The organism is Rhodococcus baikonurensis, assembly GCF_040489275.1.
Classification (GTDB): domain Bacteria; phylum Actinomycetota; class Actinomycetes; order Mycobacteriales; family Mycobacteriaceae; genus Rhodococcus_F; species Rhodococcus_F baikonurensis.
In genome coordinates this window covers 454,684-510,255 of sequence record NZ_JBEUOQ010000003.1, presented here as the reverse complement: position 1 = coordinate 510,255, position 55,572 = coordinate 454,684, and the positions used below count along the sequence as shown (strand labels likewise).

The 55,572-nt window shown below is 63.5% G+C and carries 61 protein-coding genes (2 of these 61 cut by a window edge); 17 read left to right on the top strand and 44 right to left on the bottom strand.

Features of this window, described 5'->3' with window-relative positions; translation table 11 throughout:
• The 3 genes in view from ABWI03_RS10100 to ABWI03_RS10090 are tightly spaced (at most 48 nt apart) and all read right to left on the bottom strand, a layout consistent with a single transcriptional unit that may run on beyond the window.
• Window positions 1-215, bottom strand: partial view of a DUF6918 family protein gene (locus ABWI03_RS10100; protein WP_003941973.1) — the 5' end (the start) only. The gene continues 232 nt to the left of window position 1, outside the view; the window shows 215 of its 447 coding nt (coding positions 1-215); the start codon lies at window positions 213-215; its stop codon lies off the left edge, out of view.
• 48 nt (window positions 216-263) lie between these two features.
• Window positions 264-1,259: an o-succinylbenzoate synthase gene (locus tag ABWI03_RS10095; RefSeq protein WP_298774222.1), complete on the bottom strand. Its 996-nt coding sequence runs from the start codon at window positions 1,257-1,259 to the stop codon at window positions 264-266.
• A gap of 1 nt (window position 1,260) precedes the next feature.
• Window positions 1,261-1,905 (bottom strand): PaaI family thioesterase, encoded by a 645-nt coding sequence (locus tag ABWI03_RS10090; RefSeq protein ID WP_095970475.1) that lies wholly within the window; start codon window positions 1,903-1,905, stop codon window positions 1,261-1,263.
• Between the two features lie 83 nt (window positions 1,906-1,988).
• Between ABWI03_RS10090 and ABWI03_RS10085 the strand changes: the two genes are divergently transcribed.
• A complete protein-coding gene (locus tag ABWI03_RS10085; protein ID WP_024487301.1) occupies window positions 1,989-2,882 on the top strand; it encodes a 1,4-dihydroxy-2-naphthoyl-CoA synthase in 894 nt (297 codons plus the stop codon).
• A gap of 29 nt (window positions 2,883-2,911) precedes the next feature.
• Window positions 2,912-3,301 carry a VOC family protein gene (locus tag ABWI03_RS10080; RefSeq protein ID WP_235171661.1) on the top strand — a complete coding sequence of 130 codons (390 nt, stop codon included), beginning with the start codon at window positions 2,912-2,914 and terminating at the stop codon, window positions 3,299-3,301.
• Between the two features lie 64 nt (window positions 3,302-3,365).
• On the opposite strand, the gene ABWI03_RS10075 is transcribed toward ABWI03_RS10080, so the two are convergent.
• The 5 genes from ABWI03_RS10075 to ABWI03_RS10055 are packed head-to-tail and all read right to left on the bottom strand — an operon-like array spanning window position 3,366 to window position 8,962.
• Complete coding sequence (locus ABWI03_RS10075; protein WP_003942018.1) at window positions 3,366-3,725, bottom strand: hypothetical protein; 360 nt, start codon at window positions 3,723-3,725, stop codon at window positions 3,366-3,368.
• Window positions 3,726-3,727: 2 nt separating this feature from the next.
• Window positions 3,728-4,486: an ABC transporter ATP-binding protein gene (locus ABWI03_RS10070; RefSeq protein WP_283376732.1), complete on the bottom strand. Its 759-nt coding sequence runs from the start codon at window positions 4,484-4,486 to the stop codon at window positions 3,728-3,730.
• Complete coding sequence (locus ABWI03_RS10065; RefSeq protein ID WP_020968954.1) at window positions 4,483-5,226, bottom strand: ABC transporter ATP-binding protein; 744 nt, start codon at window positions 5,224-5,226, stop codon at window positions 4,483-4,485. The genes ABWI03_RS10070 and ABWI03_RS10065 overlap by 4 nt, the downstream gene beginning before the upstream one ends.
• Complete coding sequence (locus ABWI03_RS10060) at window positions 5,219-7,477, bottom strand: ABC transporter permease (RefSeq protein ID WP_298774209.1); 2,259 nt, start codon at window positions 7,475-7,477, stop codon at window positions 5,219-5,221. Before ABWI03_RS10060 ends, ABWI03_RS10065 begins: the two co-directional genes overlap by 8 nt.
• 60 nt (window positions 7,478-7,537) lie before the next feature.
• The gene (locus ABWI03_RS10055) at window positions 7,538-8,962 is read right to left on the bottom strand and encodes an ABC transporter substrate-binding protein (RefSeq protein WP_298774207.1); all 1,425 of its coding nucleotides are present in this window, start codon (window positions 8,960-8,962) and stop codon (window positions 7,538-7,540) included.
• Window positions 8,963-9,246: 284 nt separating this feature from the next.
• Between ABWI03_RS10055 and ABWI03_RS10050 the strand changes: the two genes are divergently transcribed.
• The 5 genes from ABWI03_RS10050 to menE are packed head-to-tail and all read left to right on the top strand — an operon-like array spanning window position 9,247 to window position 12,558.
• Window positions 9,247-10,446, top strand: coding sequence for an inorganic phosphate transporter (locus ABWI03_RS10050; protein ID WP_095970349.1), 1,200 nt, complete (start codon window positions 9,247-9,249; stop codon window positions 10,444-10,446).
• Window positions 10,447-10,461: 15 nt separating this feature from the next.
• Complete coding sequence (locus ABWI03_RS10045; RefSeq protein ID WP_003942079.1) at window positions 10,462-10,725, top strand: hypothetical protein; 264 nt, start codon at window positions 10,462-10,464, stop codon at window positions 10,723-10,725.
• 54 nt (window positions 10,726-10,779) lie between these two features.
• Window positions 10,780-11,115: a DUF3349 domain-containing protein gene (locus tag ABWI03_RS10040; RefSeq protein ID WP_296553660.1), complete on the top strand. Its 336-nt coding sequence runs from the start codon at window positions 10,780-10,782 to the stop codon at window positions 11,113-11,115.
• Window positions 11,116-11,119: 4 nt separating this feature from the next.
• Window positions 11,120-11,422 (top strand): DUF3349 domain-containing protein, encoded by a 303-nt coding sequence (locus tag ABWI03_RS10035; RefSeq protein ID WP_095970351.1) that lies wholly within the window; start codon window positions 11,120-11,122, stop codon window positions 11,420-11,422.
• Window positions 11,419-12,558: an o-succinylbenzoate--CoA ligase gene (gene menE, locus ABWI03_RS10030; protein ID WP_298774204.1), complete on the top strand. Its 1,140-nt coding sequence runs from the start codon at window positions 11,419-11,421 to the stop codon at window positions 12,556-12,558. Before ABWI03_RS10035 ends, menE begins: the two co-directional genes overlap by 4 nt.
• A gap of 54 nt (window positions 12,559-12,612) precedes the next feature.
• Here the strand turns inward: menE and ABWI03_RS10025 are convergent, their stop codons facing one another.
• Window positions 12,613-13,506 (bottom strand): hypothetical protein, encoded by an 894-nt coding sequence (locus ABWI03_RS10025; protein ID WP_296553662.1) that lies wholly within the window; start codon window positions 13,504-13,506, stop codon window positions 12,613-12,615.
• Window positions 13,507-13,660: 154 nt separating this feature from the next.
• Here ABWI03_RS10025 and ABWI03_RS10020 point away from each other — a divergent pair, with 154 nt between their 5' ends.
• Together ABWI03_RS10020 and ABWI03_RS10015 are read left to right on the top strand one after the other, a co-directional pair.
• Window positions 13,661-14,668 carry an ATP-binding cassette domain-containing protein gene (locus tag ABWI03_RS10020; RefSeq protein ID WP_095970353.1) on the top strand — a complete coding sequence of 336 codons (1,008 nt, stop codon included), beginning with the start codon at window positions 13,661-13,663 and terminating at the stop codon, window positions 14,666-14,668.
• Window positions 14,665-15,492 (top strand): ABC transporter permease, encoded by an 828-nt coding sequence (locus ABWI03_RS10015; RefSeq protein WP_095970354.1) that lies wholly within the window; start codon window positions 14,665-14,667, stop codon window positions 15,490-15,492. The genes ABWI03_RS10020 and ABWI03_RS10015 overlap by 4 nt, the downstream gene beginning before the upstream one ends.
• Window positions 15,493-15,513: 21 nt before the next feature.
• Here the strand turns inward: ABWI03_RS10015 and ABWI03_RS10010 are convergent, their stop codons facing one another.
• Complete coding sequence (locus ABWI03_RS10010) at window positions 15,514-18,762, bottom strand: AfsR/SARP family transcriptional regulator (RefSeq protein WP_235171654.1); 3,249 nt, start codon at window positions 18,760-18,762, stop codon at window positions 15,514-15,516.
• Between the two features lie 49 nt (window positions 18,763-18,811).
• Between ABWI03_RS10010 and ABWI03_RS10005 the strand changes: the two genes are divergently transcribed.
• Window positions 18,812-19,681, top strand: coding sequence for a 1,4-dihydroxy-2-naphthoate polyprenyltransferase (locus tag ABWI03_RS10005; protein WP_166811182.1), 870 nt, complete (start codon window positions 18,812-18,814; stop codon window positions 19,679-19,681).
• 12 nt (window positions 19,682-19,693) lie between these two features.
• Here the strand turns inward: ABWI03_RS10005 and ABWI03_RS10000 are convergent, their stop codons facing one another.
• The 4 genes from ABWI03_RS10000 to ABWI03_RS09985 are packed head-to-tail and all read right to left on the bottom strand — an operon-like array spanning window position 19,694 to window position 21,770.
• Window positions 19,694-20,074: a phage holin family protein gene (locus ABWI03_RS10000; RefSeq protein ID WP_003941998.1), complete on the bottom strand. Its 381-nt coding sequence runs from the start codon at window positions 20,072-20,074 to the stop codon at window positions 19,694-19,696.
• A 49-nt stretch (window positions 20,075-20,123) separates the two neighbouring features.
• Window positions 20,124-20,720 carry a Clp protease N-terminal domain-containing protein gene (locus ABWI03_RS09995; RefSeq protein ID WP_298774198.1) on the bottom strand — a complete coding sequence of 199 codons (597 nt, stop codon included), beginning with the start codon at window positions 20,718-20,720 and terminating at the stop codon, window positions 20,124-20,126.
• 5 nt (window positions 20,721-20,725) lie between these two features.
• On the bottom strand, window positions 20,726-20,977 hold the full coding sequence (locus ABWI03_RS09990) for a helix-turn-helix domain-containing protein (RefSeq protein ID WP_095970357.1): 252 nt from the start codon (window positions 20,975-20,977) through the stop codon (window positions 20,726-20,728).
• 55 nt (window positions 20,978-21,032) lie between these two features.
• Entirely contained in the window at window positions 21,033-21,770 is a 738-nt protein-coding gene (locus ABWI03_RS09985) for a lysophospholipid acyltransferase family protein (protein WP_095970358.1), read from the bottom strand.
• Window positions 21,771-21,892: 122 nt separating this feature from the next.
• On the opposite strand from ABWI03_RS09985, the gene ABWI03_RS09980 reads away from it, so the two are divergent.
• A complete protein-coding gene (locus tag ABWI03_RS09980; protein ID WP_298774193.1) occupies window positions 21,893-22,531 on the top strand; it encodes a GNAT family N-acetyltransferase in 639 nt (212 codons plus the stop codon).
• Here the strand turns inward: ABWI03_RS09980 and cds1 are convergent.
• Window positions 22,429-23,532 carry an L-cysteine desulfhydrase Cds1 gene (cds1, locus tag ABWI03_RS09975; RefSeq protein WP_298774192.1) on the bottom strand — a complete coding sequence of 368 codons (1,104 nt, stop codon included), beginning with the start codon at window positions 23,530-23,532 and terminating at the stop codon, window positions 22,429-22,431. The two genes, ABWI03_RS09980 and cds1, sit on opposite strands and share 103 nt — an antisense overlap.
• The gene (locus ABWI03_RS09970) at window positions 23,529-23,915 is read right to left on the bottom strand and encodes a DUF4229 domain-containing protein (protein WP_095970361.1); all 387 of its coding nucleotides are present in this window, start codon (window positions 23,913-23,915) and stop codon (window positions 23,529-23,531) included. Before ABWI03_RS09970 ends, cds1 begins: the two co-directional genes overlap by 4 nt.
• A gap of 272 nt (window positions 23,916-24,187) precedes the next feature.
• Here ABWI03_RS09970 and ABWI03_RS09965 point away from each other — a divergent pair, with 272 nt between their 5' ends.
• Together ABWI03_RS09965 and ABWI03_RS09960 are read left to right on the top strand one after the other, a co-directional pair.
• Window positions 24,188-24,400 carry a BldC family transcriptional regulator gene (locus ABWI03_RS09965; protein WP_003942029.1) on the top strand — a complete coding sequence of 71 codons (213 nt, stop codon included), beginning with the start codon at window positions 24,188-24,190 and terminating at the stop codon, window positions 24,398-24,400.
• Between the two features lie 182 nt (window positions 24,401-24,582).
• The gene (locus ABWI03_RS09960; protein WP_019744349.1) at window positions 24,583-24,789 is read left to right on the top strand and encodes a hypothetical protein; all 207 of its coding nucleotides are present in this window, start codon (window positions 24,583-24,585) and stop codon (window positions 24,787-24,789) included.
• A 40-nt stretch (window positions 24,790-24,829) separates the two neighbouring features.
• On the opposite strand, the gene ABWI03_RS09955 is transcribed toward ABWI03_RS09960, so the two are convergent.
• From ABWI03_RS09955 to hemL, 7 genes are all read right to left on the bottom strand, one after another.
• A complete protein-coding gene (locus tag ABWI03_RS09955; protein WP_435054143.1) occupies window positions 24,830-26,209 on the bottom strand; it encodes a MinD/ParA family ATP-binding protein in 1,380 nt (459 codons plus the stop codon).
• Window positions 26,210-26,675: 466 nt separating this feature from the next.
• Window positions 26,676-27,638, bottom strand: coding sequence for a c-type cytochrome biogenesis protein CcsB (gene ccsB, locus ABWI03_RS09950; protein ID WP_050656206.1), 963 nt, complete (start codon window positions 27,636-27,638; stop codon window positions 26,676-26,678).
• Window positions 27,635-29,299 carry a cytochrome c biogenesis protein ResB gene (gene resB, locus ABWI03_RS09945; protein WP_298774188.1) on the bottom strand — a complete coding sequence of 555 codons (1,665 nt, stop codon included), beginning with the start codon at window positions 29,297-29,299 and terminating at the stop codon, window positions 27,635-27,637. Before resB ends, ccsB begins: the two co-directional genes overlap by 4 nt.
• Complete coding sequence (locus ABWI03_RS09940) at window positions 29,296-30,144, bottom strand: cytochrome c biogenesis CcdA family protein (protein ID WP_095970363.1); 849 nt, start codon at window positions 30,142-30,144, stop codon at window positions 29,296-29,298. The genes resB and ABWI03_RS09940 overlap by 4 nt, the downstream gene beginning before the upstream one ends.
• A gap of 2 nt (window positions 30,145-30,146) precedes the next feature.
• Window positions 30,147-30,752 carry a TlpA disulfide reductase family protein gene (locus ABWI03_RS09935; RefSeq protein ID WP_298774185.1) on the bottom strand — a complete coding sequence of 202 codons (606 nt, stop codon included), beginning with the start codon at window positions 30,750-30,752 and terminating at the stop codon, window positions 30,147-30,149.
• Complete coding sequence (locus ABWI03_RS09930; RefSeq protein WP_003941868.1) at window positions 30,749-31,408, bottom strand: histidine phosphatase family protein; 660 nt, start codon at window positions 31,406-31,408, stop codon at window positions 30,749-30,751. The genes ABWI03_RS09935 and ABWI03_RS09930 overlap by 4 nt, the downstream gene beginning before the upstream one ends.
• A 67-nt stretch (window positions 31,409-31,475) precedes the next feature.
• Window positions 31,476-32,801 (bottom strand): glutamate-1-semialdehyde 2,1-aminomutase, encoded by a 1,326-nt coding sequence (gene hemL, locus ABWI03_RS09925; protein WP_298774182.1) that lies wholly within the window; start codon window positions 32,799-32,801, stop codon window positions 31,476-31,478.
• A 110-nt stretch (window positions 32,802-32,911) separates the two neighbouring features.
• Between hemL and ABWI03_RS09920 the strand changes: the two genes are divergently transcribed.
• Both ABWI03_RS09920 and ABWI03_RS09915 read left to right on the top strand, forming a co-directional pair.
• The gene (locus ABWI03_RS09920) at window positions 32,912-33,259 is read left to right on the top strand and encodes a hypothetical protein (RefSeq protein WP_166811172.1); all 348 of its coding nucleotides are present in this window, start codon (window positions 32,912-32,914) and stop codon (window positions 33,257-33,259) included.
• Between the two features lie 60 nt (window positions 33,260-33,319).
• Window positions 33,320-35,251: an acyl-CoA dehydrogenase family protein gene (locus ABWI03_RS09915; protein WP_124568202.1), complete on the top strand. Its 1,932-nt coding sequence runs from the start codon at window positions 33,320-33,322 to the stop codon at window positions 35,249-35,251.
• A gap of 40 nt (window positions 35,252-35,291) precedes the next feature.
• On the opposite strand, the gene ABWI03_RS09910 is transcribed toward ABWI03_RS09915, so the two are convergent.
• Window positions 35,292-36,308, bottom strand: coding sequence for an ABC transporter permease (locus ABWI03_RS09910; protein ID WP_124568201.1), 1,017 nt, complete (start codon window positions 36,306-36,308; stop codon window positions 35,292-35,294).
• A 131-nt stretch (window positions 36,309-36,439) separates the two neighbouring features.
• Here ABWI03_RS09910 and ABWI03_RS09905 point away from each other — a divergent pair, with 131 nt between their 5' ends.
• Window positions 36,440-37,000, top strand: a complete 561-nt coding sequence (locus ABWI03_RS09905) for a TetR/AcrR family transcriptional regulator (protein WP_298774177.1) — start codon at window positions 36,440-36,442, stop codon at window positions 36,998-37,000.
• Here ABWI03_RS09905 and ABWI03_RS09900 read toward each other — a convergent pair.
• The 9 genes from ABWI03_RS09900 to ABWI03_RS09860 all read right to left on the bottom strand — a co-directional run bounded on the left by ABWI03_RS09900 (window position 36,991) and on the right by ABWI03_RS09860 (window position 46,587).
• Entirely contained in the window at window positions 36,991-37,866 is an 876-nt protein-coding gene (locus tag ABWI03_RS09900; protein ID WP_296553667.1) for a TIGR03619 family F420-dependent LLM class oxidoreductase, read from the bottom strand. The two genes, ABWI03_RS09905 and ABWI03_RS09900, sit on opposite strands and share 10 nt — an antisense overlap.
• Before the next feature lie 68 nt (window positions 37,867-37,934).
• Window positions 37,935-39,575, bottom strand: coding sequence for an ABC transporter substrate-binding protein (locus ABWI03_RS09895; protein WP_296553706.1), 1,641 nt, complete (start codon window positions 39,573-39,575; stop codon window positions 37,935-37,937).
• 23 nt (window positions 39,576-39,598) lie between these two features.
• The gene (locus ABWI03_RS09890; RefSeq protein ID WP_166811163.1) at window positions 39,599-40,660 is read right to left on the bottom strand and encodes a DUF1214 domain-containing protein; all 1,062 of its coding nucleotides are present in this window, start codon (window positions 40,658-40,660) and stop codon (window positions 39,599-39,601) included.
• A gap of 39 nt (window positions 40,661-40,699) precedes the next feature.
• Complete coding sequence (locus ABWI03_RS09885) at window positions 40,700-41,845, bottom strand: sulfotransferase family protein (RefSeq protein WP_298774173.1); 1,146 nt, start codon at window positions 41,843-41,845, stop codon at window positions 40,700-40,702.
• Between the two features lie 23 nt (window positions 41,846-41,868).
• A complete protein-coding gene (locus ABWI03_RS09880) occupies window positions 41,869-42,660 on the bottom strand; it encodes an SDR family oxidoreductase (protein WP_200315946.1) in 792 nt (263 codons plus the stop codon).
• Entirely contained in the window at window positions 42,654-43,013 is a 360-nt protein-coding gene (locus ABWI03_RS09875; RefSeq protein ID WP_166811157.1) for a nuclear transport factor 2 family protein, read from the bottom strand. Before ABWI03_RS09875 ends, ABWI03_RS09880 begins: the two co-directional genes overlap by 7 nt.
• Before the next feature lie 15 nt (window positions 43,014-43,028).
• Window positions 43,029-44,939 (bottom strand): sulfate adenylyltransferase subunit CysN, encoded by a 1,911-nt coding sequence (gene cysN / locus ABWI03_RS09870; RefSeq protein ID WP_235171643.1) that lies wholly within the window; start codon window positions 44,937-44,939, stop codon window positions 43,029-43,031.
• Window positions 44,939-45,844, bottom strand: coding sequence for a sulfate adenylyltransferase subunit CysD (cysD, locus tag ABWI03_RS09865; RefSeq protein ID WP_124568194.1), 906 nt, complete (start codon window positions 45,842-45,844; stop codon window positions 44,939-44,941). The genes cysN and cysD overlap by 1 nt, the downstream gene beginning before the upstream one ends.
• A complete protein-coding gene (locus ABWI03_RS09860) occupies window positions 45,841-46,587 on the bottom strand; it encodes a 3'(2'),5'-bisphosphate nucleotidase CysQ (RefSeq protein ID WP_124568193.1) in 747 nt (248 codons plus the stop codon). Before ABWI03_RS09860 ends, cysD begins: the two co-directional genes overlap by 4 nt.
• 254 nt (window positions 46,588-46,841) lie before the next feature.
• Between ABWI03_RS09860 and ABWI03_RS09855 the strand changes: the two genes are divergently transcribed.
• Entirely contained in the window at window positions 46,842-47,453 is a 612-nt protein-coding gene (locus ABWI03_RS09855; protein WP_200315951.1) for a TetR/AcrR family transcriptional regulator, read from the top strand.
• Between the two features lie 12 nt (window positions 47,454-47,465).
• Here ABWI03_RS09855 and ABWI03_RS09850 read toward each other — a convergent pair whose 3' ends face one another.
• From ABWI03_RS09850 to ABWI03_RS09800, 11 genes are all read right to left on the bottom strand, one after another.
• Entirely contained in the window at window positions 47,466-47,747 is a 282-nt protein-coding gene (locus tag ABWI03_RS09850) for a metal-sensitive transcriptional regulator (protein WP_003942012.1), read from the bottom strand.
• Between the two features lie 31 nt (window positions 47,748-47,778).
• Entirely contained in the window at window positions 47,779-48,051 is a 273-nt protein-coding gene (locus tag ABWI03_RS09845) for a hypothetical protein (protein ID WP_050656222.1), read from the bottom strand.
• Entirely contained in the window at window positions 48,044-48,559 is a 516-nt protein-coding gene (gene mce1N, locus ABWI03_RS09840; protein WP_124568190.1) for a transport-regulating membrane protein Mce1N, read from the bottom strand. The genes ABWI03_RS09845 and mce1N overlap by 8 nt, the downstream gene beginning before the upstream one ends.
• On the bottom strand, window positions 48,552-48,989 hold the full coding sequence (locus ABWI03_RS09835) for a hypothetical protein (protein WP_019744370.1): 438 nt from the start codon (window positions 48,987-48,989) through the stop codon (window positions 48,552-48,554). Before ABWI03_RS09835 ends, mce1N begins: the two co-directional genes overlap by 8 nt.
• 15 nt (window positions 48,990-49,004) lie before the next feature.
• Window positions 49,005-49,160 (bottom strand): hypothetical protein, encoded by a 156-nt coding sequence (locus ABWI03_RS09830; RefSeq protein WP_003941930.1) that lies wholly within the window; start codon window positions 49,158-49,160, stop codon window positions 49,005-49,007.
• A gap of 57 nt (window positions 49,161-49,217) precedes the next feature.
• Complete coding sequence (locus ABWI03_RS09825) at window positions 49,218-49,880, bottom strand: hypothetical protein (protein WP_095970375.1); 663 nt, start codon at window positions 49,878-49,880, stop codon at window positions 49,218-49,220.
• A 73-nt stretch (window positions 49,881-49,953) separates the two neighbouring features.
• Window positions 49,954-50,928, bottom strand: coding sequence for a porphobilinogen synthase (hemB, locus tag ABWI03_RS09820; protein ID WP_050656225.1), 975 nt, complete (start codon window positions 50,926-50,928; stop codon window positions 49,954-49,956).
• Window positions 50,929-51,003: 75 nt separating this feature from the next.
• The gene (locus tag ABWI03_RS09815; RefSeq protein WP_003941969.1) at window positions 51,004-52,566 is read right to left on the bottom strand and encodes a bifunctional uroporphyrinogen-III C-methyltransferase/uroporphyrinogen-III synthase; all 1,563 of its coding nucleotides are present in this window, start codon (window positions 52,564-52,566) and stop codon (window positions 51,004-51,006) included.
• Between the two features lie 60 nt (window positions 52,567-52,626).
• Complete coding sequence (gene hemC / locus ABWI03_RS09810) at window positions 52,627-53,601, bottom strand: hydroxymethylbilane synthase (RefSeq protein ID WP_050656226.1); 975 nt, start codon at window positions 53,599-53,601, stop codon at window positions 52,627-52,629.
• Window positions 53,598-54,959 (bottom strand): glutamyl-tRNA reductase, encoded by a 1,362-nt coding sequence (locus ABWI03_RS09805; RefSeq protein ID WP_003941867.1) that lies wholly within the window; start codon window positions 54,957-54,959, stop codon window positions 53,598-53,600. The genes hemC and ABWI03_RS09805 overlap by 4 nt, the downstream gene beginning before the upstream one ends.
• Window positions 54,956-55,572, bottom strand: the 3' portion of a protein-coding gene (locus ABWI03_RS09800; RefSeq protein ID WP_095970377.1) for a redox-sensing transcriptional repressor Rex. Its footprint extends 271 nt past the window's final position; only the last 617 of its 888 coding nucleotides appear in the window; its start codon lies off the right edge, out of view; the stop codon is at window positions 54,956-54,958. The genes ABWI03_RS09805 and ABWI03_RS09800 overlap by 4 nt, the downstream gene beginning before the upstream one ends.

Here is a 55,572-nt window from a genome sequence, read left to right as displayed (position 1 = left end):
TCGAGCTTTGCCACGAAAGCCGGCAGAAGCGCGGTGACGGCGTCCGGCACGATGGACGGACTCACCTTCTTGACCGCACCGTAGCCACCCTTGAGAGCCAGCCCTGAGGCCCCCGACTTATCCGAAACCTCTGCGTCGATCAAGGTCTGCACGTCCGCGACGACCGCGGGAACCCGTGATTCCTCGAGCAGGGTTTCGTTCAGAGCTGCAACCACTTTCGATCCCTTCATTCTTCACTGATGTTCATCAGGTCGCGCCCGAGACTATACGAAATTCGGCTGGTCTCTACTGCCGAGTATCCGATGGCAGCGCCTGGCGCGCTCCAACCACCAGTCGCGCCGGTCGGCGGGCGCCGCCAACGTCTCGAGCAGAACCGGATCAGGCTCGACGGCACCAACGGACAAAGCGCCGTCGGCGGCTGCTTCGGTGACCGCGACATCCCGGACGAACAAGCCACCCGTGCCGAGACCACAGGCAAACGGAAGCGAGGGCAAGGCTGCCGCGGCCGCCAGTCCCGCGGACATCCCCACAGCCGTGTCCAGCGCACTCGAGACCACCACCGGTACCCCGTAGTCCGCCAGCTGCGCCGACAGCGCCACCACAGCACGCATCCCGCCCAGCGGCGGCACCTTCACGACGGCGACGTCCGCTCCTCCGGCTCGTACGACACGCAGCGGGTCCTCGGCACGGCGAATGCTCTCGTCGGCAGCGATCCGCACACCGGTCCCCGCCGCGCGGACTCTGACCAGTTCCTCGACGCTTGCACACGGCTGCTCGGCGTATTCGAGTTCACCGTCTTCGGTGATGGCACGCAAAGCCGTGATCGCCTCGTCCACGTTCCAACCGCCGTTGGCGTCGACGCGCACGTTCGGGATGTGCCGACGCACCTCGTTCACCCGGGCGACGTCCTGCGCCAACGACTGTCCCTTCTCGGCGACCTTGACCTTGGCGGTCCGGGCCCCGGGGAAACGCTCCAACAATTGCGGAACGGCAGACGCGTCGATCGCCGGAACAGTGGCGTTCACGGGCACTGCCGGACGAAGCGCAGGCGGTGGCCCCAGCCACGCCGCCTCGATCCCGGCGAGTAACCACTGCGACGCCTCGCCGTCGTCGTACTCTACGAAGGGGGCGAATTCTCCCCACCCGGCCGGGCCACGAACGAGCAGAGCCTCACGAGTCGTGATGCCGCGAAAGCGAACTCGCATCGGCAGCGCGAGTACCACGGCGTCCGCGATCAGATCGTCGAACGAGGGGAACATGTCAGGGCTGTCCTGGAAGCAGTTCGATCATGAGCGCATCACCGTCGGCGAGGAGCTTGCCGTCGAGGTCGGTCAGGCGCGCGCTGACGAAGGTCTTGCGCCCCTCGACCCGATCCACCTTCCCTTCGATCACCAGTTGCGTGTTGAGCGGAGTGATCGCGCGGTAGTTGATGTGGAGGTAACCGGTCCGGGAGATCGGACGGCCACCCGCGTGGACCGTCATCCCGAAGATGTCGTCGAACAACAGGGGCAGTACACCGCCGTGAGCGGCGCCGTTGCCACCCAGGTGGTAGCGGCGGAAGACGCCGGTACTGCGGACACCTTCGGTGTCGAACTTCTCGACCATCCACGGGAGCATGAGGAGGCTGCCGCGTCCGGGCAGTTGGATGTTGGAGCCCGCAGGTGACTTGCCCTCCGGCACCTCGTACGGCGTCAGCCGATCGGCAAGCTCTTCGGCTTGCGTGGCGATGTCAGCGAGTACGTCGTCGGGAACGTTGGTCGAGACCGCAAGGTCCTGCAACCTGCGCATAGCCTCGACGAAACGCCCGAAGTCCGGACCTGCGGGAGTGTGCCGGAACCGCGGAAATCCGCCCCGGTTCTCACCGTCTGTGACGATCTCCGTGCCATCTGCGGTTTGTTCGCTCATGACCTGCACGTTAGCGCGCCCGGGAACGTGTTCTACCTCAGGTATCCGTTAGACGCGCGACGCTTGCCTCTATCGTGGCTCAGGTGACCTTCAACCCGCAGCTCTGGCGCCCTGTCCCCGGATTCGAGAACCTCACCGACATCACGTACCACCGGCACGTCAGCCAAGGCACCGTTCGCGTTGCCTTCGACCGACCGGAAGTACGTAATGCGTTCCGCCCGCACACCGTCGACGAGTTGTACCGGGCCCTCGATCACGCACGTATGACCTCCGACGTAGGCGCAGTGCTCCTCACCGGCAACGGACCGAGCGAGAAGGACGGCGGCTGGGCGTTCTGCTCCGGCGGAGACCAGCGCATCCGTGGTCGCAGCGGTTACCAGTACGCCGAAGGTGAAACGGCGGACACCGTCGACAAAGCACGCGCGGGACGCCTGCACATCCTCGAGGTCCAGCGACTGATCCGCTTCATGCCGAAGGTAGTCATCTGTCTGGTCAACGGCTGGGCCGCGGGCGGCGGCCACAGCCTGCACGTGGTGTGCGACCTGACGCTCGCCAGCCGCGAGCATGCGCGCTTCAAGCAGACCGACGCCGACGTCGGAAGCTTCGACGGCGGATACGGCAGCGCCTACCTGGCAAAGATGGTGGGCCAGAAGTTCGCCCGCGAGATCTTCTTCCTGGGTGAGACGTACACCGCCGAGGAAATGCACCAGATGGGCGCCGTCAACAAGGTTGTCGACCACGCGGAACTCGAGAACGTCGCGATCGACTGGGCCGGCAAGATCAACGGCAAGTCGCCGCAGGCGCAGAGGATGCTCAAGTACGCATTCAACCTGCAGGACGACGGATTGGTCGGTCAGCAGCTGTTCGCCGGTGAGGCAACACGTTTGGCGTACATGACCGACGAGGCCGTCGAGGGTCGCGACTCGTTCCTCGAAAAGCGTGACCCCGACTGGTCACCATATCCCTGGTACTTCTGAGACAGTAGGTGTGAGACGGGAGGCCGGACGTGGAGATTCTGAGTAGCCGTACCATATTGCGCCCGAGCGAGTACGAACGAACGCTGAGCTTCTACCGAGACACCCTCGGTCTGGCGATCGCTCGTGAATACCCCGGCGGCACAGTCTTCTTCGCCGGCCAAGGGCTGATCGAAGTCGCCGCTCACGGTGGCACCGGCGAGGGTGGGTTTCGCGGCGCGATCTGGCTGCAGGTCCGTGATCTCACTGCGGTGCAGACCGAACTGGTTCTCGCCGGAGTCAAGATCGCCCGCGAGGCGAGGCAGGAACCGTGGGGTCTGCACGAGATGTGGATCGCCGACCCCGACGGGACGCCGATCGTGATGGTGCAGATTCCCGAGGATCATCCGATCCGAAAAGATTCCCGGCCGCCGGCGGACTAGTCGAGCAGCGACAGATGCCCGCCACGAACTTCCGTGGCGGGCATCTGTCGGTTCTTCGCAGAGATCAGTTGCGCGTGCTCAGCGCCTGCGAGATCTGATCTGTCTGGGCCTGGCCCTCGAGCAGTTGGCGAACCAACCACAGCCGCAGCACCTTTGCCACCGATGCGGCCAGGAAGAGCGCAGCACCGACCACTGTCAGGGCGAGGAAAACCACGGTGAGAATCTGGTACGACACCAGATCCCGTAGGTCCGAGAGCGTCAGCGAAGAGATGTAGACGACGAAGGCGCCGACCACTCCGACGACCATGAGCACCAGGCCTGCGATGCGCGTCGCCGCGTCGCCGCCTGCCTGCTTCTTGTCCAGCTTCAACTCTGCGATGTTCTTCTTGAATTCCTCACGGCGATCTTCGGCGAGAGTAGTCATCGTCATCCTCCTAGATAACTGGTAGAAAGTTCGTTTTCGATGTCGTGTGGATCGCCGGTCTTCACGACGCGTCCCTGCAACATCAGTGCGGCCGAGGTCGCGATGGGGAGCACCGCTCGTGCGAACTGCTCGGCAACCAGAATGGAAATGCCTTCGGCTGCAAGCGAGCCGACGACGTCGTACATCTGCGAGACGATTCGAGGTGCGAGACCCATCGACAGCTCGTCGAGCAGGAGCACCGTCGGGTGAGTGCCGAGTGCCCGAGACAGCGCCAGCATCTGCTGCTCGCCACCGGACATCGATCCCGCCAACTGACCACGCCGCTCCCCCAGGATCGGGAACCTGCCGTACGCAACCTCTTCGAGTTCGGCCAAGCCGACGCCGGTTCCGGTCGCGATCCACAGATTTTCCCGCACAGTGAGGTTGGCAAAGATCCCGCGTCCCTCGGGGATGGAGCAGACCCCCAGCCGAGCCAACTCCGAAGGCTCGACGCCGTTCACGACCTGGCCCGCGAGCCGGAACTCGCCGCGGGTGACCGGAAGGACACCCGAGCAGATCTTGAGCGTCGACGTCTTGCCACCACCGTTGGGTCCGAGTAGCGCCACCACGGCGCCGGGTTCGAGAACCAGATCGACCCCGTGCAGAACCTCGATGGATCCGTAACCGGCACGGACACCGGAGAGTTCGAGCAGCGGTTCGGGGCGGTCGGCGCCGCGTAATCCCTCGTCGATTTTCACCGCGCCAATTTTCGCTGAAGTCATACTGCCTCCTCCTCGGTCCCGATGTAGGCCGCGATCACTTCCGGATCCGTCCGGATCTTCTCCGGATCACCCGAGGCGAGGACTGCGCCGTAGTCCAGTACGTGGATGGTCGAGCACACCTTCATCACCAGTGGAATGTCGTGCTCGACCAGACAGATTCCGAGTCCCCCCGCTGCCAGTTCGGTGAGCATCTCGGCAAAGACCTCGGTTTCCTGCTCGGTCTGACCCGAGGCCGGTTCGTCGAGCAGAAGCACTCGCGGGTCGGTCATGAGGGCTCGCGCAACTTCGACGACGCGAGCGCGTCCGGTGGGGATGTCTGCGACATCCTTGTCCGCGACATCCGTCAGCCCGGTCAGCTCCAGCAGACGATCGGTCTCGCTGTCCACGTCGATCTTGTTGCGGCCGTTCGCCTTGTGGATGTCGCCGGCGACGCGCAGATTGTCACGCACCGACAGCGAGACGAACAACTCGAGCCGCTGGAAGGTACGTGCCAGCCCGCGACCTGCCCGCTTGTGCGGGGGCAGCTTCGTCACGTCGACGCCGCCGAGAAACACCTGACCGGAGGTGGGTTTCTGCAGCCCGGTGATGGTGTTGAAGAGCGTCGTCTTGCCGGCGCCGTTCGGTCCGATCAGTCCGGTCACGGTTCCGGGTTGAACGGTGAGCGAAACGTCTTTGACCGCGACGTGCCCGCCGAAACGAACACTCACACCGCGTGTTTCGAGTAGTGGTGCATCAGACATGGGCGGTCAACTCCTTCCGCGAGCTGCCCTGGTACTGAGGAAGCCCCAGTTCGCGGTCGATCTCGTCACGGATCTCGGGACTGTACGGGACGTCGATCCCGACGTCCTCGGAGACGACTGTTGCCTTGGCGGCCAGTTCTTCCGTGGTGAGAACCGCACGGGGCATCACCATCTCACCGATCACCGGCAGCATGAACACCACTGCGATCGTGATGGACGCGAACCACCAGTTGCCCAAAACGCCGGTCAGAGCAAGGACGTAGGTCAGCAGAACGACCGCGGCGCCGCCGATCAGAACCGGCTTGGCATCGGCGAGCCGTCGGTAGCCCTCGATCACGCTGTGCACGGTGCCACTGGGGTTCGCGCCGACACCGATACCGATCAGCGCCGGGCTCACCGCGGCGATGTTGCCGAAGAGCAGCCACATTCCCTCCAGCTCCGGTTGCGCCGAAGCCAGATTGGTGAACGAGACCATGATGACGGCAAAACCGATTCCGGCCATGAGCCCACCGAACAGTGCGCCGGTGACGTATCCGATTCCTGCGACGACGGTCAGCATGAGCAGCGAGAGGCTGACCATGATGGCAAAGCTCTCGCCCGAGACGGACCCCATGGCGCTCGACATCAGAATGCCGCCGAGTCCGGCGATCCCCGAAGAGATCATGAAGACGCTCAGCTTGAGCCGAACCAGGCTCTGACCGAGCATGGCCGAACCGGCCGGGCTGTCCTTCATCGCAGCGAGTCGGCGCCCGTAACCGCTGTTACGCAACGCGATGACGCCGACGCCGAGTACCGAGAACAGGGCGGTCACGGTCATCAGGAACACCGTCTCGTTGCTCAGATCGAGCGGGCCGATTTTCAGCGGCGGGAGGGCGATGTTGCCGTCCTTGAACAGCGAGTACTTCATGCCGAACATCTCGTGTTCGGTGGTGTCACGAAGAACCATGTTGGAGAGGAACACTCCGAAGGCCATGGTTGCAAGCGCAAGATACAGCCCTCTCAGCCGCAGCGCCGGCAGGGCGACGAGGCCGCCGATGACTGCGGTGACCAGGACTCCGACGACGATGCCCCACAGGTTGAGGTGCGCAGCCAACCCGGAACCGGAGATCCCGAAGTGAAAGGCCACGATGGTGGCGATAGCACCGAAAGATACCGGCGCCAAGTTCAATTCACCCGCGTAGCCGGTGAGGAGTGTGAGCGAGAGCGCGATGATCGCGAACGTCATTCCGATGGTCAGTGTCGTGACGGCGGACGTCACCATCAGCAGACGGATCAGGTACACGATGACGATCAGCGCCACGCCCCAGACGACGGCCTTGCGGACGCTCGGCACGTGGTAGCGCTCACGAGTGCGAGTGACCGCACCGCGCAACCGGTCCTGAGGTAGGACGATGAGCACGACGAACAGCGCGATCATCGGCAGGGAGACACGGAAGTTCGACGTCCAACTCCAACTGGTCGGGAAGTACGCCAACACGTACGTACCGGCAAGGCCGAGAACCACGGCGCCGACAAACGTGCGCGGAATGCTGCGCAACCGGCCGAACATGGCCGCGGCAAACGCGTCGATCACCAAGAGCGTCAACATGTTCGCCTCGAGTGTGCCGCCGCTGATCGGGGTGATCAGGATGCCGGCCAGCACTGCGAGCGTCGAACCCATCGCCCAGGACAGTGCCGCGAGACGCTCCGGGTTGTGGCCGTTGAGGCGCAGTAGTTCCGGATCGTCGACGACGCCGCGCATCGCAACACCGGCGCGGGTGCGTGTGAAAAGAACACGCAGGCCGACTGCGATTGCGATCGCAACGAGGATGCAGATCAACTCGTGGTAGCGGATGCTCGCTCCGAACACCGTGATCTTGGACTGATCCCCGAAGAACATCTGCATCGTTCGGGCGGTCTCGGGATGCCAGAACCAGTGCGAAATCGAGAGCATTCCGAGCAGGATCGACACCGTCACAACGATTTTTGTGACCTCGGCAGTATCGCGCAGGCCCTTCATGATCAGGACGTAGAGCCCGAGACCCATCAGTGGACCGACGAGGACCAGTGAAATCAGCAAGGCGACGACGGTGGGAAGTTCCCAGCCGTAGCGCAACTGCCAGTAGATGAACGCACCGAGCATTGCCTGTGCACCGTGCGCGAAGTTGAAGATGCCTGACGTGTTGTACGTGAGCACCAACCCGGAGGCGGCGATCGCGTACACCGACCCCAGGACCAGGCCCAGGATCGTGAAAGTGACAAAAGTGTTCATGGCTGAACCCTCGTTAGGGACTCGGGCGGCGGTTGGCGCGCGCCGCCCGAGTCGGAAGAATCAGGACTGCGGCTTGATGACGTTGGCGTTCTGGTACTTCGTCGACACGCGGTCAGCGCCGAGTTCGGTTCCCCAGGTGCTCTTGTCGGTCGCGACGAGGTACTTGGGGTCGCACTTGAATTCGCCCACGGTGGACGGGAACGCCTGCGCGTAGGTATTGCCCTTCAGCGAGGTCATGAGGCCGCAGGTGGCCGGCATGTTCTTGCCGGGATCGGTGACGGCATGCAATCCGCCGCCGTCCCACTCGTGAATGTTCGAGAGTTCGTCGACCATGCACTGGCGCGTCAGATCGCTGCCGCACTCGTCCGCGGCGGCGGCCCACAACAGGAACGACGACGCCGCCTGCATCCCGAGGAGCGCCGTCTTGCCGCCCTGCTCGGAGACCAGATCCACGTACTTCTTCACTGCGGGCACCTTGTCCGCGTTCTCGAGCATCTGGAAGGTCATGCCCGCGTTGAGGTTGTCGAGCAGTCCGGTGTCCTTGTTCCAATCCGAGACGGTCGCGCCGTACCAGGTGGCTTCGCCGAAGAAGACGGGGTCGATCCCGACCTGGTCGAGGGCCTTCACGAAGTTCAGCTCCGACGGGCTCGCCGATCGTGACGTCCAGATACCCTTCGCGCCGCACTCCTTGTACTTCTCGGCAAACGGCACGTAGCTCGATTCGCCCTCGTAGTTGAGTGTGACGCCGCAATCCTTGAGCTTGAAGCCCGCGGCCTCGGCAATCGAACGAATCTTCGTGGTGGAGCTGATGATCGTGGGCATCGTGCTGTTGACGACGTCGAAGTCGTTCACCAGATCGGGGTGCATCTCGGCCATCTGGAACCACTGCGAACCGTTCGCGTAGTCGACGGGGAACGGAACTCCCTGGAAGGTCATGGGTCCGTTCGCGGCGTCCGGCGAGACGGTGAAGCCCGGTACGGACACCAGGTTGCAGGCGACACGCGTCTGCTCGGCGGTCTGATCCATGGCGAAGCCGTACCCGACCATCATGAACTGACTCGCGCACGCTTCCTGCATGACCGAGTTGGCCTGCGTCATCGCGGCGTCGTAGTCGGTACCGACGACCTTGCGGCCGTTGATGCCGCCCTGATCGTTGCACCAAGAGATGAGCGCGTTGACGGCATCGCTCATTTCCTTGTTCAGCCCCGGTGACTTCACGTACCCGCGGTCGTCACCGAACCCGATCTTGATCTCGGTGTCGCTGACGCCTTGATCGGTTGCGCCGGTGGCGTCGCCTTCGCCACACGGCGAATCGAGGGTGCCGAACTTCGCATCGGAGGTGCTCGACGCGAGGTCGGCGCCGACGCCGGATCCGCCGACAGCGACGGCGTAGGGATCGTCACCACGATTCGATGCGCAGGCTGACGCCAGAACGGCGGTCGCGGCGAGTGCCACGATCAGCTTCGTGGACTTGTTGGGCTTCACGGTCGGAGCTCTCCTTCTCACTGACAGACACCGAGAAACAGGGGTGAAACCCCTGTTCCGGTGCGCTCGGTGCCCGTAGGTAATCAGCGTTTAAAACGGTCCGAATGTGCCTTCCCGGTGAGTGAGACCAAAAAGTGAGGTCCCACACAGGGTTCCGATTTCGTGGCGCTGAACACATCGCGAACGGCAGCGCCGCAGCCCACGCACGGGGACGTACTCCACGGAGCCCCTGTTCGCATCCCGTTCGCTGTACTTTTACGCGTTCGATACGCACAATTCACGTTGTGACCGCAGAGCTCGTAATCCTCCTGGTGGTAGTTGTCACCGCCCTCGCGTTCGATTTCACGAATGGTTTTCACGACACCGGTAACGCAATGGCCACCTCCATCGCGACCGGTGCACTCAAGCCCAAAGTTGCGGTCACACTTTCCGCGATCCTGAACCTGGTCGGTGCGTTCCTGTCCGTCGAGGTGGCAGCGACGGTGGCCAAAGGTGTCGTCAACCTCGGCGCGGTCAGCGGGCAGGATCTGCTGCTGATCGTGTTCGCCGGTCTTGTCGGCGGAATCATCTGGAACCTGGCGACGTGGCTTCTCGGATTGCCGTCGAGCTCCTCGCACGCACTGTTCGGCGGATTGATCGGCGCCGCAATCGCCTCCATCGGTATGGGCGGAGTCGAGTGGGGTGGAGTTCTGACCAAGGTCGTCGTCCCCGCAATCCTCGCGCCGGTCGTCGCGGCACTGGTCGCCGGCGTCGGCACCAAGCTCGTGTACCGCATCACCGCATCCGTGAAGGAAGACGAGCGCGAGCGCGGTTTCCGTTTCGGACAGATCGGCACCGCCTCACTGATCTCACTTGCACACGGCACCAATGACGCCCAGAAGACGATGGGCGTCATCTTTTTGGCCCTCGTCGCTCACGGCACCATCACCGCCGAGACCGAGATGCCGTTCTGGGTGAAGTTCACCTGTGCCGTCGCGATCGCCCTCGGGACCTACCTCGGCGGTTGGCGCATCATCCGCACCCTGGGCAAGGGCCTCGTCGAGATCGCCGCTCCGCAGGGACTTGCTGCCGAAGCGTCGTCCGCCGCCATCATCCTCACGTCGAGCCACCTCGGACTCCCCCTGTCGACCACTCACGTCGCCACCGGATCCATCCTCGGTACCGGCATCGGCCGCAAGGGCGCCGAGGTCCGCTGGGGCGTCGCGGGCCGGATGGCCGCTGCCTGGCTGATCACGTTGCCGTCGGCCGCGGTCGTCGGCGCCATTTGTTGGGCACTCGCGCATCTGATCGGCGGACTGGCCGGCGTGCTCGTCGTCTTCGCTGCACTCATCGCCTTCGCGATCTTCATGTACATACGCTCGCGTAAGGAACCCGTAGACGCGGCGAACGTGACTGCCGAATGGGACGAGAATTCAGATGCGGCAGTTGCCGAGATCCCGGCAGCCGAACCCACTCCGTCCACCGAAGCCACCCGCAACTCCTGAAAGGGGCGCAAGAGAATGCATCTACTGACCGATACCCTCGATTCGCTCTGGCAGGTAGTGGCAGTCGGACTGCTCTTCGGAGCGGGACTTCCGGCGATCTTCGCCTTCGGCCTCAAGTCGCTGAGCCTGCCGAACGCCGACGGCACCGAAGGACCGTCCACCCTGGGTAAAATGGGTGCGTACCTCTGTTTTGCGGTCGTGCTCGTCACGATCTTCGCCGGAATACTGTTGTTGATGAAGAACTTCTTGGCCAGCACGTTCGGAATACACGTCTTCTGAGTGGTCGTCGCGCTACACCACTGAAACCACCGAAACGAAAATGAGGCCGAGGATTTGAGCAAGTATTCATTGCGCAGCGTGCTCGACTGGCTGCGTGCCGGGTACCCCGAGGGCATCCCGGACAAGGATCATTTCGCGCTGCTCGCGGTTCTCCGTCGTCGCCTGACCGACGAGGAGATCGAGCAGGTCGTTTCGATGTCCGTCGAGTCCGCACACGAGGTACCGGACCGGCACGTCGACTACGACACCATCCGCGCCATCATCGAGGGAATCCTCAACGAGGAGCCCTCCGAGGACGACGTCGATCGTGTCACCGAAAGACTGCGCGCAGGTGGATGGCCGGTTATCGAAGACGCGGACGCCGACAACGAAGTTCGAGACGTGAGCTGACGTCATGGCCCTTCCGCCCTTCCTCACGTCGATAGTCGGCTGGTTGCGGGCCGGCTATCCCAACGGCGTCCCCGAGCAGGACTACATCCCGCTCTTCGCCCTCCTCACCCGCAGACTCTCCGAATCCGAGGTCGACGCCGTCGCCGACGCGTTGATCGAGGACGGCGATCTGCCCATCGAGAAGACCGACATCCAGGTCCTCATCACGAAGATCACCAACGAGATGCCTCTCGAAACCGACGTCGACCGCGTGCGAAGCCATCTGGCTGACGGTGGTTGGCCGCTTGCCGGGCCGGACATCCGGTGAACGTTCTTCGCACGCTCGCGGTTCCGCAGGGCGAGGCGGTCTTCGAGGTATTGCCGCGCATCGCGCAGATCCTGGGCGGCGAGCAGGACGCCGTGCTCCCCGTCCCGGCGGCCGACGCACGCGAGACAGCTCGCCTGAGCGACGCTCTGCACCCCGATCAGCCCATCGACGACGGTATTTCGCTGGTGGTCGCCACGTCGGGAACCACCGGCACTCCCAAAGGGGCAATGCTCACCGCAGCTGCACTGCGAGCCAGCGGCGACGCGACCCACGAACGCCTCGGCGGCACCGGATCCTGGTTGCTGGTCCTGCCCCCGCACCACATCGCCGGTATGCAGGTTCTGTTGCGCAGTGTGCTCGCCGGAACACAGCCGGTGATCGTCGACGTCAGTGCGGGTTTCGACCCGGCAGCGCTTCCGGGCGCCGTCGCCGCGATGAGCGGACCGCGTCGCTACACCTCGTTGGTGCCGACGCAGTTGGTCAAGGCGCTCGGTGATCGCGCTGCGGTCGAGGCGTTGGCTTCGCTCGACGCCGTTCTGCTCGGCGGCGCTGCGACGCCTGCGCCGGTGCTCGCGCAGGCCACCGAAGCGGGCATCACCGTCGTCCGCACCTATGGGATGAGCGAGACCTCCGGCGGCTGCGTGTACGACGGAATCCCGTTGTCCGGGGCAAGGATTCGCATCGACGACGGCCGGGTTCTACTGGGTGGACCGATGCTCGCGTCCGGGTATCGTGGGCTTCCCGACCACCCCGCGTTCGCCGAACCCGGATGGTTCCGGACCGACGACGCCGGATCAGTGGTCGACGGAGTTCTGCGCATCAGCGGCCGGTTGGACGAGGCAATCTCCACCGGCGGACTGACCGTCGTACCGCAGGTCGTCGAGGCCGCGCTGGCCGATCACCCCGCCGTTCGCGAGTGCGCGGTGATCGGCATCGAAGACCCGCGACTCGGGCAGCGGGTGGTGGCCGTCGTCGTAGCCGAGGGCGAAGCTCCGACGCTCGAGGAGTTGCGCACACATGCTCAGCGGACACTCGACGTGACCGCAGCGCCGCGCGAGTTGTTCGTCGTGGACGCGCTCCCCCTCCGTGGCCCGGGCAAGCTCGATCGCGCCGCCCTGGTTGCTCGGTTCAGCTAGCAGCCGCAGCACGTTTCTTCAGCCGCAGGCCTGATCAGCGCCGCGGCTGCACAATCAGCGCGCGGCTCCGCGGAGGCAAGCCCGCTCGAACCTTTCCCGCACGCGTTCGAAGTCGCGCAGATCCGCCCATACCCACCGGAACACCTCGAACCCCGCGTCCCGAATCGCGTCCTCGCGCAGTTTCTCGCGCTCGACCGCCCTACCCGGATCGTCGCCGCGGTACTTGACCATCCCGTCGAACTCGCCCACCACACCGTGCTCTTTCCAGAAGAAGTCGACCCTTCCGACAAACCGTCCACCGTGACGGATCTCGTGCTGCAAAGTCGGCTTCGGCCAACCGTCGTCGCGCATCCGTACGCGGCTGATGGACTCCCCGGGACTCTCGGCACCCGGTTCGACGAACTCGGCCACGACCCGCGCCCGGCTCATCCCCAGCCGTCCGCGCGCATGATCGAGAGAGGCGTCGACGTCCTCACGTCTCATCCCACGTCGCAGGGCGCAATCACCGATCACCACGGCGTTCTCGAACGACGTCGTCCGCGCGAGGTCTACGAACGTTCGCGCCAACGACGTCGTTGCGACACCGTCGATCAGCACGACTTCCTCGGGCGGGACCACCGCCGGGTGAAGATGCAAGGTCTGACCCTTCCGCCCACCCGAGGGTCGGCTACGCGTCATGTGTACGGTGTCCAATCGCAATCCGCCGCAATCCAATCCGTGCATGACAGCTGCCGAAGCATGGCTCACGATTGCGCCGGGTCCACAGGTTTCGGCGGCTGCCATGACAGCGCAGCGATGGCGTGCTCTCGCATCGAGTTCGCGGAAGTGATCGGCCCGCATGTAGATCCCCGCCGCAATTCGGTGCAGCTCACCTCGCTTGACCGCTCGTTGCAACTGTTCGTCGCTGGTGCCGTCGCGGTGTGCCTGTGCCCGCGTGAGAATTTCCATGCAGCGAGCCTGATGCCACCGCGCCCGCGGACCGACGAGCAAGATCCGTCTGGGGAGTGTTTGCCGGTTGTGGAGCACCGACCTCGCGCGCTGTGCAAGTAACCGCAAGTTCCACGCAAGGTCCATGCAAGATCGATCTGCCAAGCTTCACTCCATGAACCACACAGCTTCGCCTCTTGCCATCGAGGCCGACGGACTCGTCAAGAAGTTCGGCGAGCACCGCGCGGTCGACGGCGTCAGCCTGACCGTCCCCACCGGCTCGGTGTTCGGCGTCCTCGGGCCGAACGGTGCCGGCAAGACCACCACCGTCCGCATGCTCGCGACCCTCCTACGCCCCGACGGCGGTGAGGCACGCATCTTCGGCCACGACGTCAGCCGTGAACCCACCGCGGTCCGCTCCCTGATCGGGGTCACCGGGCAGTACGCCTCCGTCGACGAGGACCTCACTGCAACCGAAAACCTCGTGATCTTCTCGCGGCTGCTCGGTCTGAGCCGCCGCGACGCACGCAGCAAGTCCCTCGAACTCCTCGAGGAGTTCGACCTGGTCGAGGCCGCGACCAAACCGCTGAAGAACTTCTCCGGCGGTATGCGTCGACGCCTGGATCTGGCGGCCAGCCTGATCGCTCGCCCGCCGCTGCTGTTCCTCGACGAGCCCACCACCGGCCTCGATCCGCGCACCCGCGCCCAGATGTGGGTGACCATCCGGCGACTCGTCGCCGAGGGTTCGACGGTGTTGCTCACCACGCAGTACCTCGACGAGGCCGATCAGTTGGCCGATCGCATCGCGGTGATCGACCGCGGCCGCGTGATCGCCAACGGCACCGCCGACGAACTCAAGGCGTCGGTCGGGATCTCTTCGCTACAGCTCAAGTTGGTCGATCGTGATCGAACCGAGGAAGCTCGCTCGCTCATCGCCGCTGCGCTGAGCGTCGAGGTGGGTGTCACGCCCGAGGTCGGTCGGATCACCGCCCCGCTGAGCGACCCGTCGATCACTGCGGACCTGTTGATCCGCCTGCGCGAGCAAGGTATCGCCGTCGACGAGATCAACGTACAGAAACCCAGCCTGGACGAAGTGTTCCTGACCATCACCGGGCACCAGCCCGAAGACGGTGGACGCAACGACGCCCAGTCCGACAACGACTCCGATCGGAGCGTCGCATGACAACCACCCTCACCAAACCCCGGTCGCCGATTGCGCAACCGGACTCTGCGCCCCGCCGGATCAGTCTGCAGCAGAGCTTCGCGAACACGTTCACGATGGCGTACCGCGGAATTCTCAAGATCAAGCACAACCCCGAGCAACTGTTCGACGTCGTCATCCAGCCGATCATCTTCACGTTGATGTTCACCTACATCTTCGGCGGCGCGATCGCCGGTGACGTGACTGCCTACCTGCCGACGATCATCCCCGGCATTCTCGTTCAGACCGTCATCACCGGTTCCATCGTCACGGGCACCCAGCTTCGTGAAGACATGGACAAGGGTGTGTTCGACCGCTTCAAGTCCCTTCCTATCGCGCGCATCGCCCCGCTGTCCGGTGCATTGCTCGCCGACGTCGTGCGTTACGGCATCGCCACGACGATCACGTTCATCGTCGGTTTCGCGATGGGATACCGCCCGGCAGGCGGCGTGGTCGGCATCCTGTCCGCTGCGATCCTGGTCATGGTGTGTGCGTTCTCCATCAGCTGGATCTTCGCCCTCATGGGCGTGCTGATGAACAAAGCGTCCACGGTGCAGGGCGTTTCGATGCTCGTGCTGTTCCCGCTGACATTCCTGTCGAATGCGTTCGTCGATCCTGCCACCATGCCGAGTTGGCTTCAGAAGTTCGTCAACGTCAATCCGGTCTCGCACTTGGTGACCGCGGTTCGCGAGCTGGCCAACGACGGCCATTTCGGCATCCACGTGGTCTGGTCCTTGGTCGGCGCCGCGGTGATCGTTGCCGTCATGGCACCTCTGACCGTCCGGATGTACATGCGCAAGACGTAAGTCCCGCAACATCGTCCAGCTCTAGTCCAGCACCGGTCCGCGAAGCGCAGCCAACACTGCTTCGCGGACCGCTCTGCGCGAGTAGCCCGACACCTTCTCGGTTTCCACAGACCACCTGTCGGACCCGACCACACCGACAGCGAAGTCGGACAGGCGCGCATGGTGGAGCGAGACGAAGTCCTGTCTCCCCGGCATTTTCAACGACAGTGCCATCAGTTCGACCCCGCGATCGATGTTGCCCGTCACAAGATCGAACGACCCGATCGCCGACGCCAACGAGCCCGCGAGCGGCAGGTCCGCGTAACCGTTGGGATCGAGCTTGAGAGCACTCGACTCCTTCATCTGCAGAACGCGACCCGCCACGAGTTCGTGCCGGCCGTGAACCGCGTGAGCGCACACGGCCGCGGCACCGAGCAGAACGACGAAGGGATCACCGAAGATGTTCTCGATCGCAGAACCCAACAGCTCCAGCGCTTCTCGATACCGAGCCAGGCCGTCCTCGATACGGCCGTCCGCGAGATCCGCCTCGGCGATACTCGCCATGAGCGCCGCGCGCCGTTGATCGGTTTCGATGGCTCCGGTCCCACCCGAGTGGGCCAAGGCCGGGCGTGCCCGATCGAGAAGTACCCGACCACCAGCGGTGTCACCGGCCGCGATCATCGCTCCGGCTTGAAAGCAGATGAGCTGCATCGCCTCGTCACGCGCACCGAGACGTTCCATCGACGCCGCCGCGATCGCGTAGAACTCGATGGCCTCGCCGTAACGGGCGGATTGGCTGTGAACCGACCCGACATGTTGGGCCGCCATCGCCAGACCCCACTCGTCACCGATGCTGGTGGCGTAGTCGAACAACGCCTCGCCGTCCAGCAATGCACCGCGCAGATCCCCGATGTTCTCCCGCATGTTCGAACGCGCCGACAGCGCCGCCATTCGGGTCTCGGGATCGGAACTGCGAACGCCTTCGGCCACCAACCGCGCAAGTTTGTGGTTGGCGATCCCACTCGTGGTCAGCTTGATCAGAAATGCGAACAACGGACCGAGATCATCGCGCTCGCGCAACAGCTTTCGAAGGCGGACCCGCGCACGGGCATGGTTTCGATCGGCCTCCCCGAAGAAGAGATGCATCGCCACCAGGATGAACGTCGCGCCCACCAACTCCGCATTCACGTCGCGCAGATCGTTGTCCGCGGTCGCCCCCACGATCTTCGACGCCCAGTTCGAGATTTCCGAGTTCGATCCTCGTACGGCCCACAGAATCGCGAGGACGGGAAAGACGTTGGCCACCGTAACCGCGTCGCCGCGCTCCACGGCCCAGCGAAGAACAGCGAGAAGGTTGTCGTGCTCGGCGTCCAAGTCGGCAATCAGGCGAAGCTGGTCCGTTCGTGATCGCACGACGGCGTCCTCGGCGATCGCGATCGCCCAGTCGTCTAGGCGCCGAATCACTTCCGGCCCCTCCCCGGACGCGGCGAGTTGCTCCTCGCCGTATTCACGGACCGTCTCGAGCATGTAGTACCGAAGATCGCCCTGTCCGTCGCTGACGGAAAGAAGCGACTGATTGACCAGAGCTTCGACGGCGCCCGCCACATCGGTCAGCTCGCCCCACCCTGCAACTGCCTGCGCCGAAGAAAGCGTGAAGCCTGCCGGGAATCGGCACAGCCGACGCAGCGCGATCTGATCCCCGCTGCCCAGCAGATTCCAACTCCAGTCGATCACCGCGTGCAGCGTCCGATGCCGGTCCGGAGACGTCGGATCGTCGGAGCGCAACAACGCGAACCGATCTCGCAGTCTCGAACCGATTTCGTCGACGCTCATCGTGCGGACCCGAGCGGCAGCGAGCTCGATCGCCAGCGGGAGTCCGTCGAGCGTCGTACACAGCTTGACGACCGCGTCGACGTCCAGATGAACGGACGGCCGCACCGCGCGGGCTCTCGCCGAGAAGAGTTCGACTGCCGACCCGGTTCCGTCGTCGATCGCCAACGGCGGCAACGGGTACACCGCCTCGGCACTGATCATGAGCGGCGAACGACTGGTGGTCAGTACCGTCAGCTGACGACCGGCCGCGATCATCTCGGCCACGATCTCCGAACACGCGCCGATCACGTGCTCGCAGTTGTCGAGGATGAGCAACATCGGACCGGCCGACAGCGCCTCTTTGAGTCGCTCTCGCGCCGAATGCGTCCGGCCGACGGTCAATTTGCCTGGCGCCAGATCGGATTCGCTGATTCCGAGGGTGCCGCCGATGGCTGCGATCACGTCTTCGCTGCTGCGCAACGACGCCAGCTCCACGAGTACCACCGAGACGCCAGGCCGGTTCACGGATGCGCGCAGGCCCAATTCGTGTGCGAGACGGGTTTTTCCGGCACCGCCGGGTCCGAGAATCGTGACGACGCGAGAGCGGGCGAGTAAGGATTCGATCTGGTCGATGTCGCCATCGCGACCGAGCAAGGTGTTGGGGGCAGCGCGTAGACCGATCGCACGCGCAGCCCGTGGTGTAGCTGCCGGCGCGCCCAGAAGTTCTGCGTTCAGAGTCACCAGCGCAGGTGACGGATCAGCGCCCAGACGGTTGGCGAGGTGGTTTCGAAACTCCGCGAACACCTCGAGTGCCTCGTTGACGCGGCCGGCTCCGGCGAGCGCGCGCATCAGTGCTTCGGCTGCCGTGTCGTCGAATGGACTCGCCAGGTGCCGTCCTCGCACCAGTGGAATGGCTGCCGCGTACTCCCCCGACGTGAGCAACGCGTCGATCTGCGCCGACTCCAGTTCGTCGTACACGCGGCCCGCGTCGAGCGCGAGGCGATCTGCGACGTCGCCGACGACGTCGCTTCCGGGGGTACCGCGCCACAGGCGCAGCGCGTCGGTCGTGACGGCAAGCGCCTCGGACGCGTCGGCGCCGCCCGAGCGCAACCGACGGGCCGCGTCCGCTGCCCTGGCCAGGTCGACACGCTCCCGAGCGAGAGTGAGCCGGTATCCGGCCGCCGTCACCTCGAGGGCCCCGTCCGGGAGTGCAGATCGCAGGCGCGAGACCTGAGTGTGGAGCGCGTTCATCGGTGAGCGCGGCGGCTCCAGCCCCCAGACGTCGTCGATCAGGCTCTGCGCGGTACGTGGCTCACCGGGATTGCGAGCCAGCGCCACCAGGAGAGTTCGAGCTCGCGGCCCCGGGAGGGGCACCAGACGATCGCCCACTTTGGTCGAAACGGGTCCGAGCAAGGCAATGTCTGCCAGGTCTGCGCCCGACTGCGCGTACCTGGCGCGCTCACTCACGTCTCGAGTCATGTGCTGATCCACCGCGTTCGATCGTATTGCACAGTGCAAAGATCGTCGTATGGCAACAGCTGCTCAATGGATCGAAGGCGCGAGGCCGCGCACACTCCCGAACGCGATTGCGCCCGTGTTGGTCGGCACCGGAGCCGCGGCGTCACTGGACCTCGCAGTGTGGTGGAAGGCGCTCCTGGCACTGATCGTCTCCTTGGCCTTGATCGTCGGGGTGAATTTCGCGAACGACTACTCCGACGGAATCCGCGGAACGGACGACGACCGCGTCGGGCCACTGCGCTTGGTCGGATCGAAGTTGGTCAGTCCCGGAGCGGTGAAGGCCGCCGCGATCAGCTGCTTCGCCGTTGCCGCGGTAGCCGGTTTCGTTCTGGCTGCGACCACGGCCTGGTGGCTGGTCGCGGTCGGAGTGTTCTGCATCATCGGTGCGTGGTTCTACACCGGCGGCACGAAGCCGTACGGATACAGCGGGTTCGGCGAGATCGCCGTGTTCATCTTCTTCGGGTTGATTGCGGTGCTGGGAACTCAGTTCGTGCAGGCCGAGCGGGTGGACCTGGCCGGACTGGCCGGAGCGATCGCCATCGGTTCGTTCTCGAGCGCAGTGCTTGTCGCCAACAATCTTCGGGACATCCCGACCGACACCGAGTCCGGAAAGATCACTCTCGCAGTCCGACTCGGCGACGCGAAGACCCGCACGCTGCACGTGATCCTGCTGGCCGTCCCGTTCGTCGCGACCCTGCTGCTGATCCTGCGTACTCCGTGGGCATTGCTCGGATTGCTCGCGTTGCCACTCGCAATCCGAGCCAACGCCCCGCTGCGTTCAGGGGGCCAGGGAATGGCTCTGATCCCCGCGTTGCGCGACACCGGACTCGCCATGCTCGTCTGGGGCGCCGCGACCGCAGTTGCGCTCAGTCTCGCCTGAACTTCGCCGTACTCAACGGTTGTCGGGGACGAACGCGCTGAGCAGAAAGTTCACGATCGAGATGATCAGCGCGCCCCAGACTGCCGTCCAGAAGCCGTCGACCGTCAAGCCGTAGGACGTTCCGGACGAGATCCACGCCGTCAGCATCAGCATCAGGGCATTGATCACGAGTGTGAACAGTCCGAGAGTCAGGATGAGCAGCGGTAGCGAGAGAAGCTGCACTACCGGCTTGATGAAGGCGTTGACCACCGTGAAGATCAAGGCGATCACCGCGATCACGAGCACCGTGCCCCAGGTGCCGTTGTCGTGGTTGGCGATCGTGATGCCGGTGACCCACGCCGACGCCAGCCAGATGGCTATGCCGTTGATGATGAGACGTGCCAGAAATGTCATGTCTGAATGCTGGCACATCCCGCCCCGTGCATGCGGAGCCGTGCCGAATCTAGGCGGCGCGATTCATCTTCGCTTCCAATCGCTCACGGATCACCGACATGGTGACCTGCGTTTCGAGGGCCTGACGGGTGGGCCCGTCGGCGACACGCAGGATGCCGAGCAGGATGTGTTCGGCACCGATTCGGTTGTCCTTGTGCGCGAGCGCTTCACGGAGCGAGAGTTCCAACACCTTCTTGGAGTCCTTCTCGAATCGCGATCGAGGAAACCCGAATCGGCCTTTCCGCGAAGTATCGACACCGTCCGGCACGGGAGTCTCGTCCAGCACACCTTCACCGAACGACTGCTCCAGACTTTCCCGCACCGCATCGAGATCGATGCCGATCGATTTGAGTATCTCGGCGTCGTCGTCGAGGTTGTGCGAGTCACCGCCTTTCGAGTCACCGCCCTTCGAGTCACCGCCCTTCGAGCCGGCGCCGGCGCGGCGGATCGCGTCGAGGGTGACACCCGACTCGGTGAGCACCTCGGTGGCGATGCCCCGATCAGCGGTGAGCAGGGCGGTCAGAAGTTCCGTCGGCGTGACAGGACCGGATCCGGCGACAGCATCGACGACTACTCCCCTCGCCTGCGCGGAGAACCTTTCGAACATGGCACTTACCTGCCCTTCTCGCGCAGTGAACGCAGCATCGATTCCGACTGCGCGGACGCATATTTCTTGTGGACGGCTTGACGGCTGACCTCGAGAGCTTCCGCGATCGCCTGCCAGGACCATCCGTGCCGGCGCGCATTGGCGACCTGAATGGCCTCGAGTTTGTCGAGCAGACGTCGCAGCGCTCGAACGGCACGCAATCCCTCGGTGGGATCCGGGCTGCCGGCGGCAGCGGCTAGAGAGGTTGCTTCGGTCATGTTTGTCAATTTAGGTTGACACACGGAATCTGTCAACCAAAATTGACAACATGCCTCAGTACCCTGCGACTGCCCCGTTCACTGCCACCTGCAAATCAGCCTGCACAGTTCGGGCGATATCCATCGGCTTGTCCGGAAGTTCGGTCACCGGCATTCCGACAAAGACACTCGCCGCCTTGACGTCTCCGGAAACCGGGCCGTAGTTGATGCCGATCGACACCAGAGCCGGCGAGCACCCCAACTTCTCGGCCCGGGCCACGATGTGGCCGATTCCGCTGTTGACGTGCTGCAACTGCGTCGGATCTTCGGTATTGCACGTCCCCTCGGGGAAAATCGCCAGACAATCCCCATTGCCCAGACGCTCCGCCGCGACGTCCATCATCACTCGGCCGGCATCCGAAACAGCGCGAAGGCCGTAGTTCTTGCTGCGAAAAACCGGGATACTGCCCATCATGTCGATCTTCTTGCGCTGCGAGGGATCAACGAAGAGTTCGTCTTTGGCGAGGACCCGGGTCCGTCCGATCACTCGGCGCAACGGAGTGCGCCACGCGGTCGCGGCGAGCGTGAACTGGTCGCTCTCCGTCAGATGATTGACCGCCACGACCAACTGCGTCTTGCGCTCGAGCAGGGTCTTCAGCGCAGCCTCCGCCCCCGGCGCGTATCGCACTCGCGGGCGGTACTTCAGCGCCAAGGCGGCGTAGGCGAGCTTCGCCACAAACCGGTTCTGCTGATGACTGCGGTAGTACTCGTACACCGCTTCGTAATTGTCGAGTGAAACTTCAGGATTGCCCATGATCCGCCCTCGCTGGAGAAGTGCCCCTTGGACAAACGATACACAACCTACGGTTGCGTAGGTTTGTGTTTCACACGGCGTAGCGCTGGGCGAAACTCCACTCTCGAGGTAAAACGGTTTCTGTGATCCGCTCGGCCATATCCACCGACCTACCCGCACTGCAACAGATCGAGATCGCCGCGGGCGAACCGTTCCGAGACATCGGGATGGGCGCCATCGCAGACGATCCACCGCCCACGCTCGACGAGTTGAACGATTTCCTCGCGGCCGAGCACATCTGGGTTCAGACCGACGCGAACGACGTACCCGTGGCGTACGCGCTCGTCGAAATCGTGGACGGCGGCGCACACATCGAGCAGGTTTCCGTTCACCCCGATCATGCCCGCCAAGGCCTCGGAGCCCAGCTGATCGACGCCGTCACCGAATGGGCGGCGGACCATCACCACGATCTCGTGACTCTGACGACGTTCGTCGACGTCCCGTGGAACGCGCCGTACTACGAGCGACTCGGGTTCGTGCGCCTGGCCGAGAACAGGCTCTCCCCCGGACTGATCCGCATCAGAACCGACGAGCAATCGTCCGGGCTGGATGCCTGGCCACGCGTGACGATGAGCCGCCCCGCCCGTGGTCACGTGTCACCAGCGCAGAAGTACGCGGCTCAGGAATTAGCCGTCCACACACCCGACCGTACAAACTCGTCCAGCACGGCCGTCGGACCGAGCAGGTCGATCCCTTCCGACGTCACCCATTCGTCGTTGTAGTACGTGCCCGAATAGCGCTCTCCGCCGTCGCACAGCAGCGTGACGACGCTGCCGCTGCGTCCGGCCGCCATCATCTCCGCGATCAACGCAAAGGCGCCCCACAGGTTCGTACCCGTCGAGCCGCCGACTTTGCGCACCAGGGCGGCGCTGGCGTGCCGTGCAGCCGCGATCGAGCCTGCATCAGGGACCTTGATCATTCGGTCGACCACCTGACCGACAAACGACGGTTCGACGCGCGGACGGCCGATGCCCTCGATCCGGGAACCCCGAGTACCGACGATCGACGGATCGCCGGCCCGCCACGCGTCGAAGAACACGGAGTGCTCCGGGTCCACGACGCACAGTCCGGTGTCGAATTTCCGGTAGCGAAGGAAGCGGCCGATCGTGGCGCCGGTTCCGCCGGTCCCGGCTCCGACGACGACCCAGTCGGGAATCGGGTTTTCCTCGTGCTCGAGCTGAGTGAAGATGGATTCGGCGATGTTGTTGTTTCCGCGCCAGTCCGTTGCCCGCTCGGCATGGGTGAACTGGTCCATGTAGTGGCCGTTCGACTCACTCGCGAGCCGATGCGATTCCGAATAGATCGACGACGGATCGCTCACGAAATGACAACGTCCACCCTGCGCCTCGATCAAGGCGATCTTGGCGGGACTCGTACTCGCGGGCATCACCGCGACAAAATCCAGGCCGAGCAACTTCGCGAAATACGCCTCGCTGACAGCCGTCGAACCGGACGACGCCTCGATGACGGTGGTCTCTTCGGTAACCCAGCCGTTGCAGATTGCGTACAGGAAAAGCGACCGTGCGAGTCGATGCTTGAGACTCCCAGTGATGTGGGTCGACTCGTCCTTCAGATAGAGCTGGACGGTCCAGTTACTCGGCAGCGGATACCGCAGCAGGTGAGTGTCCGCGCTGCGTTGCGCGTCGGCTTCGATCAACCGCACCGCGTTGTCGACCCACTGGCGTGACGTCCGACGGTCGACGTCGAGCGACCCCGTGGTCACCGCCCGTCCCCGCGCAGCTTGGAGCGAAGATCGTCACGATCGGACCGGCGCTGGGCGTCGACGGCCGCGATGCCCGCATTGACACGCTTGCGGAGTTTCGCGAAGAGCAGCAGCGACAGTGGCAGCGCGATCAGAACTGCGAACAGTGCCGCGACGATCAGGGGAACGTCAGTGCCGGCGAGCTTTCCACCGCCGATGATGACGGCACCGATCACGACGACCAAGAGCAGTCGAGCGACCGAGTACAGCACCACGTCGCGGGCCAGTTGACCCTTGGTCACCGGCCCGGCAGTCGACTTTGCCTGTGCAGAGTTTGCGGAGGGTTTACTGGCTTTGACCGGCTCGGAAGGAACATTTTCGGGGTTTTCAGACAACTGGCTCACCCTCTCAGGTTACCCATTCCGAATGCGGGTGGGATCAAGCCCGCTATATCCATTTTGTCCTTTACTTAAACATTACTTTGTCTTGAAAGATCGACTACCCGGCTATATCTGTGCAAACATTGCGCTACCACTCAGAAAACGGTCGAATGTGAGCGAAGGACTTCGAAACAAACTCGACGCAGGTTTTTGGCAACTGCTCGACACACCGGTTCGGTATCACTGTTCAGAGTCACTGCTCGTCAACGTTCGACATCAACATGGAGGACCTCACAATGAGCGCACCAACCTTCAATACCGCCGCAGACGCACTCATGACGCCAGGACAGGTAGCGGCATTGTTTCATGTCGATCCCAAGACCGTGACCCGCTGGGCACACGCAGGACGTCTGGGCTCGCTTCGCACGCCAGGGGGGCATCGTCGATTCCGTGAGACCGAGGTCATGCAGCTTCTGCGCTCACTGACCACCGAAGCGGACAACAACTGAGCAACTTCAGCTCACTTCGAAGTACTTGTAGCACCCGACAGATCTTGCAGTACCCGACAGATCTTGCAGTACCCGACAGATACAGCACTGACGCACTGAACCGAAACCTTCTCCACACCGCTTCTGGTGAAGCGGGCCGGAGACTGAGTAGGCTCGACCTCAGTTCCCTGAGGAGGTGCGCCGTGTTGTATCTGTTGGCGTTGGTGGGTTTGGTGACATTGATCGTTCTGATGTGGAAGGCATTCGGGCCCGATCCGTCGACGCGTACCCCGGTGAGCGGCGTGCGCGGGCCGGACGACGATCCCGAATTCCTGTGGAATGTGAACCAGCAAACACGACGCAAGCGCACGGAAGGTCCGGACGTACCGCCGACTGACACGTCGACGTAGCGTCCGGGCTCACCCGGCTACCGCTTACCGCCCCGGAAAGTTACCGCCCCGGAAAGCCGAACGGGGAGGTCGGAAAGTCCTGTGCAACCACCGCGGCCAATTCCAACACCGCTTGGCGGGTGCCTGGACGCAGCCGGTCCAGATCGATTTCGGCACCTTCTTCCAGATGCGGATCGAACGGAATAAGTCTCACCGCTCGACAGCGCTGCTCGAAATGCTCGACGACCCGTGGTAGATCAACCTTGCCCGAGCGAGGGCGTACCGCATTGATGACGGCTACGGACGTGGCGACCAACCTGCTGTAACCGTGAGCATCGAGCCAGTCCAGTGTTGCGGAGGCGCTACGTGCACCGTCGACGGATCCGGAACTGACGACGATCAACGAGTCCGCACCTTCGAGAATGGCCTGCATCGCCGAGTGCATCAATCCGGTACCGCAGTCGGTCAGAACGATGCTGTAGAACTTTTCGAGCATGTCGACAGTACGCGTGTAGTCCCCGCCGCTGAAGGCCTCTGAAACTGCTGGATCACTGTCGGATGCAAGCACTTCGAGCCGGTGGCGATTTTGTGATGTGTAACCACGGACGTCGCTGTACTTCTCGATGCTGTTCTCGTCGCGCAGCAGGTTCCGCACTGTTGCCGGAGTCTCGAGCGGGATCTTCTGGCTCAAGGTTCCTCTGTCGGGGTTTGCATCGACTGCGACGACGCGATCACCGCGAATCGACGCGAACATCGATCCCAGCGTCGCGGTGGTCGTGGTCTTACCGACGCCACCTTTGAGGCTGAGCACCGCAACCTTGTAGCAGCCCTGCAGGGGCTGGTTGATCTGGCGCGTCAACTCGACGACATGCTGATCCTTTGCACCGTTTCCAAGGTTCACCGATCGGCCGGACATCGTGTACAACGCCTTGCGCCAACCACCGGCCGGGGCGGGTCGGACGGGCTTGACGAGCAGCGCGGCCGAAAGGTCTTGTGCCGTCATGGGGAGAGCCTGCTCAGGGAGATTGCCGGGAGCGGAGTTGAATCCGCTCTGCTGCATCTTAGGGTGAACCGGCGCCGCCGGAGCAACTGGCAGCCCCTGTCCGTTCGGCAGCGCCTGTCGGTTCGGTATCGCCTGTCCGTTCGGTATCGCCTGCCCGTTCTGCAGCGGTTGACCGTATTGCAGGGTGTGGCCGTTCTGCACCGGCGCAGCGCCGGGGTGGCCGAACTGCCGAATCTTGGGGTTGGGTGGCTGCGCGCCAGGCGAAGAAAGTGCCTGTGGTTGCTGGGGTGGTCCCGCGGACGGTCGCGCGGTCGGACCGGGCTGGTTCTGGAGGGGCGGCGCGCTCTGGACGGGCTGTGGGTGCTGAAAAGACTGTGGAGCGCCAGTTCGTGAATCCGGAACCGACCCTGCACGATTCGTGGGTTCATAGGTCTGCATCGGCATCGCTGGCGAGGTCGAGAACTGGCCGTTGACGGGGCCTGGTTGTGCTTCCGGATATTGGATGACCGGGGTCTTGGGGCCTGGCGCAGGAGCTGCCGGCGTCGTCAGCGGTGGCTGAGCGGCGGGTGCACTGGGCCCCGGGCCGGCGACCTGCTGGAGCGGACCGGAGTCGACCGGGGCCACGAAGAGACTACGAACATCGCTGGGAACCGAGTCGGATGACGTCTCGGGTGCGGATGTGCGCAACTCGCTCCGCGTCGGCTCGGCAGGGCGCACCGGCTCCCACAATCCTGCTCCGGCGTCTTCGATCTTGTCGGCCATCTCGCCGTTCCCCCTCGTCGATCCGACAGCTACCAAGCAGCTAGTAACTCACCGAGCTGCATCGTAACTGTTGCCGCCCCTGACCTACCTACCGGTAATACCTACAGACCGGTCGGCAGCCACCCACGGTACCTCGAGAGGATCAGTTGAGTCCCGCGTAGGAGTGCAGGCCGGACACGACCATGTTGATGATGAAGAGGTTGAACAACATCGCGACGAATCCGGCGATGTTGATCCAGGCCGCCTTCGTCTCCCGCCAACCGGACGTTGCTCGCGCATGGAGGTAAGCGGCGTAAATCACCCAGGCGATGAAGGACATCGTCTCCTTGGGATCCCAACCCCAGAAGCGTCCCCACGCAGCTTCCGCCCAGATGGCACCGAGGATCACACCGGCGCCGAACAGCGGAAAGGCAATGATCGTGCTCTTGTAGGCCAAGCGGTCGAGGGTCTGGGCGTCCGGCAGTCGCTCCGCGATCCGGCCACCGATGCTCGAGCCTTCGTCACCGGGCGGGAACTTCAGTCGGAGCAGGAACAAGAGGGAAGCGATACCGCCGATCATGAAAATGCCGGAGCCGACGCTGACGATCGTCACGTGAATCGGCAGCCAGTACGAGCGCAGCGCCGGAACCACGGGAGCCGCGTCGGCGTAGAGAACCGTGCCGGCGAGGAACATCAGAATCAGGACGGGAACCAGCAGGAAGACCCACATCGGACGGTACGCCGGCTTGATCAGCAGGACGTGCCCGACCAGCAACGACGCCGCACACGCCATCGCCACGAACTCGTACATGTTGCCGAGAGGGAACCGTTCCGTCGCAAATCCGCGGAGCACGATCGACGCGATGATCAGAACCGTTCCGACAACCAGGACAGCTCGGCCCATTCCGCCGAACCGCTCCGAGAGCGACTTGGTCGGAGTCTCCGCGACCCTGCCCGGCACGGAAGCGTCGACTCCGCCGGCCGAGACCAGTTCCTTGTCCTGAACCGCCTTGGCTCTGGCCGACGCGTACTGCACGATAAGCAGCACGAACGCCAGAACGAGCACGGTGAAGGCGGACTTGAAGGCCCAGTCGCTGTACTGCGCGAGTGTCTCGTTGGTTGTCATCGGGCGTTCTCCTGCGCGTGCGGTTGGTTCACCGCGGTGGTCGGATTGCTTTTCAGCAAGCGGTCGGCGAGGCGGTCGAACTCGTCGCCCCAGCCTGCGTGGTCGGTGCGGGCAAGCCCACCAAGTTCTACTACAGTACGTCGTTCGTCATCGGGATAGATACGTGCCCAGACGCGGCGACGCTTGATCACGAGCGAGACGAGCAGACCCGCCATCATCGTCAACGCCGAAACCAACACCCACACCTGAGCGGGATCGTGGGACACCTGAAGGTTCACGAAGTCGACGGCACCATCGAATCGCACCTGGGTGCCGTCGGCAAGCGTCGCGCTCTCCCCTGGGAAGAGATTGACTCGATCCTGCTTGACCAGTCGACCCTGATTGATCAGTTCGGTGTTGAGTTCGAACAGCGATTGCGGGTTGCCGGTGTCGAGTCCGGTATCGCCCTTGTAGATGTCGATGGCGACTGCCGGGTCGTTCATCGCCGGGTAGCTCGACGACAGAAGGTTGCCGTGGAACAGCGCGGTGGGCGCGAACAATCCTTCGATGGCAATCTGATTCTTCCGACGCTCGTCCGCATCGGGATACATGCCGCCCGGCGGGTCGAAACGCATCGCGCCACTGCTCAGGAACGTCGTGGCGTCGTCGGGACGCCACTGGAGCGTCTCGGTGCGGGTCTCGCCGTTCGGGAAGGTGACGGTGAATGTCGGCGCGTATCCGTGTCCCTGCAGGTACACACGATCGCCGGCGATCCGCAGCGGGTGGTTCACCTGGATGGTCGTGTCCCGCCAAGTATCGGACTCGAGGTCGTCGCCTGCCTGATACGAGATGTCCGAGGTGAACATCTCGGCCTGACCGGTCTCGAGGTAGTCGGCCTGGAAATTTTTCACACGAACACACAGCGGGGTCATGCCGGTGCCGTCGAGGCTCAAACCGGCGACGAAGGAGTCGAACACGGCCGGCGAGGTGGTGCAGAAGCCAGGTCCGTCGTTGGCGATGACGATGCGGTTGCCCTCGTATCCGAACAACTTGCCCGCGGCGATCGCGATCAACAATCCGACCAACGACAGGTGGAACACGAGGTTGCCGAATTCGCGGAGGTATCCCTTTTCCGCCGAGATGGTGATCTCGCCTTCACGGCGCGATTTCGTATCGCCGCGACGCGTTTCGACGCGCCACCCACGCAGTTCTTTCGACACCCGGGCAGCGAGTTCGTCGGGAGTCTCGCCGTCGACGACGCTCTTGGTGTGGTGCGGCAGGCGAGCAAGATTGCGCGGCGCATTCACCGGACGGGTACGCAGCGCCTTCGCGTGCTCCACGCAACGCGGCAGGATGCAGCCGACCAGCGAGATGAAGAGCAATGCGTAGATCGCGGTGAACCAGAAGCTGCTGAACACGTCGAACAGTTCGAGGCGGTCCATCCACGGGCCGAGCGTCGGACGCGCGGCGATGTAGTCGGCGACCTTGCCCTCGTTGAGGGTTCGCTGTGGCAACAGAGCGCCGGGGATAGCAGCCAGCGCGAGGAGGAACAGCAGAACCAACGCGGTCCGCATCGAGGTGAGTCCGCGCCAGGTGTTGCGCCCGAGTGCAACGACTCGACCGATCACCGACTGCTTCGGGAGCACGGGTTTCGGGTTGTCGTTATTGTCGTCAGCTGTCATATCGGCAGCGTCACCTCCGAGATAAATGCGTCGCGAACCCAGCCGACGAACTGGTCCCACGCGCCTGTGACGAGGGCGATTCCCACTGCCACCAACATGATTCCGCCGAAAATTTGAATGGTGCGTGCATTACGACGCAACCAGCCGACGCCGGTCAGCGCACGCGCCGATCCCAGCGCCAAGATGATGAACGGCAGGCCGAGTCCGATGCAGTACGCGACGATCAACGTGACACCACGCGCGGCGGTCATCCCGTCGGTTCCCGCGGCTACGGACATCACGCCTGCCAGCGTGGGTCCGAGGCACGGCGTCCAGCCCAGCGCGAACACTCCCCCGAGCAACGGGGCGCCCACCAGTGACGAGACACGACGGGGTTCGAAACGAACGTCTTTCTGGAGGGCGGGGATCAGTCCGATGAACACGAGGCCCATCGCGATCGTGATCACGCCGCCGACACGCATCAGGACCTCGCGGTTGACGAGCAGAGTCGAGATGACACCGAACACCGACGCAGTCGCGAGAACGAAGACAACGGTGAAGCCGGCGACGAACAGTCCGGCCGCACCGGCCACCCTCAGGCGACTGCTGCGGGTGATCGTTCGCGTCTTCGCCTCTTCGGCTGTGATCGCGGGAGCGTCGGCACCGACGACGCCGGCGAGGTAGGACAGGTAGCCGGGAACGAGCGGAACGACGCACGGCGAAGCGAACGACACCAGACCGGCGAGCACGCAGGCGCCGAGGGCCAGCAGAAGCGGACCCGAAGACGCCGCGTTCTGAAATGCCTCGCCTACACCGGCACTCAGTGTTTCGCTGCCGGCCAGCAGCGTGGTGGTCGTGGTTGTCATGTCTACTGCGCGTCTTCCTGAGCTATTCGCTGGACGACGGGCAGCAAATCCTCGGCGAGTAGTTCTTGGAGGAACACCGCGGCGACGCGGTGTTGGCGGTCCAGGACGATCGTCGTCGGAATGACCGACGTGGGGTAGCCCTTACCGAGGGCGATCAGCGAACGCATCGACGGGTCGTAGATCGACGGGTACGAGACCTTGTTGTCGACCACGAAGTCCTGCGCCTTGTTCTTGGTGTCGTCGCGGACATTGATGCCGAGGAACTGCACGCCCGAATCCTTGGTCTGCTCGTAGACCTGTTCCAGGTCGTCGGCTTCGGCCCGGCACGGTCCGCACCACTGACCCCAGACGTTGAGGACGACGACTTTGCCCTCGAAGTCGTCGACGCCGACCTTCTGGCCTTCGTTCATCAGGTCTGGCCCGGAGAGCTTGCCGATGGTGCCTCGGTCGGACGGCGGATCGTAGAAGATCTTGGTTTGTCCGCCCGGTGAGACGAAGTCGAAAGTTCCGCCCTGTGCGACGGCGTCGTCGCCGGTCGCGCAGGACGAGAGGAAAAGCATCGCGGACGCAGCGGCTCCGAGTGCTGCGGCGATGCGGCGCGAAATCATGCTCCTGTCACTCTCGGGTCGGAGGCGCCGGCGGGTTCGGAGTAGACGATGTCAACCAGGGTGTCGCCCTCGTAGACCAGTGAAGTCAACGAGGCCAGGCCGCACTGACGATGACGAGGGTCGTGCCAGAGTCGCTCGCCCTGCAGGAATCGGCGCAGGGTCCAGACCGGAAGCTGATGGCTGACGACGACGGCTTCGTGTCCGACTGCCGCGACGCGTGCGGCGTTGACGGCTGCGAGCATGCGATGCGCGATCTGCAGGTAGGGCTCGCCCCAGGACGGGGTGAACGGGTCACGCAGTTTCCACCAGTGACGCGGACGTGAGAGCGCACCGTCCCCGACGGCAACCTTGAGACCTTCGAACTCGTTGCCTGCCTCGATGAGGTTTTCGTCCGTGACGATGTCGAGCTTGTGTGCCTCGGCGATCGGCGTTGCAGTTTCCTGTGCTCGCTGCAGCGGCGACGCGACCACGTGGGTGATGTCGTGATCGGCGAGCACTGACGCGACCGCACGCGCCTGGGCTTCGCCCGCCACCGACAACCGGAAGCCCGGGAGCCGTCCGTAGAGGATCCCGCGCGGGTTGTGAACTTCGCCGTGGCGAAGGACGTGGACGATGGTGCGGGTGGACGTGTGGTCGGGGTGATCGGCGTCGGTCACAGTCGAGGGTCCTCGCTGAAGAAGATGGATGTCGGAAGCGTGCGGTTGTTGCTCGAGCTTGAACGTGTCAGGACTTGACGGCAGCGGCTGCGGCCTTGGCAGCGTGGGGCATGGCGTCGGCGATGATCGAGAATGCTCGATCGTCGAGTGCTGCGGAGACGAACCACGCTTCGAACGCGCTCGGCGGCGGGTACACGCCGCGGGAGAGCAGCGCATGGAAGAAGGCGGGGAATCGCCAGGTCTGCGCGGCTTTGGCTTCGTCGTAGTTGGTCACTGTGTTCTCGGTGAAGAACACGCTCACCAAGGTGCCTGCGTACTGCACTCGGTGCTCGACGCCTTCGGCGGTGAGTGCTTGGGTCATGAGGTCGCCGAGGGCGGTCGCGTTCCGGCCGAGCTTGGCGTACACCTCGGCGTCGGCGGCGCGCAGACTTGCGAGTCCGGCGGCGACAGCTACGGGGTTACCCGAAAGGGTGCCGGCCTGGTAGACGGGACCGTCGGGCGCGAGGTGGCCCATGATGTCGGCGCGGCCGCCGAATGCTGCGGCGGGCAGTCCGCCGCTCATGACCTTGCCGAAGGTGTAGAGGTCGCCGGCGACGTTGTCGATGCCGTACCAACCCGAGGCGCTGACGCGGAATCCCGTCATCACCTCGTCCATGATCAGGAGCGCGCCGTGCTCACGGGTGAGACGACGCAGACCCTCGTTGAAACCGGGAAGCGGCGCGACGGCGCCCATGTTTCCGGCGGCAGCTTCGGTGATGACGCACGCGATGGCGCCCGGATTGGCGGCGAACGCCGCGGCCACTGCATCGAGATCGTTGTAGCGGACGACGATGGTGTCTTCGGCTTGAGCGCCGGTCACACCAGGAGAGGTCGGCAGCCCGAACGTCGCGAGGCCCGATCCGGCATCGGTGAGAAGGGCGTCGACATGGCCGTGGTAGCAACCGGAGAACTTGATGATCTTGGTGCGTCCGGTGAATCCACGGGCGAGGCGGACTGCGCTCATCGTGGCTTCGGTTCCGGAGTTGACCAGGCGAACCTTTTCCACGGGCGCGACGCGGGCGACGATTTCCTCGGCGAGTGCGACTTCGCCTTCGGTCGGCGCACCGAAGGAGAGACCACCGAGGGCTGCTTCGCGAACTGCTTCGACGACTGCCGGGTGAGCGTGCCCGAGAATCATCGGACCCCAGGACGACACCAGGTCGACGTAATCGTTCCCGTCGACGTCGGTGAGGGTGTAACCGGACGCCTCGCGGATGAACCGCGGTGTTCCGCCGACCGAACCGAACGCGCGGACGGGCGAGTTGACGCCACCCGGAATCACGTTGCCGGCACGTTCGAAGAGCCGAGCGGAGTTCGTTGCATGCACGTCGGGATCACCGGAAGACACAGTCACGGCTTCCAGTGTCCCAGTTCTGTCGAATCTGACAACGACAGGGTGTAGGACTTCGGTGCTCGAGGCGAGTTTTCCGGTCGAACCGGGCCTCGCGTGAGACGATTTCCGGCATGAAGCGACTGTTGACGACGCTGATGGTCTCGGCTGCGATTCTTCTCACATCGTGTGGTTCGGACGCTTCGAACGACGACAAGGCGACAACGTCGTCGCCGCCGAGCGCCACCGACTCGGCTCGAACCACCGCGGCAACGAGCACCGACCCGGCGTTTCTCGGAGGGTGTTCAGCAGTGTCCGTCTACGTTCAGCAGCGTGTTCAGAGCGGCGAGACGTCGACGCAGACAGCGGGCGCCGACTTCCTGAAGATCGTCGAGAACGACCCTTCGTACCAGGCTATGTCCGAGAGCGAGAAGGAACTCTTCCGCCAAGGAATCGAAGCGGGTGCCGCGGGCTCCTGCTGAATGTGAGGGTTGGGATCGAACCGGGTTGCCCGCGGTGCGCTACGCGCTATCGTCGGTTCCATGGCCACCACAGCGGACCACCTCAGGACAACACTCGACGGACGCTGGCGGGAGGTGCGTGAGCGCGTTCGCGGCGAATTGAACGACGAACGTTTTGCTCCGCACTACACACCCAACACCGCCATTGCGCGCTCCAAGGCTCTCGAACAGATGCGCGTCCTCGCCGATCTCGGCTACGCCGCAAACGGTTTCGCGGTCTCTCACGGCGGAACGGGCGACGCGGGTGGCGCCGTCACCAGCATCGAGATGCTCGCGATGTCCGACCTCTCACTGATGGTCAAGGCCGGTGTCCAGTGGGGTCTGTTCGGCGGCGCCATCGAAAACCTCGGCACCGAGCGTCACCACCAGGCATACGTCAAGCCGCTGATCGATCTGGACCTGCTCGGTTGCTTTGCGATGACCGAGACCGGTCACGGCAGCGACGTCCAGGAACTCGAAACCACGGCAACCTACGACGTCGAGACGGGTGAGTTCGTCGTCAACTCCCCCACTCCGTCCTCTCGCAAGGACTACATCGGCGGCGCTGCCCAGCACGCGACCGTCGCGGCGGTGTTCGCACAGCTGATCACCGGTGGCGAAAGTCAGGGCGTCCACTGCTTTGTCGTGCCGATTCGTGACGACGCCGGCAACGACCTCCCCGGTGTCACGACGTCCGACTGCGGGCTCAAGGGTGGACTACCCGGAGTCGACAACGGCCGCATCGTCTTCGACCAGGTCCGCATCCCGCGTGAGAATCTGCTCAACCGTTACGCCGACGTCGCCGAGGACGGCACGTACAGTTCGGCGATCGAGAACCCGAACCGTCGTTTCTTCACGATGGTCGGCACGTTGGTTCGCGGACGTGTGACCGTCGGTGGTTCGGCGGCAGCGGCCGCCCGCGTCGGATTGGCCATTGCCGGTCGATATGCCCTGCAGCGCAGACAGTTCAGTGCCCCGAAGAGCGACGACGAGGTCCTGATCATGGACTACCTCGTCCACCAGAAGCGTCTGCTGCCGTTGATCGCCCGCTCGTATGCTCTGCAGTTCGCACAGAACGAGCTTGTTGCCGCGATGCACGACATCCAGAGCAGCGACGACCCGGATCCGCAGGAGCAGCGCGAACTCGAGGGTCGCGCCGCCGGACTCAAGGCCGCCAACACGTGGCACGCCACTCGGGCCATCCAGGAGGCACGCGAAGCCTGCGGTGGCGCAGGCTATCTCGCCGAGAACCGCCTCACCGCGCTCAAGGCTGACACCGACGTCTTCACCACGTTCGAGGGTGACAACCACGTTCTGACTCAGTTGGTTGCCAAGGAACTACTCACCTCCTACGCCGACGAAGTTCGCGGCATGAGCCCGGTCGACTGGATGCGCTTCGCCGCTACGACGGTCTCCGACGTGGTCAAGAAGCGCACGGCAGCGCAGCAGATCCTGCAGACGATCGTCGACACCCGCCAGGACAACGAAGAGGACGGCAGCCTCTTCAACCGCGGCACCCAGATGAAGATGTTCGAAGATCGCGAAGAGTACCTACTCTCCACTGCGGCAAGGCGATTGCAGGCAGCACAGAAGCGCGAGGAAAACCCGTTCGACGCGTTCAACTTCGTGCAGGACCACGTGCTCAAAGCCGCTCAGGCGCACATCGAGCGCGTCATTTTGGAAGCATTCGTCGCGGGCATCGACTCGTGTGAGGACGAGACCGCAAAGGAACTCTTCGGCGAGGTGTGCGATCTCTACGCACTGTCCGTCATCGAGGAGGACAAGGCCTGGTTCATGGAGCACCGGCACCTGTCGGTGGAGCGTTCGAAGGCCGTGACGCGCGGAATCAACGAGCGGTGCCGCACCCTGCGTCCGCACGTCGAGACGCTGATCGACGGCTTCGGCATTCCGGAGATCCTGCTGGGGTCGGCGATGCTGGACGGGCCGGGCACCGACGCGGTACGGCTGAAGTAAACAGTTCGGGTGGGGTCGGCAATCGCCGGCCCCACCACGCTCAGTGCGCTGCTGCCTTCTTCGACTGCCGAGAGGCGAGCAGTCCGGTCAGGCCGAGTGCCGCGACCAGCCAGATCCCCAGAACGAGCAGGTGCGGTCCGGCGCCGTTCCCACCGAAGTAGATGACGGAGCGGATGGGCTCCATGGCCGCTGATCCGAGCCAGAACGAATGGATGTGCTGCCAGAATCCGGGCAGGAACGACACCGGGATGGCACCGCCCGAACTCGGGAAGTTGATGAAGACGAGCACCGTCAGCACCGCGAAGATCGCGGCCTGCCCGAGCAGTCGATTGAGCAGGATGCTCACCGCACCGACGGTGAACGTGTAGAGCATCGAGATCCCCAGCAGTTGCACGATCTGACCGACCGACGCCCCGAAGGCGTGCATGAAGATGCTGGTGATTCCGAAGGCGATGAGCGGGGTGAGTACCGCCGCACCGGCCAGGATCGAATACTGCTCTCGCAGCCGCATTCTCGGCGCAACCTGACTGAGCACCGTGATGGTCAGGTAGCCACCGAGGGTGCAGACGATCAAGAAGTAGAAGAGCCCGACGGTCGAGGAGTCGCGCGCCGTGACGGGCGCCGAGTCGATCACCGTGACCTGCTGCCCCGTCTGCTCCGCGACGGAATGCGCCAAGCTGCTCACCACGGAAACCGTCGAGGCGCCCGCGCCGGTGGCGATACGTGCGGTCACGGTGTCACCGATCTCGATGGCGCCGATCGCGTCGCGGTTGTCGATCCGAGAGAGAGCGTCGGCGGCGTTGGCGGTGGCAACGATGTCGAACTTGTCACCCGACGACGCCTGGATTCCGTCGATCAGCGGGGCCGTGACGGACGACGGACCGACCACCACGATCGGGGCCTGATTCGGCGTCGGTGAGTGGAACGCGCTGACGTAACACAGGCAGAACATGATGACGAAGAACAACGGAAATGCGAGTCCACTGCCCACCATCTTCCAATTGGTCGGCGGATCGACAACCTCTTCGCTGGGAACCCGGACGTCGGCATCTGTCATATTCCACGCTCTCTTCACTCACCGCATCTAGCTGTCAACACCGTTGACAGACTCAACAGTCAACACCGTTGACACGCTATAGTCAACGCCGTTGACAACGAAGTCGGCACGCGAACACAGAGGTCGATGTCGTGACACCCACGAAGCACACGCCAGAGCAGGAACAGCCCTCGACGTCCGAGACGATTCGCGCTGCAGCATTCCAACTATTCGGTGAGCACGGATTCGGTGGCACGTCGGTTCGCGCCATCGCCAAAGTTGCCGGAATCGATCCGGCCCTGGTGATCCGGCATTTCGGGTCGAAGGAAGCGCTGTTCCTGGAAACCACGCCGGTTGCGGACTACTTCGAAGGCCAGTTCGACGGCCCACTCGACACCCTCGGTGAGCGGATCGCAGCATTCGTCCTGGGCAAGGCCGACGCCCGGATGCTGTCGGTGTACACAGCGCTCATGCGGGCGTCGGACAGTCCACGGATCCGGGAGCGGCTGCGCGAGATGACCGGTACGTTTGCCACCAATCTCGCCGCTCGCCTCGACGGCGAAGACGCGTACACCCGAGCACTCCTGGTCTCCGCCCAGGTGTCCGGCTTGTTGAGCGTCCTCAGCGACGAGAGCATCCCCCAGTCGGCAGATCGCGACGAGTTGGCAAAACTCTACGGCCGGGCGATGCAGACGCTGATCGATCAGTACTGAGCGATGACCTCGTCGGCAAACCGTCGAATCGAGTCGAGTCGCGCCTGACGATCACCGACATCAACTCCGTAGCGATACCACGGCAACACTCTGATTTCCGTGACTCCGAGAGTCTCGAGTTCCCGATATCCGTCCAGATCGCGAACATCCGTCGGCGAGACGTTGACGCCGAAGGGGGCATCGGCACGACCGTACTCGTCCCGCAATTCCGTGAGACGATCGATGGCGGAGGCCAATTCGGCCTTGGTCGTGTTCACCGACATCCAACCGTCAGCCAACCTGGCTGCGCGCCGCAATCCCGGTTCACTGTGCCCACCGATGTAGATCGGAACAGGAATCTCCGGAGCAGGACTGATCATCAGCGCGTCGAAATCGTAGTGCTTGCCATGGAATTCGACCCATTCGGGTCCACGTCCCGCACACACGGCCTTGATGATCTCGATGGCTTCGTCGGTACGCGCACCGCGGGTTCGCATCTCGGTACCGGTGAAAGTGAATTCCTCGGGAATCCAGGACAAACCGACGCCGAGAGCGACGCGGTTCCGCGACATCACCGCCATGGTCGATACCTGCTTGGCCGTCAACAGCGGATCACGCAGTGGGAGTTTGAACACGTTGGTGTAAAACCGAATTCGCGACGTGACGGCCGCCATTGCGGCCATGGCAATGAAGGGATCTGGCATCGGTGTCTCGGGCGACCACATCCGCTTCCCGTCAGCGGTGTACGGATACGGCGCCGACACCCGCTCTGGATAGAACACGGAATCCGGCATCGCGATTCCGTCGAAACCCACCTCTTCTGCGACCTGCGCCAACTCGCACAACTCCAGGGCGCCGATCATCGCGCCCGCCAAGGACCACTTCATCGTTCCACCATTTCGCCGCTACACCATTTCGTCAATCGCACGTCGAAAACCCTTCCATCTGCAGGAACTCACGCCGGCGACATCCAAGCATCGCCGAAGAACATGATGTCGGTGATAGTGCGTACGACGCCGTGAATGTTGCCGTCCCAAGCAGTCAACACCGATGCGGGACCCCAGATCACATAAGGCACAGTCACATTGGCGTACTCCTGCACCCTGCTGATCGCCTCACGGACAGCATCGTCCGTCGATGCAGTCTGCACAGCCGTGATCAGCGCGTCCATCTCCGGGTCCGCGAAGCCGGACGGGTTGTTCTTCGAATCACTGGCCATACTGTTGTACACATTGAGGTACGGCGCTTCTTCTCCGACCGGAGCGCCACCTCTGGTCATGTCGAAATCGTGGTCCCTGTATACCCGTCGAACCAGATCGGTCACATCGGTGGCGTAGTCGATGGTGACGTCGAAACCGATCGCGTTCAGCGACGCCTGAACCGTCAGTGCCGTCGCTTGTTGGCTCGGCTCCGAGGTGGTGAGATAACGGAGTTTCCCGTCGTACCCGTCGGACTTCGCTTGATCGAGCAGCGCCTTTGCCTTCGCCGGGTCGAACGGAATGCCTGCTGTGTTGTTGTACCAACGTGATGTCCGCGGGACCAGTTCGGAACTGGCGGTGCCCAATCCGTTGTTCGCACGGGTATTGACTGCCGCCGGATCCACCCCGGAGGCGATCGCCTGACGAATACGCACATCGGCCCCGGGCTTGCCCTCGCGATTGTTGATCGTGCCGATCCCGTTCTGTCCGGTCGGACTGAGGTAACCCGAGTATCCGTCGTCGAGAGCTTGTTTGATGACGGCCTCGTCTCGCAGAATGTACGTCATGTCGATCTGACCGCTCTTCAGCGATTCGTACTGAGACTGTGCGCCCGAAGTAGGAACGAACCGCAGTGTGTCCAGTGAAGGTTTACCGCCCTGATAATCCGTACGTGCGGCGAGTACCAGTTCTTCGTGCGGCGCGAACTTGGCCAAGGTGAACGGGCCCGCCCCGATCGGCGTGAACGCTCCGTCCCCGGTTCCTGAAACAGACCCTGCCTCTCCGCCTGAACTTCGCGCAACGATCATTCCGGGGCCGAGCGACAACAGCGCCGGGAATTGACTCCAGGGCCGCTCGAGGATGAATTCGACAGTGGTGGCGTCGGGCGTCTCGATCCGATCCACGATGTTGAGCCAGGTCTGCGATACATCGCCCTTACCTGCCACGAATCGATCGATACTCCACTTCACCGCTTCCGCGTCGAGCGGGCTCCCGTCACTGAAGGTGAGACCATCAGCCAAAGTGACTGTGTACGAGGTGAAGTCGCTGTTGTTCGACAGAGTCTTCGCGAGTTGCGGTACGAAGCCCCCGCTTGTGGAATCGCTGCGTACCAGCGTGTCGTAAATTGCGGCCATTTCGGTTCCGCCGGTCGAACCGGCGGCTTGCGTTCTGGCGGGGTCCAACGAGGAAGGGAACGAATAGGACCCGAAGGTGAGAACACCTCCGTCGACCCGTTCCCCAGTATCCCGAGCTCCCACGAAACCCGCTGCGCCACTACTGCTCGGTGAATCCGATCCCGCGGTGCCCCCACTACTGGAGGCACACCCGGTCAACCACAATGCACCGGCAAGCCCGAGCGCGACAAACCGAGGTACGAACCGAATCTTTCTGGTGTACATACGTTCCCAATCTCGTCCGCTGATCAGATCTTGACTACCGTCGACGTCGGGATCGGATGCGAGTCCGCCTTGATCCAGCGCAGCGCCCATGTCCCCTCGGTGTGCGAATCGGTGTCGATCCAGTTGCCGTAGCCGGGATCCTTCGCCGCCACGACGATCGTCATGGTGCCGTCGTCGTTGAGCTTCGCGGTGTGATTGTTGATGTAGATGTTCGTGCGGTTGTAGTCGAGAGACTCGACCCAGAAGTTCTGCAGCACGAAGTTGAAGTACTCGCAGTTCGGGACCTCGGTCTCGATGACCCACGCCTCGTCCTCGGCGAGCTTCCAGTAACCGTGGAAGTAGAAGATCGTCGGATCACCGCCGGCGTCCTGGAAGTAGTCCTGTCCCCAGTCGAAGATCTCGTTGGCGCGGGGCTGGAATTTGCGCGACCACTCCAGGAAGGTCTCCGCCATCCCTTTCACGATCCCGACGGACTTGGTGAGGCGCTCGCCGATCTCTTCCGGAGTCAGCGGGACGAACTCCCCGTCCGGGTTCAGGCATTCGATGGTCAGATCACCGACGACCTCGTTGCGCCGATCCTTGTGGGTTTGCCGAACGGAGATGAGGTTACTTTCGGGCGCCAAAGGCAGCCAGGCACCCTCGGCGGGCTTGTCCACACTCGCGATGAACTCGAAACGGCCGTTCTCGTCGACCTCGAGGTCGTGGATGTGCAGATCGCCGGTCTGCAGCATGGTGCCGTCGATGTGGTACCGATTGACACGCGAGCCGAAGGTGATCAGCGGGACGGTGCCTCGGGTGCCGATGATCCGGTAGTTGTACTTACCGGAGATGTTTGCACGCATGTAAACGTTGTCCGGGTTGTCGGCACCGATCTTCGTCATCATGTTCGGGTTCGGAGCGGACGAGAACTGCGGCCACCGTGGATCGGTGTACTCGACACAGTTGATCGTGCCGTACCGAAGCAACCGGCTCAGGTAGCGAACGCCCTCGGCTCGAGTCAGCGGATCCTGAGGGACGATCTCGTCTTCCAGGACCTTTCCGACCTCGAGCAGATCTGCGCAAAACTTTTCCCAAACAGCGTTCATGTAAATCTCCTTGTTGTAGTGGGGCTAGGTCTGGGTCGATCAGGGTGTGGTGGCGAACTTCGCTTCGACGTCGGCAGCGCTCACGCCGAACTCCTCGAGCGAATAGCGGTGAGACGGACGACGGTGCTCGGCAAGGCTCGCCTGATGCGACGCCTCCACCGCGGCGCGGGCGTCGTCTGTGAAGGGCAGATCGAATTGTGCGTAGATCTTCTCGACTGTGCCGACCGCGTCGGAGATGAAGTCCTTGTAGTCGACGTCGATGAACTGATCCGGGTTGTAGCGGCTACGGGCACTGTTGAAGTTCGCATTCCCTCTTGCCCACAGGTCCAGTTGCGTGCGCCCGATGGCCGGACGGTCGAAGGCTTTCGACATGTCGTGTCCGCCCTGCTCGGCAAGGCTGAAGGTGGACGCCATCGACGTCAACGGGTCCCGGAAGGTCCGGACGAACAGCGCATCCGGATAGACCGACATGATCTCGTCGATCGCGAAGACATGACTCGGGCTTTTGAGCACCCACCGTCGGTCCTGGTCGTGCAGCCCGATCAACTGCAGGTTCTTCTTGTGCCGCGCATATGTTTCGGTCCAGTCCTGCTTCGCCAGCCACCGGGTGTAACTCGGTACGTACGCCACGGTCTCGAACGCTGTCGAGAGCATCGTCTGCTGCAGCAGACGCCAACATTCCTCGACCTCCTCTGCCCCCATGAAATGCACCTTCATCAGGTCCGCCTCGTTGCGCTGGCGCGCACGATAGAAAGTGTCGGAGCGAACGTAGTCTGCGTTCTCCGACCACTTGTCGCGCTCGGGGCGCGGCTGCGGCGTCTCGGCGAGCCACATCTCGGCGCCCTGATGCGCTGGGTCGGCACCGAGCAAGCGGTGCAGCGCGGTGCTGCCGGTGCGGGTCAACCCAACCACGAAGATCGGGCGCTCGATCGGAACGTCCACGTGCTCTGGATATTTCGCAAATCCGGCCTCACTGGTCAGGCGACCCGCGAGCGCTCCGATGATCATCTTGCGAGCGATCACCTTGCCGTGCGGAGTGAGGTCGGCCTCGTTCTGGAACGACTCGAGGAGAACTCGAAGCCCTTCGAGATAGCTGTCGCTGCCGAAGTTTTCGTACCCGGTCTCCTCACGCGCGACCTGGTGCAAGTCGTCGACGGAACCGATGCCGTCGTAATCCTGTGTCATCTGTAATTCCTTGTGGGGTGGGTTCAGTGGTGGGTGTGACCGCAGTTGACGTCGAGACATTGCCCCGCGATGGCCCTGGCCGAATCGGACAGGAGGAAGACCACAGCATTGGCAATGTCGTCCGGCTCCGGTAGCCGGCGTAGATCGGTGCCCGCCGCGATTTCGTCGTAAATGGCCTTGGGGTCGACTCCTGCTGCCGCTGCCTTCTTCTCGAACATGTTCTTCACCGAGTCCGCCCAGATATAGCCGGGAGCAACCGAATTGACTCGAACGCCTTTGGGGCCGAGATCGATCGACAAACTGCGTGCCATTGCCAGGAGCCCGGATTTCATGATGCGGTAGGCCCCGAAACCGGGAAGTTGGTTGCGCAGCACCATGGACGTGACCATCACGACAGACCCGTGCGACTCGATCAATGCCGGAGCAAATTCCCTGGTCACGTTCAACGCCGCGAGCAAGTTGATGTCGATGCCCGACTGGATGGACGCCACGTCGGCGTCCAGGAGTGGCACCTGCGCGGGTTGAACAAACGCATTGTTCACCAGGCAATGCACCGCACCGAACTCAGCGACAGTTGTCTCCGCCAACGAAGCGATCGAATCGACGTCGGTGAGGTTCGTCGGTACGGCCAACGCAATTCCGCCGCGGTCTCGGATCTCCCTTGCCACTGATTCCAAGCGCTCGGGTGTGCGGGCAGCCAGAACAACTTTCGCTCCGGACGCCGCACTCTGCAGCGCAATCGAACGACCCAGCGCCGGGCCCACTCCCGAGACGACGACAACCTTGCCTGCCAACAGGCCCGGATGGGTCAGCACTGTGCCTGCGGATCGAGAACAACACTGAGAGAAACGATCTTGCAGTCATCGTCGAACTCGAACAGGTCGGTGGCGGCGAAGTCGGGCATCCCGACCCGCTGAACCCGAAGCTGCATGGCTGCGTACTTTCCCGTCACCGAAATCGGCCCGAGCAGGCTGACGGTGAAGTCGACCTGGGCGCACGCCGTGTCGAATGCGCGAATCTCGTCGATCCCGCGGTAAGTCGTGACACCCAGCGGCTCATGTTGAACTGCGTCGGGCGCAAACAACGCAACCAGGCCGTCGACGTCGTGACTTGCGAGACAATTGACGTAATCTTCTACAGCAGAAACTATTTCAGCCCTGTCAGGCATGGATGCTCCTCGAGTTCAGACGGATCGAGAAATGGTTCCGCGGGCGCGGAGATAGTCGATGATCGCGATCGCAGCGTCCTCGGTCGTCGTGACACTGGTGTCGATGTGGATATCGGGGTGCTGAGGTGGTTCGTACGGCGAATCGATGCCGGTGAAGTTCACCAATTCCCCACGTCGAGCTTTCTTGTACAGCCCCTTGGGATCTCGCTCCTCTGCGACGGCAAGAGCGGTGTCGACGAAGATTTCGACGAACTGTTGGTCGCCGATCAATTCACGAGCGGCATGACGCTCGGCCTCGAACGGTGAAATGAAGGACGCGAGCACGATCAGGCCGGCATCCGCCATCAGGCGGGTGACTTCCGTGACGCGGCGGATGTTCTCGACGCGGTCGGCTTCGGTGAATCCGAGGTCTCGATTCAGCCCGTGACGGACGTTGTCTCCGTCGAGGAGGTAGGTGTGCGCGCCGAGTGCGTGCAGTTGACGCTCGACATCGTTGGCGATGGTCGACTTTCCCGAACCGGAGAGGCCCGTGAACCACAGAACTGCGGGTTGGTGACCCTTGAGCCTGGTGTGCGCGGCCTCGTCGACGTCGACGGATTGCCAGTGAATGTTGTCCGATCGACGCAGCGAGTGCGTGATCATGCCCGCACCGACAGTGCTGTTGGTCAGGCGGTCGATGAGGATGAAGCTACCGGTGTCACGGTTGCCGACGTACGGGTCGAACGGGACGGGCCGATCGAAACTGAGGTTGCACACTCCGATTTCGTTGAGCGCGAGAGTAGTCGTTGCAGTCTTCTCGAGAGTGTTGACGTTGATCTTGTGTTTGGGTTTCGTGATGCGCGCAGTGACGGTGACGGTACCGATCTGGCACAGGAACGGCCGCTCAGGCAGCATAAGAGCCTCACCCATCCAGACGATGCAGGCCTCGAACTGATCGGCGACGGCCGGCGGGTTGTCGCCGATGGACAGCACATCACCGCGGCTGATGTCGATCTCGTCGGCGAGCGTGATGGTGACCGAGCGGCCCGCGCCGGCAACGTCGAGGTCGCCACCCATGGTCACGATGCGCTCGACCGTGGACGTCTTTCCACTGGGGAGTACGCGGATGGGATCTCCGGGAGATACGGTGCCGGAGACGATCTGGCCGGAGAATCCCCGGAAGTCGAGGTCCGGTCGGTTGACCCACTGCACCGGCATCCGGAACGGAGCCGCAGCGGCAGCATCGTCGATGTCCACGCTTTCGAGATGTTCGATCAGGCTGGGTCCGGAGTACCACGGGGTATTCGCGCTGCGCTCGGTGAGATTGTCACCCATGTATGCCGACATCGGAATGGCGACGAACCCGTCGAGACCGATCTCGTGAGCGAACTCTGCGTAATCCGCGGTGATGGCATCGAAGACCTCTTGCGAGTAGTCGACGAGGTCTAGCTTGTTCACGGCCAGCACCACGTGCTTGATCCCGAGCAAGGACACGAGATACGAGTGCCGACGGGTCTGAGTCAGTATGCCCTTGCGGGAATCGACAAGGATCACAGCAAGATCGGCCGTCGATGCGCCCGTCACCATGTTCCGGGTGTACTGCTCATGCCCCGGAGTATCAGCGACGACGAACTTGCGTCGCTCGGTCGTGAAGTAGCGGTAGGCGACGTCGATCGTGATGCCCTGCTCACGTTCGGCGGCGAGACCGTCGACCAGGAGAGCGAAATCGAGCCCCTCCCCCTGCGTTCCGCTCTTGCGCGAATCGGCTTCGAGCGCCGTGAGCTGGTCGTCGAAGACGAGTTTCGATTCGTAGAGCAGACGGCCGATCAAGGTGCTCTTGCCGTCGTCGACGCTGCCGCAGGTGATGAATCGCAGCATGCTCTTGTTCGCATGACGTTCGAGGTACGCCTCGATGTCGTCAGCGATCAATTCAGAGGAAACAGTCATCAGAAGTACCCCTCTTGCTTCTTCTTTTCCATCGACGCACTCGAGTCGTGGTCGATGACCCGTCCCTGGCGTTCGGAAGTGGTGGTGAGCAACATTTCCGAGATGATCTCGGTCAGACTCGTTGCGGCCGATTCGACGGCACCGGTCAGCGGGTAACAGCCGAGGGTGCGGAAACGAACGCTCTTGAGTTCCGGAGTCTCGCCCGGCAGCAACGGCATCCGGTCGTCGTCGACCATGATCAGCGCACCGTCCCGCTCGACGACGGGCCGCTTGTCGGCAAAATACAGCGGAACGATCGGAATCTCTTCCTGGCGTATGTATTCCCACACATCCAGCTCGGTCCAGTTCGAGAGCGGGAAGACGCGCAGGCTTTCGCCCGGCGCTTTGCGGACGTTGTACATCCGCCACAACTCTGGTCGCTGCTGCTTGGGATCCCAGCGGTGCGCAGCTGATCGGATCGAGAAGATCCGTTCCTTGGCACGGGATTTTTCTTCGTCGCGCCGGGCACCACCGAACGCCGCGTCGAATTTGTAGTGATCGAGGGCTTGTTTGAGACCTTCTGTTTTCCACATGTCGGTATGGACAGCGCTGCCGTGAGTGAACGGGTTGATCCCCTGCTTCACGCAGTCCGGATTGGTGTGGACGATGAGATCGAGATCGCCTGCAGCAGCGGTACTGTCACGAAGTTTGTACATCTCGCGAAACTTCCACGTGGTGTCGACGTGCAACAGCGGAAACGGCAGCTTCGACGGATAGAAGGCCTTGCGCGCCAGATGCAGCATCACCGCGGAATCTTTGCCCACCGAGTACAGCATCACCGGGTTCTCACTCTGCGAGGCAGCTTCACGCATGATGTGAATACTCTCGGCTTCGAGTCGTTCGAGGTGCGTCAGTGTCGCGGTCATCGGCCCAGTTCCTCCAGTGCTTTCGGGGCGAGTTCGGGCAAGCAGATGAGGAGATCCGGCAACCACGGTTTTTCCTGGTTGTAGCAAAGCTCACTGCCGTCGATACGTGAAACATGCAGTCCTGCAGCACGTGCGACAGCAACGGGCGCCGCCGAATCCCACTCGTACTGTCCGCCCGCATGCGCATAGATGTCTGCGTCACCCGAGACGACCGCCATTGCTTTGGCTCCGGCGGATCCCATTTCGATCAACTCCGCGCCCATGGAGTCGGCCATGCGCATGACCGGTTCCGGACGCCGCGTCCGCGATACGACGACACGAACCGGCGTCGCGGAATCCCGCCCGGTTCGATCATCACCGCTGCAATAGGTGACGCCGAGGGCAGGCATTGCGACCGCACCTGTTGTGAGGACGCCGTTTTCGGTCAGTGCAACATGCACGGCCCAGTCCGATCGGCCGGCCTCGCCGTACTCACGGGTGCCGTCGAGAGGGTCGACGATCCACACCCGATCCGCAGCCAGCCTCGCGAGGTCGTCAACACCTTCCTCCGACAGCACTGCATCCGCAGGGAAGCGTCGGGCAAGTTCGGCGACGATGAATTCATGACTGAGTCGATCGGCCGCGTTCTTGAAAGTCGCGGCATCACCGTCGTTTTCGCCGAGGGATTTGCGGTGTTCGAGCAGAAGTTCTCCAGCCGCGGTGGCGATGTCGATCGCCGCGCGTTCATCGTTAGTGCGTGTCATAGGTACTCCACAACTGTGTAGACCTCCCGATCGATACGGGAAGAAAGGTCAGGCCGACCGCAGAGTGTCCAGCGCGATGCACTGGTCTCGATGTGGTCTGCGCCATACCGTAACACCAGAATGAACGATGTTCATTCTATTTCGAACAATGTTCATTCTATGATCTGTATCACATTTTATTCTGGGTGGCGTTCAACAACGAACGGTGTTCGATGTGAATTGAGGATGCCGACCACCGCGACTACGGTGATCAAATGAGCAGTACCAGCAGCAAGTCGATCTACGGCGACGCCGAAGTGCGTCGACGCCGAACGCTCGACGCGGCGATTTCGCTTCTGGACGAGGGCGGCTACTCCGCGCTCACCATCCGCGCGGTCGCCAAACGAGCCGGCACCAGCACCGGACTGATCTACCAGTACTTCGTCGACAAGCAGGACATCTTCGCCGCCCTCCTCAGCGAGAGTCAGCTGGAAATGGCCGATTTCGTGAACTCGCTCCCCCGCGAGCAGGGGCTGAGCGCATTACTCGAGTCCGTGATCTCCGAGTTTGCTCGGCACTGGGCACGGGTGGGCCGACTCACCACCACCTGGCGCGACATCGAAGGCATGGCCGGCTCCGACCGAGAGAGCATGCGGGAACTTCACGCATCCGTAGCGGTCTTCAACTCGGCGTTGGTTCGAGCGCTCACGGAATCTGCTGCAGCCGAAGGAAACCGGTTGATCGACGACCCCGCGCTTGTCCATGTGGTGCTCTCCGGGCTCAAAGGCCTGTCGGACACCATCGTCATCAACGTCGCCAAAGAGATCACACCCGAGCATTTCGTGAACTTCTCCGCCCGGGCGCTCGCGCGGTCCATCACGCAGTGACGGACCGGCACCTTACGAACGAACGAGACGAGCGATGGCCGCCTGAGCTTCCTTGATCTTGACGTCCGCTTCCGGACCACCCTGCTTGGCAGCTTCGACGACGCAACCAGCAAGGTGGGCGTCGAGAAGCTTCAGGGATACGGACTGCAACGCGCTCGTCGCGGCGGACACCTGGGTGAGCACGTCGATGCAGTAACGGTCGTCTGCGACCATGCGCGAGATTCCGGCTACCTGACCTTCGATACGACGAAGGCGCTTGAGCAGATCGTCCTGCTCGGGGCTGTAACTACTCATACCGCAACTATACCCCCTACCCGTATGAGGGCTACCGGGATGCGACGAAGCCCACCCGGACGCGGCGCACGACATCGATGGCCATCAGCCCCGCCACCAGAATCGACAGCCCGGCACCCGAGATCCAGAGCCCGTCGTAGTGTGTGCTCTCGAACGGCGGAGCGCCCTCGAGTATCGGCCCGAAGTCGGACGTCGTGGTACCCGCTCGCCAGCACACGACCGCCAGAATCGTGGCGGCGACGATCCCGAGGACACCGATCCACGTCTTCACGTCGACGAATGGAGACGGCTGCGGCTCACTCATCGGCAGACCCGTCCGGTTCTACACCAACCGTGACAACCTGGCTCAACGCCTCGCGAAGTGCCCGATCGTCCTTCGCCCACGCACGCACCAATCCTCCGGTGGTCAGACGCAAGCCGATCCCGTGCCGTCGCCGGGGCACTCCGGACAACTCACCGAGCGCGCGAGCCGTTTCCCACGGCTCCATTTCGTCCTCGTAGGCGGCGTCGTCGGACTCCGGGAACACCTCGGCGATCTCGGTGATCGGTACCTCTTCGGTTCCCTGACGCAACGTGGTCGCGGTCAGAAGCACGCTCGCATGCCGGCGCGCGGCAATCACCTGCACGTACACCAATCCGGTGAGAATCACGGCGAACATCGCCAGACCGAACCAGTGCACCACCGGGCCGGTGAACAGCTCGATGACCAGGGCGATCAGGCAGAAGATCGGACCGAACGCGATGGCCCACCACCGAGAACCCGGTTCGTAGTACAGAACGTCCGGGCCGCTTTCGGGAGCACGGTCAACCACGGGCGAACCAACTTCGGGTGGTGTCGCGATAGATCGCGACGCAGGCACAGATCAGCATGACGGGAACGACAAGCGCGAGCACGGTACTGATCCCCGCGACGACCAGCGCGATTTGCAGCACCGCGAACACCCCGGACACGATCACCAGGATCCGTCGGCACAGAGGTTTGCCGGCGCGAGTGGGACCGGCGAGGCCGCCGATCGCGAGGCCGGTCAACAGCAGAACCAGTCCGGACACCCGCACGAAGGTGACGTAGATGTCGATGTTTCCGGCCGAAACGCCTTGATCGGTGAACTGCTCACGCAGCGAATACGACGCGCTGGTGACATTGATCAAGCCGAAGAGTATGAGCAGGAACGCGCTGGCGATCCACAGCCAGAATGCTGCCTCGACGGCCGTCGGGCGCCTGACCTTCGTAGAGATACTCACGGGTTCAAGTGTGCGCTATCCGCTGACGATGCCCGGAATCATGAGCATCAGGAGTGTCACCAGAACAGAGGCTCCGAGGATCGCGAACAAGATCACTTCGGTGCGTGAACCACGTTGGCGCAGTGGCGCGTCGTGGGTGCTTTCCGTACGCAGGGCTTCCTGAGAACTCATCGCGTCCGACCTCTCCCCTACTACTTCAGTGACCCGTTTCACAGTACCCCGAGCTACCTACCGGTTCCCCGCCGGGGGGAAACGAAGAAAGTACGGATTGGACTCTTTTCGGTGCATCATCACGATCGCCCCGACAGCCGCAACTGCCTGCAGGATTTCCGCTCCGCCGAACAGCAGAGTGGCCGCACCGCCGTCGCCGCCGAGCCCGAAGATCACCGGGATCGCGGAGACCAGCATGAAGACGCCACAGAACGTCAGCAACATTCGAGCCCAGTTCTTGCCGCGACTCATCGCGCGCACGAACAGGAGGAACACCGCGGTGACGATCACGACCAGAACCGCAGAGAACACGATGACCAGTGGGAACATGCCCTCCACGTCGGAACGCGTCAGGCCGGCGTCGACAGCTGCTTGGTTTCTGAGCATCTCGTCGACGAACATCGACTTCTGCCCGAGCAGCATCCAGATCATCGCGCCGCCCTGGACCAACCCCAGAGCCGTCACGGCCCACCACAGCTGAATCGCAGTCACGACGTCCGTCGGCGGCTCGAGCTTCGGCTGGGGCCCCGGGTATCCGTTGTAACCGGGGCCGTATCCCGGGATCTGACCCGTCGGCATCGGTCCGAGTTCGCGGTACGGCTGATTCTCGAACGGCTGGTTGTCGTAGGGAGGTTCCCGGCGGGGCGGTTCCTGGCGCGACGGCGGCCACTGCTCGGTCATGACACCAGCGTATCGGTCGACGCCGGCACAGCCACCATGCGTGACTCCGTCACAGCCACCATGTGTGACTCCGTCACAGCCATCCGGCAACTTCCGACGCCCAGTACGTGAGGACCACGTCGGCACCGGCGCGGCGAATGCTGGTGAGCGATTCGAGAATCGCCGCATCCCGATCGATCCACCCGTTCTGCGCGGCGGCGGTGATCATCGAGTACTCCCCCGAGATCTGGTACGCAGCGACCGGAACCGGAGACCGGTCGGCGGTCTCACGCAGAATGTCGAGGTAGGACATTGCCGGCTTGACCATCACCATGTCGGCGCCCTCGGCGATGTCGAGGTCTACCTCGCGCATCGACTCGCGGCGATTGGCCCCGTCCTGCTGATAAGTACGACGGTCGCCTTGCAGTGAGGACCCGACGGCTTCACGGAACGGCCCGTAGAACGCCGACGCGTACTTCGCGGCATAGGCGAGCTGGCCGACCTCCACATACCCGGATGCATCGAGTGCGCCGCGGATCGCGGCCACCTGACCGTCCATCATGCCACTGGGACCGAGCAGATGCGCACCCGATTCAGCTTGCGCGAGAGCCATTTCGACGTATCGGATCAAGGTTGCGTCGTTGTCGACGGTGCCGCCTGCAGTCAACACGCCGCAGTGGCCGTGATCGGTGAACTCGTCGAGGCAGGTATCGGCCATGATGACCGTCGAATCGCCGAGTTCGTCTGCCAGAGCACGCAATCCGACGTTGAGGATGCCGTCGGGATCGGAGGCGCCGGACCCCTGCGGGTCCTTGTCCTCCGCCTTCGGTACACCGAAGAGCATCAGGCCACCGACTCCGGCTTCCACCGCTTCCACCGCGGCGGACCGCAGCGAATCGAGGGTGTGCTGGAAAACGCCTGGCATGGAACTGATCTCACGCGGGGCGTCGATGCCGTCTGCAACGAACATCGGCAGAACGAGGTGCCGGGGTTCGAGCGAGGTCTCAGCCACGAGTCGCCGGAGCGCAGGGGTGCGCCGGAGCCGGCGAGGGCGATGAGTGGGAAACACGAGAAGTAGCCCTCCTTCGTCGGGACCTGTGAGCGGTTGAGGAGTCCACAGACTCCTCAACCACTCACGGGTGCGCTAGCGCCTTCGAGACTTCTTGCGCGGGGGCGGCAGAGCACCTTCGGCACGCAAGCGAGCTGCGTGCTCGGCGAGAGCCTCCACCAGCGGTCCCACCTGCGAGGTCTCGGGCTGCACGTCGACGCGCAGACCGAACTCGATAGCGGTTTCAGCCGTCTTCGGGCCGATGCACGCGACCAACGTGCGGGCGTGCGGCTTGCCGGCGATGCCGACGAGGTTGCGCACGGTCGAGGACGAGGTGAAGCAGACGGCGTCGAAGCCACCGGTCTTGATCATCTCGCGGGTCTCGGCCGGCGGCGGCGCTGCCCGGACGGTGCGGTAGGCGGTGACGTCGTCGATCTCCCAACCACGTTCACGTAGGCCCTCGGCGAGGGTTTCGGTTGCAATGTCCGCGCGCGGCAACAGAACCCGGTTGACCGGATCGAAAACGTCGTCGTACGGAGCGAATTCGGCCAACAGGCCTTCGCTGGACTGCTCACCGGTCGGGATCAGCTCGGGGTTGATACCGAACGAGCGAACCTTGGCAGCGGTTGCTTCGCCGATGCAGGCGATCTTCACACCGGAGAAGGCGCGAGCGTCGAGACCGAACTCCTCGAACTTCTCCCACACTGCGCGAACGGCATTGGTGGAAGTGAAGACGACCCACTGGTAGCGACCGTCGACGAGACCCTTGACCGAACGCTCCATCTGAGCCGGGCTGCGGGGCGGCTCGACGGCGATGGTCGGAACCTCGATCGGGATGGCTCCGTGAGTGACCAGACGGTCGCTCATCTCGCCGGCCTGATCCTTTGTGCGCGGCACGAGGACGGTCCAGCCGTACAGTGCGCGCGATTCCCACCACGACATCTTGTTGCGCTGCGCGACAACCTTGCCGACCGTGACGATGAGCGAGCCCACCAGTTCGGATCCGGCTTCGTTGAGAGTGGCGAGAGTTGCCTCGACGGTTCGCTGCTGACGAGTGGTGCCGCGGACGGTGATGGCAGCGGGCGTCTGCGGAGCCAAGCCGTTCTCGACCAGCGCGCTGGCGGTCTCGGCGAGATGTCCTGACGTTGCATGCAGGACAAGCGGTCCCGGTGCAGCGGCCAGAGCAGCCCAGTCCACTTCACCGCGAACGTCGGCCTCGGTGTGACCCGAGCCGAGCGCCATGCCTGCGTAACTCGGCACAGCCGAACCGGAAGGCAGACCCGGGAGAACCTCGAACTGAACCTGCGTGCGGGCGACTGCGGTGACCTCCGCGATCACGGAATCGGTGGTCAGCGGGTCGCCGGAGACCAGACGCACGACGTCGTGGCCGTTTTTGGCCTCGTGAACCAATGTCTTTGCAACCTCGGCAGGTTCACCGAGTGCCGGACGCACGTCCGCGATCAGCTCGCCGGTCTCCTCGTCGCGGCCCATGTCGATGCCGACGAGCGCGACGACGCCCTTGTCGACGTCCGGATCGGTGAATGCCATTGCGGCGCCGGTGAGGACGTCACGTGCGCGAACGGTGAGCAGGGCGGGGTCGCCCGGTCCCGATCCCACGAACAGGATCCGTCCGGGAGTGTTCTTTCGGACTCGGGTCATCGGTGATTCTCCAGTGCGCTGTATCGAAATGGGAACTTGGTGCAAGTGCAAAGTGGGGCGTCAAACATCGGCTGCCTCGCCTGTAGTCACGTTCATCAACTCACGGGCGCCGAGTTCGAGTAACTCGCGCGCTACCGCTCGGCCGAGTTCCTCGGCCTTGTCCGGCGCACCCACTGCGCCGGTACGGATGACGTCCGAACCGTCGATGGCGGCTGCGCAGCCGCGTACCGACAGTTCGTCGAAGATTCTGCCGTCGTCGTCGAGAGATTCGACGATCTCCGCGATCGCACCGACCGGCGCGGTGCAGCCGGCTTCCAACTCGGCGAGCAGGGCACGCTCGGCAGTGACTGCCGCGCGGGTACCGGCGTCGTCGTGCTCGGCCAAGATCGCCGCCAATTCCGTATTGGCAGAAAGGCATTCGACGGCCAGAGCACCCTGGGCCGGAGCGGGGAGCATCTGTACGGGCTCGATGTTCTCGGTGATGAGGTCGAGCAGACCGATCCGGGACAGGCCGGCGCGAGCGAGGATCACGGCGTCGAGTTCACCGGATTCGACCTTGCCGAGACGGCGTTGCAGGTTGCCCCGCAACGGCACGATGTCGAGGCCGAGCCCGAGTGCCTTGAGCTGCGAAACACGGCGGGGCGCCGAGGTTCCCACCTTGGAACCGGCCGGAAGCTCCCCGAGGACCAGACCGTCGCGGGCGACGAGCGCGTCACGCGGATCCTCACGAGGCGGAATCGCAGCAATGACGAAGCGCGGATCCTGAGCGGTCGGCAAGTCCTTGTAGGAATGCACAGCAACGTCGACGCGGTTGTCCAGCAAGGCTTCCCGAAGCTCTGCGGTGAACACTCCGACGCCGATCTTCTGGACGGGATCGGTGGACTGGTCGCCCTTGGTCTTGATGATGACCAACTCGGCGGGATGTCCCGCTGCAATGAGGGCATCGCGCACGGTGCCGGCCTGCGTGGTCGCGAGAAGACTTCCGCGAGTGCCGATCCGCAGCGGGCTCCCCGATCGAGGGGTGGTGACGCTCATGCCTGCAGGTCCCTTCCAGTGCGGTCGCCGTCCACCAGATCGGTGGGTGTGGCCACGGCCGCGGGAGATCCGGGGCTGAGTTCGAAGAGTTCGCGCAGCGCTGCTGCGTAGGAGTCGCCGCCGGGGGCCGACGCCAGTTGCTTGACGCGCACGGTCGGGGCGTGGAGAAGCTTGTCCACGACGCGTCGCACGGTGCGTGCAACCTCGTCGCGCTGCGGATCGTCCAGGCCGGGCAGACGCGAATCGAGACGCATCAGTTCGGCTTCGACGACGTCGGCGGCGCGCTGACGCAAAGCCGTCACGGTCGGAGTGACCTCGGCGAGGCGTTGTCCGGCGAGGTAGGTCGCAAGTTCGCCGGCGACGATGGTGCGTGCGGCATCTGCATCGGACGCGGCTGCGCCTGCCGCCGGATCACGCTGCAGCGTCTCCATGTCGAGAACGGTGACACCCGGCAGGCCGGCGACGGCGGGATCGATGTCGCGCGGCAACCCGAGGTCGCAGATGACCAGGTGCTTGGTGTTGTCGCGATCGGGCTCGGCGAGTGCGCGGTGCACATCCGCCAGGGTGACCACTGCCCCGACCGCGCCGGTACAGGTGACCATGACATCTGCCTGCGCCATCGCGGCCGAAAGCTGGTCGAAGGCAACACCGTCGGCGTCGACGCCGTTGGATCGTGCCGTCTCGGCGAGGTGCTCGGCGCGTTCCTGGGTCCGGTTGACGACGACGATGCGTGCGATTCCGGCGCGGGTGAGATGCGCAACCGACAGACCGCCCATCGAACCTGCCCCGACGACCACGGCAGTGCGGCCGACCAGGCCGCCCTCGCCGATGATGCCGGCTGCACGATCGAGAGCCACGGACACGACAGATGCTCCGGCGGAGTCGATTCCGGTTTCGGAATGCACTCGCTTGCCGACGCGCAATGCCTGCTGAGCCAGTTCGTGGACGACGCGTCCGGCGGCCTGCTGCGCATCGGAAGATGCGTAGGCCGAACGGATCTGGCCGAGAATCTGCTGTTCGCCGATCACCATCGAGTCGAGGCCACTGGCCACGGCGAAGAGATGTTCGACCGCTGCTTCGCTGTATCGGACGTACGCGTGAGCGTGCAGCGCCGTCAGATCGAGACCCGAATGGTCGGCCAGGATTTCACCGACCTCGGTGAGTGCACCGTGGAACGCGTCCACCACCGCGTAGACCTCCACCCGGTTGCAGGTGGAGACGATCATCGCTTCGGAGATGTGCGAAGACGCCAGAAGCTTGTCGATCAGCTTCGGACGATCGGTGTCGGTAACAGCCACTCGCTCGAGCACCGGGACGGGCGCGGTTCGATGCGAGACCCCGACAAGCAGAACACTCACGGCGCGATCACTGATCCGTTTCTTGTCGAACCTGCTCCGACCGGAGCGGGTGAACTGGTGGATGGGACTGACGAAGCGGATGCGGCGTGAGCCACGCGTACTCGCGGCGCACTGGATGCCTGATCGGCATTGCGTGCGCTGTTGAAGGAAAGAACCTGCATCTCGACGGCAAGATCTACGCGTCGCAGTTCCACGTGATCGGGAACGTCGAGGGCGATCGGCGAGAAACTCATGATGCAACGCAACCCGGCGCTGACGAACTGGTCGCACACGCCCTGCGCTGCCTCGTCCGGAGTGGAGATGACGCCGATGGTGGCGTTCAGTTCGCGGCAGGCGACGGTCAGTTCCTCGGTGCTACGCACGACCAGGTCGCCGACTCGGCTTCCGATTCGATCTGCGTCACTGTCGAAGAGTCCGACCATCTCGAAACCTCGGCGACTGAATCCGCCGTACCCGACAAGCGCCTTGCCGAGATTTCCGACTCCGACGAGAACGACCTTGTGCCCACGATCGAGTCCGAGTGCACGCTCGATGCGAATGCGGAGCCTGTTGACGTCGTACCCGACACCGCGGACGCCGTTGGGTCCGAGGAACGAGAGATCCTTGCGCAATT

Excerpts from the sequence above, each read along its gene's own strand:
- ABWI03_RS09875 (WP_166811157.1), bottom strand. The coding sequence starts at position 43,013 with ATGCCTGACAGGGCTGAAATAGTTTCTGCTGTAGAAGATTACGTCAAT.
- ABWI03_RS10070 (WP_283376732.1), bottom strand. The coding sequence starts at position 4,486 with ATGACTTCAGCGAAAATTGGCGCGGTGAAAATCGACGAGGGATTACGC.
- ABWI03_RS09920 (WP_166811172.1), top strand. The coding sequence starts at position 32,912 with ATGAAGCGACTGTTGACGACGCTGATGGTCTCGGCTGCGATTCTTCTC.
- ABWI03_RS10060 (WP_298774209.1), bottom strand. The coding sequence starts at position 7,477 with ATGAACACTTTTGTCACTTTCACGATCCTGGGCCTGGTCCTGGGGTCG.
- ABWI03_RS09845 (WP_050656222.1), bottom strand. The coding sequence starts at position 48,051 with ATGAGTGAGCCGCAGCCGTCTCCATTCGTCGACGTGAAGACGTGGATC.
- ABWI03_RS10025 (WP_296553662.1), bottom strand. The coding sequence starts at position 13,506 with ATGGAAATTCTCACGCGGGCACAGGCACACCGCGACGGCACCAGCGAC.
- cysD (WP_124568194.1), bottom strand. The coding sequence starts at position 45,844 with ATGACCGCGACACTGACGCACCTCGAACGACTCGAAGCCGAGAGTATT.
- ABWI03_RS09890 (WP_166811163.1), bottom strand. The coding sequence starts at position 40,660 with ATGAACGCTGTTTGGGAAAAGTTTTGCGCAGATCTGCTCGAGGTCGGA.
- ABWI03_RS09825 (WP_095970375.1), bottom strand. The coding sequence starts at position 49,880 with ATGACCGAGCAGTGGCCGCCGTCGCGCCAGGAACCGCCCCGCCGGGAA.
- ABWI03_RS10090 (WP_095970475.1), bottom strand. The coding sequence starts at position 1,905 with ATGAGCGAACAAACCGCAGATGGCACGGAGATCGTCACAGACGGTGAG.
- resB (WP_298774188.1), bottom strand. The coding sequence starts at position 29,299 with ATGACAGCTGACGACAATAACGACAACCCGAAACCCGTGCTCCCGAAG.
- ABWI03_RS09855 (WP_200315951.1), top strand. The coding sequence starts at position 46,842 with ATGAGCAGTACCAGCAGCAAGTCGATCTACGGCGACGCCGAAGTGCGT.
- ABWI03_RS09985 (WP_095970358.1), bottom strand. The coding sequence starts at position 21,770 with ATGGGCAATCCTGAAGTTTCACTCGACAATTACGAAGCGGTGTACGAG.
- ABWI03_RS10065 (WP_020968954.1), bottom strand. The coding sequence starts at position 5,226 with ATGTCTGATGCACCACTACTCGAAACACGCGGTGTGAGTGTTCGTTTC.
- ABWI03_RS10005 (WP_166811182.1), top strand. The coding sequence starts at position 18,812 with ATGGCAACAGCTGCTCAATGGATCGAAGGCGCGAGGCCGCGCACACTC.
- ABWI03_RS09850 (WP_003942012.1), bottom strand. The coding sequence starts at position 47,747 with ATGAGTAGTTACAGCCCCGAGCAGGACGATCTGCTCAAGCGCCTTCGT.
- ABWI03_RS09815 (WP_003941969.1), bottom strand. The coding sequence starts at position 52,566 with ATGACCCGAGTCCGAAAGAACACTCCCGGACGGATCCTGTTCGTGGGA.
- ABWI03_RS09915 (WP_124568202.1), top strand. The coding sequence starts at position 33,320 with ATGGCCACCACAGCGGACCACCTCAGGACAACACTCGACGGACGCTGG.
- ABWI03_RS10015 (WP_095970354.1), top strand. The coding sequence starts at position 14,665 with ATGACAACCACCCTCACCAAACCCCGGTCGCCGATTGCGCAACCGGAC.
- cysN (WP_235171643.1), bottom strand. The coding sequence starts at position 44,939 with ATGACTGTTTCCTCTGAATTGATCGCTGACGACATCGAGGCGTACCTC.
- ABWI03_RS09895 (WP_296553706.1), bottom strand. The coding sequence starts at position 39,575 with ATGTACACCAGAAAGATTCGGTTCGTACCTCGGTTTGTCGCGCTCGGG.
- ABWI03_RS09910 (WP_124568201.1), bottom strand. The coding sequence starts at position 36,308 with ATGACAGATGCCGACGTCCGGGTTCCCAGCGAAGAGGTTGTCGATCCG.
- ABWI03_RS09860 (WP_124568193.1), bottom strand. The coding sequence starts at position 46,587 with ATGACACGCACTAACGATGAACGCGCGGCGATCGACATCGCCACCGCG.
- ABWI03_RS10075 (WP_003942018.1), bottom strand. The coding sequence starts at position 3,725 with ATGACTACTCTCGCCGAAGATCGCCGTGAGGAATTCAAGAAGAACATC.
- ABWI03_RS10045 (WP_003942079.1), top strand. The coding sequence starts at position 10,462 with ATGCATCTACTGACCGATACCCTCGATTCGCTCTGGCAGGTAGTGGCA.
- ABWI03_RS09830 (WP_003941930.1), bottom strand. The coding sequence starts at position 49,160 with ATGAGTTCTCAGGAAGCCCTGCGTACGGAAAGCACCCACGACGCGCCA.
- hemC (WP_050656226.1), bottom strand. The coding sequence starts at position 53,601 with ATGAGCGTCACCACCCCTCGATCGGGGAGCCCGCTGCGGATCGGCACT.
- ABWI03_RS09955 (WP_435054143.1), bottom strand. The coding sequence starts at position 26,209 with ATGCAGACCTATGAACCCACGAATCGTGCAGGGTCGGTTCCGGATTCA.
- ABWI03_RS09940 (WP_095970363.1), bottom strand. The coding sequence starts at position 30,144 with ATGACAACCACGACCACCACGCTGCTGGCCGGCAGCGAAACACTGAGT.
- ABWI03_RS09990 (WP_095970357.1), bottom strand. The coding sequence starts at position 20,977 with ATGACCGAAGCAACCTCTCTAGCCGCTGCCGCCGGCAGCCCGGATCCC.
- ABWI03_RS09935 (WP_298774185.1), bottom strand. The coding sequence starts at position 30,752 with ATGATTTCGCGCCGCATCGCCGCAGCACTCGGAGCCGCTGCGTCCGCG.
- ABWI03_RS10000 (WP_003941998.1), bottom strand. The coding sequence starts at position 20,074 with ATGACATTTCTGGCACGTCTCATCATCAACGGCATAGCCATCTGGCTG.
- ABWI03_RS10020 (WP_095970353.1), top strand. The coding sequence starts at position 13,661 with ATGAACCACACAGCTTCGCCTCTTGCCATCGAGGCCGACGGACTCGTC.
- ABWI03_RS10035 (WP_095970351.1), top strand. The coding sequence starts at position 11,120 with ATGGCCCTTCCGCCCTTCCTCACGTCGATAGTCGGCTGGTTGCGGGCC.
- ccsB (WP_050656206.1), bottom strand. The coding sequence starts at position 27,638 with ATGACAACCAACGAGACACTCGCGCAGTACAGCGACTGGGCCTTCAAG.
- ABWI03_RS09885 (WP_298774173.1), bottom strand. The coding sequence starts at position 41,845 with ATGACACAGGATTACGACGGCATCGGTTCCGTCGACGACTTGCACCAG.
- ABWI03_RS09965 (WP_003942029.1), top strand. The coding sequence starts at position 24,188 with ATGAGCGCACCAACCTTCAATACCGCCGCAGACGCACTCATGACGCCA.
- ABWI03_RS10010 (WP_235171654.1), bottom strand. The coding sequence starts at position 18,762 with ATGACTCGAGACGTGAGTGAGCGCGCCAGGTACGCGCAGTCGGGCGCA.
- ABWI03_RS10095 (WP_298774222.1), bottom strand. The coding sequence starts at position 1,259 with ATGTTCCCCTCGTTCGACGATCTGATCGCGGACGCCGTGGTACTCGCG.
- ABWI03_RS09900 (WP_296553667.1), bottom strand. The coding sequence starts at position 37,866 with ATGAAGTGGTCCTTGGCGGGCGCGATGATCGGCGCCCTGGAGTTGTGC.
- ABWI03_RS09995 (WP_298774198.1), bottom strand. The coding sequence starts at position 20,720 with ATGTTCGAAAGGTTCTCCGCGCAGGCGAGGGGAGTAGTCGTCGATGCT.